This is a genomic window from Micromonospora sp. PTRAS2 (assembly GCF_054052245.1).
Window position 1 is genome coordinate 173,014 of record NZ_JBSWBU010000009.1, and the last position, 57,671, is coordinate 230,684.

Genomic DNA, 57,671 nt, shown 5'->3' on the forward strand with positions numbered 1-57,671 from the left:
GGCCGGCACGGTCGTGGCGTCGGTGGGCCGGCTGGTCCGGTGGCGTCGCGCGCGGTGGCCGCAGGGCCATCCGGCCGCGCCCGCCGGTGCCCGCCGGGCCCGGCGCTGGCCCCGCGTCGTCGTGGTCGCCGTGACCGGGCTGGTCGTGCTGGGCTACGTCGGACCGGTCGTCGGGTTGTGGCTGTCCGCGAACGAGTTCATCCCCGGCCGCGGTGGATCATGGGTGCCGGAGCAGGTCGCCGCCGCCGCACCCCCGCCGGCCGCCGGCACCGTGGCCGCGGCCGACGTCTGCCGGTTCGCGCAGTCCGCGGCCGGTCGCCCGCTGCTGGTGGACCAGCAGGCGATCACCAACGTCGAGGTGGGCCGGCGGGCCGCCGGCTCCGACGCGCCGGGGCTGCGCGCCTTCGGTCAGGTGCTCTACGACGGGACCCGGCGCGGCGAGGTGCGCCGCCCGAGCCGGGCCCAGGTGGCTCTCACCACCTACTGCCGGTGGCTGCCCACCGGCGGCCGGCCCGGCCCGGACACCCCGCCGCCGCCGGAGGCCGGCCCGACGGGACCGGTGCCGGCGCCGGCCCGGCTGGCCTTCGGGCAGACGTACGCCTGGCCCGACGGCGTCACGCTCACCCTCGCCGTGCCGCAGCGGGTCCAGCTCCAGGGCACCTGGTACGCGGTGGTGATCGCCAGCCTCGCCAACGGCCGCCGCGGGGCGCTGGACGTCAACGAGTTCTCCTTCCGAGGGCTGGTCGACGACCGGGTGACCCCGGCGATCGTCGTGCCCGACCCGGAATACCCGGACGCCGGCCCGACGGTGGACGCGGGGGCGGTGCGGCGGCTCAACTACGCGTTCGCCGTCCCCGCCGACGCGGCGCGGCTGCGCATGGAGGTCTTCCAGCGGGTGCGCGACGCCGAGCGGCCGGCGGTGGTGTTCGACGGGCCGCTGGGCACTTCGCCCAGCCCGACCCCGCAGGTGTCCACGCCCCCGTCGCCCACGCCGTCGGCCCCTTCGCCGACGCCGGCCCCGGCGCGCGAGGTCACCGGCCTCACCGTGTTCGCCACCCCGTCGGGCAACATCACGTGCTACCTCGACGAGGACCCCGAGGCGCCCGGCGGCGCGCAGGCGCGCTGCGACATCCGCGACCGGTCGTGGTCGGCCCCGCGCCGCCCGGCCGACTGCGAGCTCGACTACGGCGACGCCCTGGGCCTGACCCGCGGCGGGCGGGCGACGTTCCTGTGTGTCGGCGGCGCGGTCGGTGACGCCGCCCTGGTGCTGGGGTACGGGCAGGCGCTGCGGACGGGGCGGGTGGTCTGCGCCAGCTCCCGCAGCGGCGTCGACTGCCGCGACGCGGCGACCGGGCACGGGTTCACCCTCTCCCGCGCCCGGTACGCGCTGTTCTGACCGTGCGGCGGGTGCCCCGATCCGGCCCGCAGCGCGCCTGGAAGTATCGCCGAGCGACGATCCATTGTGGGTGTCAGCGGTAACCCGTTATGGTGTCGGCGGCCAGGGTGAAGGGCACGCTCCAGCCACGGGCCGCCGGTCGTCCGCCCGGACGCCGGGGCCGGCGGCGCAGCCGCACGGGCACTGCTGACGGTTGGCCTTCCCATGCCGTACCCGGCAGTTGCGGTGGTGCGCCGACCCGCCGCGCCTCCGTTCACCCTCGTCCGCCCGTGGGCGGACCTCGACGGGGCCGCCGCCGCGCCCGGATTCCGCACCTCGCCCCGGCGCGTCCCTCGCCCGGGCAACCACCATCGGGAGGATACGCATGACACGAAGAACTCGCCTGTTCGGCGCCGCGGCGGCCGTCATGGCGGTCGTCGCCACCGCCGTCACGTTCGCGATCGCCCCCGCCAACGCCGAGTCCAACGGCGGCGTCCGGGTGATGCCGCTGGGCGACTCGATCACGGACGGCTTCAACGTCCCCGGCGGCTACCGCATCGACCTGTGGCAGAAGTTCGCCGCCGGCGGCTACCGGATCGACTTCGTCGGCTCGATGTTCAACGGGCCGGCCAGCCTCGGCGACCACGACCACGAGGGCCACTCGGGGTGGACCATCTCCCAGGTCGACGCCAACGTCGTCAACTGGCTGCGGGCGACGACGCCCCGCACGGTGCTGCTGCACATCGGCACCAACGACATGTACGGCGACCCGACCGCCGCCGCGTCGCGCCTGTCCACGCTGATCGACCGCATCACCTCGACCGCGCCGACGGCGGACGTCTTCGTCGCGACGATCATCCCGCGGTCCGGCACCGAGAACGCCGTGCGGACGTACAACGCGGCCATCCCGGGCATCGTGCAGGGCAAGGTCAACGCCGGCCGCCGCGTGCACCTCGTGGACATCGGCAGCGCGCTGACCTACGCCGACCTGGCCGACGGCATCCACCCCAACGCGACGGGCTACGGCAAGATGGCCACCGCCTGGTACAACGCGCTGCGGGCGGTGCCGGGAAGCATCGGTGGCACGCCCCCGACGACGACGCCTCCGCCGACCACGCCCCCGCCCACGACGCCCCCGCCCACCACCCCGCCGCCGACCACGCCTCCGGCGTCCGGGGCGTGCCGGGTGGCGTACACGGTCAACGCCTGGAGCACCGGCCTGACCGCGTCCGTCACGATCACCAACACCAGTGCCGCGGCCGTCAACGGCTGGACCCTGGCGTTCACGCTGCCGACCGGGCAGAGCATCACCAGCGGCTGGAACGCCACCTACTCGCCGACCAGCGGCGCGGTGACCGCCCGCAACGTCTCCTACAACGGCAGCCTCGCCCCGAACGGATCGGTGGACATCGGGTTCCAGGCGAACCACACCGGCAACGCCGGCAAACCGTCCTCTTTCATCCTCAACGGCGCGACCTGCTCGACCGTCTGACGCCCGGCGGGCCCCCCGCGCCCGCACCCTTCGTGGGGGGCCCACCGGCCTGTGACCTGCGTTACCTGTCGCCGGGCGGGGAATCAGATGCCGGGCTCCGGATTTGGAGCCTGTTGTGACCGTTGCATCATTTCCCGCCCGGCCGCGCGCCGGCCGCGCCGGGGCGTCCCGATGAAGGCCGCCACCGTGGCACCGGCAGCCCCGCCGACGCCGGGCGACGCGATGGGTCGCCGGCAGCGCCTGCGGCTCGTCCTCGTGCTCGGCTCGCTGATCGCGGTGGGCCCGCTGACCATCGACATGTACCTGCCGACCTTCCCGGCACTCGTCGCCGACTTCCGGACCACGTCGGCGGCGGTGCAGATGACCCTCACCGGCACCCTCGCCGGCCTCGCCGTCGGCCAGTTGCTGATCGGCCCGCTGTCGGACGCGGTCGGCCGCCGCAAGCCGCTGATCGCCGGCATCGCGCTGCACATCGTGGCGTCGGCGCTCTGCGTGGTCGCGCCGAACGTCGCCGTCCTCGGCGCGCTGCGGGTGGTGCAGGGCCTGGGCGTCGCGGCGGCCTCGGTGGTCGCGATGGCCGTGGTCCGCGACCTGTTCAGCGGCGCGGCCTTCGCCACGCTGCTGTCCCGGCTGCTGCTGGTCATGGGGGCCGCACCGGTCCTCGCGCCGACCCTCGGCGGCGGGCTGCTGCGCTGGACGGACTGGCGGGGCGTGTTCGTGGCCCTGGCCGTCTTCGGGGCGGTGCTCGTCGTGGTCGCCGTGTTCGGCCTGCGCGAGACGCTGCCGGCCGAGCGGCGGCGGCGCGGCGGCGCGCTCGCCACCCTGGCCCTGTACGGCTCGCTGCTGCGCGACCGCACGTTCGTCGGCCTGGTGCTGGTCGCCGGCCTGGCCATGGCGGCGCTGTTCGCGTACGTGGCCGGGTCGTCGTTCGTCCTGCAGCAGCAGTACGGCCTCGACGAACAGCAGTTCGGGCTGGCCTTCGGGGCGGGCGCGGTGGGGCTGATCGGGGCGACCCAGTTCAACGTGCGGCTGCTGCGTCGCCACTCCCCGCAGCGGATCCTCGTCGCGTCCCTGGGCGCGGGGACCGTGGCCGGGCTGGCGCTGCTCGTCTTCGCCGCGACCGGCCTGGGTGGGCTGCCGACCCTGCTGGCGTCGCTGTGGGCGGTGCTCGCGGCGGCGGGGCTGGCGATGCCGAACGCGCCGGCCCTGGCGCTGTCCCGGCACGGCGAGGCGGCGGGCACGGCGTCGGCCCTGCTCGGCGCGGTGCAGTTCGGCGTCGGCGCGGTGGCCGCGCCCCTGGTGGGGATGCTCGGCACCGGTGCGGTGGCGATGGCCCTGGTGGTGGCGGGCGGGATGGTGGCGGCCATGGCGGTCCTGCTCGTCGTCGTGCGGCCGGCCCGGCTCGCCGGCCTGCCGGCCGACGCGGTGGTCGTGGCGGCGCACTGACCGGCGGCACGCCCTCATTGTCACCCGGTGAGGCGAGCGTTAACATCGAGTAACTTCGATTGTTGGCGTGGGGGTGGCAGATGGTCCGAACCGTCCGTCGGTCGTGGCGTCGGGCGGCGCTGACGGCCGCGACCGTCCTGGCGTCGCTCGTCGCCGCGCTGCCGTCCGCCGGGGCCGCCCCGGCGTCGGCCGCCGCGCCCCCACCGGGGCAGACCTCCCGCTACACGATGACGGCGTTCACCAACAGCAGCGAATCCAACATGTACGTCTACGAGTCGGCCGACGCCACCGGCTACCGGCTGCTGCGCGGGCCCGCCTACACGCCGCCGACCGGGCTGATCCGCGACCCGAGCATCATCCGGCACACCGACGGGCGCTACTACGTCGTCTACACCACCAACTGGACCGGCAACACCATCGGCTTCGCCACCAGCACCGACCGGGTCAACTGGACGTTCCTGCGCAACCACACCATCCCGATGACGGTGCAGAACACCTGGGCCCCCGAGTGGTTCGTCGACAGCGACGGCAGCGTCAACGTGATCGTCTCGCTCTCCACCAACGGGGCCGACTTCAAGCCGTACCGGCTTCGCGCGACCAACGCCTCGCTCACCGCGTTCGGGGCACCCACGCTCCTTTCCGGGATCGGCCCCAACCACATCGACACGTTCGTGGTGAAGGTCGGCGCGACGTACCACGCCTTCGCCAAGCAGGAGACCACCAAGTACATCGAGCACGCCACGGCGAGCAACCTGAACGGCCCCTACACCTTCGTCGGCACCGGCGACTGGGCCGGCTGGGGCGGCCCACGCGAGGGCCAGGCGCTGGTGCCGCTCGACAACGGGGGCTGGCGCATCTACTTCGACGGGTACACGGTCGGCAAGTACTTCTTCAGCGACAGCTCCGACGGGCTGCGCACCTGGACCCCGCCGGTCGAGCTGCCCGGGCTGTCCGGCTTCGCCCGGCACTTCACGGTGCTCCGCGAGACGGTTTCCGGCGGCGTCACGCTGCCCACCGGCACCCGGTCGTTGCAGTCGGTCAACTTCCCCGACCGGTACGTGGCCCGCCGCGCCGACAACCTCGGCTACCTCGACCCGGTCTCCACGGCCAGCCCGGCGCAGGCCCGCCAGGACGCCACCCTCACCGTCGTCGCCGGGCTCGCCGACGCCAACTGCTCCTCGCTGCGCACCGCCGACGGCAGGTACCTGCGGCACTACGACTACCGGATCCGGGCCGACGCCAACGACGGCAGCGCGATCTTCGGGCGGGACGCCACGTTCTGCGCCCGGCCCGGCTCGGTCACCGGTGCGGTCTCGCTGGAGTCCTACAACTACCCCGGCCGGTACCTGCGGCACTACGACTACGCGCTGCGGATCGACCTGTACCAGGACACCGCCGTCTTCCGGGCGGACAGCTCCTTCCGCCCGGTGGCCCCGCTGGCCTGAGCGCCCGGCCCCACCGGGGTGGGCGAGGCCGGGACGCCGTCGCGGCGTGGGGCAGGACGCCCCACGCCGCGACCGGTGGATCGGCGGATCAGCGGTTCAGTGGATCAGCACCGGGGCCGGCGCCTGCTCGTCGTCGAGCAAGTGGGACACCTGCCGCCGGCGCGGCAGGAAGAACGCCGGCACGAACGTCACCAGCACCAGGGCGAAGCCCACCCAGAACGTCGTGGCGAACGAGTCGGCGACGAACTCCAGGCCGCGCTGGAGCAGCCCCGGGTCGACCGGGAACTGCTGGGCCAGGTCCGGGTTCTGCTTGACGGCGATGGCCAGCCCGGCCTCGGTGACCGGCGCGCCCGTGTTCGGGTCGACCACCCCCGGGATGACCGGCGCGTCGTTCAGCTTGCTGGTCAGGATCACCGACATGATCGCCGAACCCACCGACCCGGCGATCTGCTGGAGGATGTTCAGCAGCGTGGAACCCCGGGCCACCTCGTGGTTGGTCAGCGTCTTCAGCGCCGAGGTCATGATCGGCATCATCGTGCCGCCCATGCCCAGGCCCATGACGAACAGCGAGCCGCACAGCAGCAGGTAGGACGTGTCGGTGTCGACCTGGGTGAACGCGAAGAAGCCCGCCGCGATCAGCACCAGCGCGAACGGCACCGTCCGGCCCACCGGGATCTTGTCGGCCAGCATGCCGGCGATCGGCATGGTGACCATCGCCCCGATGCCCTGCGGCGCCATCAGCAGGCCGGCGTCGAGCGTCGACTCGCCGCGCACCTGCAGGAAGTAGCTCGGGAACAGCAGCCCGGCGCCCATGAACGCGACCATGAACACGGCCATCGTGACGGACGCGACGGTGAGGTTGCGGTCGCGCAGCAGCCGCAGGTCGAGCAGCGGGTGCTTCGGCTTGAACGAGTAGACGACGAACGCGACGACCAGCAGCCCGCCGACGAGCATCGGCAGCCACACCTTGCGGTCGGCGAACGTGCCGGTCTCGGGCAGCGACGACACCCCGTAGAGGAAGAGGGCCAGGCCCGGCGAGAGCATCAGCATGCCGACGAAGTCGAACGACTCCGACGGCTCCGGGGCGTCCTTCGGCAGCGCCCACTGCGCGTAGGCCAGCGCGACGACGCCGATCGGCAGGTTGATCAGGAAGATCCAGTGCCAGCTCGCCACGTCGATCAGCCAGCCGCCCAGGATCGGGCCGCCGATCGGGCCGAGCAGCATCGGGATGCCCAGCACCGCCATCAGCCGGCCGATCCGCTCCGGCCCGGCGGCCCGCGTCATGATCGTCATGCCGAGCGGCATCAGCATGCCGCCGCCGAGGCCCTGCAACACCCGGAAGCCGATGAGCTGGCCGATGGAGTCGGCGGTGGCGCACAGGCCCGAGCCGAGCGTGAACAGCACGAGCGCCGCCATGTAGAGCCGCTTCGTGCCGAACCGGTCGGCGGCCCAGCCGGTCAGCGGGATCACCGTGGCCAGCGCGAGCGTGTAGCCGGTCATCGTCCAGGCGACCCGGGCGTAGGAGGCGTCGAACTCGGTCTGGAACGTGGGCAGCGCCACGCTGACCACGGTCACGTCGAGGATCGACATGATCGCACCGAGGACCACGACCCCGGCGATCTTCAGTACGGCGGCGTCGAGCTTGGCCGGCGCCGCGGGTTGACTGCTCACAGAATCTCCTGATGAAGCCGGCGGGTGCCGCCGATCGGCCGCGTGCCGCACCTCGGGCGGCAGCACGTTGTGGGTTACCTGTCGGGCGGGGCTGTCGCACACGGCGGCCCCGTGCGCCCGGTTGGATGCAACCGCCCTCCTGGTGGACGCGCGGCCACGCGAACGCACCGCGAAACGGTAACAAGGCGGTCCACGGTTTCACGCGCCCAATTCGGCCGCGTGAACTGTGGTTACGATCACGGCAGCCGGGGTGGTCAGCGGGTCGGGCATTCCTCGCCGGGGAAGCCCTCGATGAGCGTGCCGGTTTCCGCGTAGAAGCAGCGTGAACGCCCCTCGCCGCCGGTGAGCAGCGGAAGCCCGTCCAGTTCGTCCACGGTGAGGGTCCCCCGCCGGCCCTGCGACGCCCAGTCGATCTCCAGCCGCCAGGAGAGGACCTGTCGCTGGCCGGACTGCGCCCGCACGGGCAGCACCGACGCGGACCGGGTGACGGCGAGCGGGAATCGGACGCCCCCGGTCGAGCGGGCGGGTTCGACGTCGAGGTCGAACCGGAGCGCGTCGCCCACGGGCTCGTCGTCGCCGGGCCCCCCGCAGACGAGGCCGACGGTGGTCGAGGCCTCGGGCGGCTCACTCCGCCGGGCCACCGTGGCACGGATGTCCGTGACGGTGACGGTGGCATCCGAGCGGGACCGCATGGTCAGCGTCACCCAGGCGGCGCCGGTCCGGGTGCCCCCGAGCCGGGTGAACCAGTCGGCCCAGCCCCCGGGCGTGTACCGCTGCGGCAGGGCCGGGAGCCGGGCGGGCGCCGCCGCGGCGAGCACCGCAACGTCGCACCACGGCCAGTCGACGGCGGCGACGACCGCGAACGGCGGCGGCTCGTCGACGGGGGGCGGCGCGTTCAGGCTCGACTGCGTGGTCGTCGCCACGGTGCACGAGAGGATCGTGGTCCCCACCACGCCGGCGGTGAACCCGAACGTTCGGCTGCGCTGCTGCGAGCGGGGGCCGCTGGACTCGCGACCACCGCCTCCCGGGCCGCCGTTCTCCGGGTTCCCGTTGCCGCCGGGACCCGCCTGCCGGTCCCGCCGGCGCGGAAGCAGCGACACGAGGCCGACGAGCACGCTGGAGATCCCCGCGAACAGCCCGAACACGCTCGCGTACTTGTCCGCCCTGTCGATCCCCTCGGTCGCGAGGAAGACGATGGTCACCGGCACCAGGAAGACGAGGGCCGCGACGAGCACGACGAGCAGGACGCGCGGCCGGTCGCCCGCGCCCCGGCCGTCGTCCTCCGGCACGGCCGGCAGCGGGTCCGGACCAGCGGGTTCGATCACCGTGCGAGCCTAGGCAGGCGGGCCGCGCCGTGGGAACGCCGTCCGGGCCGCCCGCCGGCGTCGCCCCGGGCCCGCCGCCGACGCTCCACCTTCCGACCTGCGGGAACCCGGGCTGGCGCGGGGCGGCGGCCGGGAAGCTGTCACATGATTGACAGCCCGCTGCCCGCGTTCAGTGGATCGTCCGCCCGCGCACGTCCGGCACCCCTGACTTGCGGAAGAAGTACGTGTTGACCTGGTCGCGCCATTCGATGGCGCAGCGCAGCTGCTCGTCGAGGCGCTCGGCCACCCGGGCGTGCACCGCCGGGTCGATCACCCCGGTGAGGCGTCGCCACCGCTGCCGCATCTGCGCCACCTGCTGCACCCCGGCGAAGTGGGTGTCGTAGATGTGCTGGATGACGGTTGACCCGCTGCGCAGCACGTGCCCGTACGGGACGTGGTGGAAGAACAGCAGCAGCTCGTCCGGGCAGTCGGACAGCGCCTCGTACACCTGCGACCACGGCTGCGGATACTGGCCCGTGAAGCCGGTGCCCGTGGCGCGGGTGCGGTCCACGCCCACCCCGTCGCGGTCGGCGAAGTGGTAGGTGCCCCACCGCGAGTACTCGTAGCCGTCGACGTCGGGGCCGTAGTGGTGGCGGGCCGGGCTGACCATGAAGCCGACGCCCAGCGGGGCGGTGTACCGCTCGTAGGTGCGCCACGAGTCGTCCATGACGGCGTGCAGCGTCTCGCGTACCAGCGCCGGGTCGCCGACCGTCGACGCGGGGAAGGTGAGGTCGATCCACTCGTCGAGGACCGCGACCGGGTCGAGGCCGGGGTCCCAGGCGAGCCGGCCGTAGGCGTACAGGTTGGCCTGGGCGAGGGGGTGCCCGGTCCAGAACGGGTCGTCGCCGACGTTGGCCACGGCGGCCAGGCCGCCGCCGGTCGCCGGACCGGGCCCCGAGCCGGCGGCCACGTCGGCGACCGTCGGCCCGCCGGGCCCCCACGGCGCGAACGTCAGCACCTCGCTCCAGCAGGGCGCGAGATAGCACACGTGCTGCTGCTGGCCCGTGTATTCCTGGGTGACCTGGAACTCCACCGCCAGCCGGGTCGCCGGCATCGCGGCCAGCACCGGCGACACCGGCTCCCGGGGCTGGAAGTCGATCGGGCCGAACTTCGCCTGCACCACCACGTTGTCGCGGAACCTGCCGTCGAGCGGGGCGAAGTGGTCGTACGCGGCCCGCGCCCGGTCGGTCGAGCGGTCCCGCCAGTCCTGCCGGTGGTTGTAGACGAACGCCCGCCAGTGCACCACGCCCCCGAACGGCGCGAGGGCCTCCGCGAGCAGGTTCGCGCCGTCGGCGTGGTCGCGGCCGTACGTGAACGGGCCCGGCTGCCCCTCGGAGTCGGCTTTCACCACGTAGCCGCCGAAGTCGGGGATGCGCTCGTACACCTGGCGGGTCGCGGCGGCCCACCACGCGCGCACCGCCGGGTCGAGCGGGTCGGCGGTCGGCAGGCCGCCGAGGACGACGGGCGCGGCGAAGGTGACCGACAGGTGCACCCGCACGCCGTAGGGGCGCAGCGCGTCGGCCAGCTCGGCGACGTCGCCGAGGCGGTCGGTGAGCAGCCGCGCCTCGGTCGCGTGGACGTTGACGTTGTTCACCGAGATCGCGTTGACGCCGCACGCGGCGAGCAGCCGCCCGTACGCGCGGACCCGGTCGAGGTCGCGGCGCGCCGCCCCGGCCCGCCAGAAGATCGACCCGCCCGCGTAGCCCCGCTCGACCTGCCCCATCACCGGGTCCACGTCGACGTTGTCCCAGTGGTCGAGCATGCGCCGCGCCATCGCCGGCGCGTGCCGCCGCGCCGGGTGGTCCCCCTCGAACGCCGCCGCGCCGAGGCGCACCACGTGGAACAGCCCGTAGAGCAGGCCGGCCGGCGCGTCGGCCAGCACCACCGTGACGCCCTCGGCGCGGGCCAGCGCGAACCCCTCCGCGCCGAGCGGCCCGCCGGCGCCGGCCGTTCGGGCCAGCGCCGCCGCCGGCGCGGGCAGGGGACCGGCGTCGCGCAGCGCGAGCACCAGGTCCACCTCCCGGTCCCCGGCGGTCCGGTCCGCCCGCCCGCCGTGCCGGGCGCAGGCCCGCTCGACCTCGTCGAAGACGGTGTCGACGAGCATCCCGTCGCCGCGCACGAGGACGCGACGCGAGCCGAGCGGGGCGAACGCCTCCGGCGGCAGCCAGGCGGCGTGCACGCCCCCGCCGTGGCCCGTCGTGTCGTGGCCGGCGGTGGCGGGGCCGGTCGTGGCGGGGGGCAGGCTCATGCGGTGAACTCCTTGCGGATCGTGTCGACCATCGGGGCGGCGACGCGCAGCAGCGCGAGGGCGCACACCGAGCCCGCCAGCGCGAGCACCGCCTCCGAGGTGACCGCCGTGACGGCGGCACCCGCCACCAGCACCAGAGCCGTGCCGATGCCCACCCCGGGGGCGCGCACCACGAAGTGCAGGGCGAGGCGGGCCACGTCGCGGGCCCGGAACGCGAACAGGGAGGTGATCACCAGCGCGTTCGACCCGACGAGGGCCGCCAGCGCGGCGACGCCGACCAGCGGCACCGCCCACCACCGGGGCACGCCCGCGACGTCCAGGTGGGCGAGGTTCACCGCGACGACGGTGAGCAGCGCCAGCAGCGGCAGCCAGATCCGCAGCACCCCCGCCAGGTTGGCCCGGTAACCGCGCCGGAACGCGGCGGCGGGCCGCAGGTCGGTCAGGTCGGGGCGCTGGTGGTGCAGCGCGTACAGCGCGGCCGACAGCGCCGGGCCCAGCGGCAGCGCGCAGGCGGCGTAGAGCGGGATGTTGCTCGCGTCGGCGTCGAGCAGGACCAGCGGCACCAGGCCGGGCAGGCAGGCCAGCAGCAGGAGCAGCTCGACGACGAGCAGGGTGTAGACCCGCGCGGCGGACCGCGACAGCGGGCCCTCGCCGAACTGCCGGGCGGCGCGCGCGGCGTCGCCGCTCACGGGCGGTCGTCCCCGCCGGCCCGCCCGCCGTGGGCTCGCCCGTCGCCGCCGTGGCCGGTCCCGTCGCGGCCGGGCAGGCCGAGCAGCCGGTCGCCGTCCCACCACGGCGGGGTCTCGTCGCGCACCGCGTCGATCTCCACCAGGGTCACCTCGTGCCGGGCGAGGGTGAGGTCGACCTCCACCCGGCCGGCCGTCACCGGCAGGCTGCGGTGGGCGCGGGCCGGCTCGGCGGCCTCCCGCAGCGCGTCGAGCTGGCGCGGCAGCGGGGACCGGGGCCGGCCCATCTCCGCCCAGGCCGCGTGGACGTTGCCGGCCTCCTCGCTCACCGACGAGCGCGCCAGGTACGCCGACGTCGCGCCGGGCGCGTCCAGCGGCACCGACAGCGCCAGGGTGTGCCGCTGCGGCACCGGCTCGCGGCCGGTGACGTCCACCGGTGCCCACGCCAGCACGGTGACCCGGCCGTCGGCGTCGCGGGTGACCAGGTGGTCCGCGCCGCGGGCGAGGACCTGGTCGCCCATCCGGGCCAGGAACGCGTACAGGTGGTAGGTGGGCTTCTTGAGCTGGCGGTGGGTGAGCAGGCCGAAGCCGCCGTGCAACAGCGCCGTCGGGATCCCCACCTCCTCGAACATGTCGCTGAACGTCCAGTACGAGAAGGAGTCGACGAGGTCGCCGCCGGCGGCCACCACGGGGGCGAGGTACGCGGCGTGGAACGCGGTGTCGTGGATCGGGTTGTCGGGCCGGTAGGAGGAGTTGAACTCGGTGATGTGCACGGGCAGCTCCGCCAGGGCGGTGCCGGCCAGCAGCCGGCGCGGCGTGGCGAACTGCTCCAGCAGGTGTTCCGCCGGGGCCAGGGTCTGGTGGGTGCCGAACGGCACGTGCTGTGCCGGGCCGGAGGTGTAGGCGTGCCGGCTGACGAAGTCGCACGGCACGTCCCGCGCGGCGACGAACTCGGCGAAGGGCACCAGCCACTCGTCGGAGCCGGGGGAGATGGCCGGGCCGCCGACCTGCAGGGACGCGTCGACCTCCTTCACGGCGTGCGCCGACACCTCGTACAGCCGGTGGTAGGCGTCGCGGTCCGCATCCTGCCAGAAGGCCGTCAGGTTCGGCTCGTTCCACACCTCGATGGGCCAACCGCGCACCTCGTCGAGGCCGTACCGGTCGACCAGGTGCGCGACCGTGGCCCGGACCAGGTCCGCCCACTCGGTCCAGGACCGCGGCGGGGTGACGTTGCCCTGCCACCAGAACACCGTCTGGTCGCCGGAGGCCAGGCCCGAGGGCATGAAGCCCAGCTCCACGAAGGGCCGGATCCCCAGCTCCAGGTACGCGTCGACGACCTGGTCGACGTACGTGAACGAGTGCCGCACGCGCCGCGACCCCGCGTACTCGTAGGGGCGGTGCACGCCGACGCCGTCGCTGAGCAGGCCGTGCCCCCGGATGTGCCGGAAGCCGATGTCCCGCTGGACGAGCGCCAGCGAGTCCTGGTAGTCGCGCCGCAGCGCCAGCTCGAACCGGCCGGTGCCGACGCAGGCCCGCCAGGCGTCGGTCAGCCGGCCCGCGGGCCGGTCTGGAACGTGGATCCGCATGTCGTCCTTGTCCTGCTCGTCGTGCCGGCCGGGCCCGCCGGTCCCGGCCGGCCCCCGGTGGTGGGGGCCGGCCGGGACCGGACGGTCAGCCGTTGTCCTTCTTGAACCGCTCGTACGCCTTGTTGACCACCTCGATGTACTGGTCGGCGTTCTTGGCCTTCAGCTCACCGACGTAGGCGTCCCACTCGGTCAGCGGTCGCTGGCCCAGGATGAACTTGAGCGTGTTCTGGGTGACGTAGTCCTTCAGCGGCGTCTCCCACAGCGACACCTGCTCGCGCTCGGCGTCGGTGAGCGGGGCCGGCGGCGGCACCTCGACCGGCTTGCGCGTGTTCATCACCTTCTGGAACTCCAGCTCCTCCGGGGAGAAGAAGGACTGCATCAGGTCCAGCTTGCCGCCGTAGGCGAAGACCCCGTTGGCGAAGCCGAAGTCCTTCTGCAGGTGCTTGGTGCCCTTGGGGTTGAGCCCGATCATGTCGACGTCGGGGGCGGGCATCCGCTTGCCGGCGGCGTCCTTGACGAACGTGGTGCCCTCGATGCCCCACTTGGCAAACTCCTGGCCGGCGTCGGAGTAGTAGAGCCAGTCGATGAACTGCATCATCGCCACGAAGTTCTTGCTGTCCCGGGCCTTTTTGGAGATCATGACGCCGTTCTCCAGCCGGGAGGCGGGGTTGATCTCGCCGGCCGGGCCGACCGGCAGCGGGATGTTGACCAGCTTCGCGCCGGGGATGGTCTTGGCCAGGTCCGGCCGGTAGTCGTTGACCAGGGTCTGGGCGTTGCTGGAGATGACGAAGGACTTGCCGTTGGCGAGCTTCTGGCGGGCGGCCTCGTCGCTCTGGGTGAAGCTCTCCGGGTCGAGCAGCCCCTCGGTGACCAGCTTGTTGAGGTACTGGATCATCTGCTTGTACTGCTCGGTGGCCCCGGTGTAGACGAACTTGCCGGCGGCCGGGTCCCAGGTGCTGTGCTGGAAGGACCAGCCGGCCTGGGTGCCGAAGGAGCTGCCGGCGATCCGCAGCAGCGCGCCGCCGGGGGTGGGCTTGCTCCACCGGTCCGAGTACGGGTACGAATCCGGGTACTTAGCCTTCATCGCCTTGAGCACGGTGTAGAGCTCGTCCCACGTCTTCGGGACCGGCTGCTTGAGCTCGTCGAGGATGTCGGTGCGGACCGCGACCGTGTATTCCTGCCAGGGCTTCTCGTGCAGGCCCGGCAGCAGGTAGAACTTACCGTCGGACTGGCGGAGGGTGTCGATCTCCGGCTTCAGCCCCCACTTGTCGATCTTCTCTTTGAAGTTCGGCATCAGGTCCAGGTAGTCGCTCACCGGCAGGATCGCCCCGGAGGAGACGAACTGGTTCTCCGCCGGGTGGTAGGTCTTCGGGATGATCAGCGGGGCGTCGCCGGCGCCGACGAGCAGGCTGCGCTTCTGCTCGTAGTCGCTCAGCGGCACGGCGACCGGTTCGAGCTTGACGTTGGTCCGCTTGGTCAGCTCCGACCAGAACAGCCACTCGTTCTTCAGTGGATAGTTCGGGTGGTTGTTGTAGAGGATGGAGAAGGAGAGCGGCTCCGTCGCCGTGAACTGGGTGCCGACGGCGTAGTCCGCCATGGCGCCGGCCCGGTTGCCGGACAGGTCCTTGGCGTCGCTGGCTTCCTCGGAGCAGGCGACGAGGGTGAGGGTGAGCAGGCTGGCCGCGGCTATGGCCGCGCGCCGCCACGTTCTGTGGAGCACGGCTCGTCCTTTCCGAACGGTGGTGGGGTGGTGGGGGAACATCGCCGGGCTACCCCTTGACCGCGCCGAGCATCACGCCCGACACGAAGTAGCGCTGGATGAAGGGGTAGACCGCCAGGATGGGCAGGGTGGTGAGCACGATGGTCACCGCCTGCAGGGTCGCGGCGGCCTGGACGGCGTCGGACTCGGCGACGCCGCCGGCCGACTGGGCGCCGGTGGCCCCCGCGATGAGGTTGCGCAGGTAGACGGTCACCGGAAACATCTCCTGCTGGTCCAGGTAGAGGAACGCGGTGAACCACGAGTTCCAGAACGACACGGCGTAGAACAGCACCATCGTGGCGATGATGGCCTTGGACAGCGGCAGCACGATCCGCAGCAGCGTCCCGTACGTGTTCAGCCCGTCGACGGCGGCGGCCTCCTCCAGCTCCTCCGGCAGGCTCTCGAAGAACGCCTTCATCACCAGCAGGTTGAACACGTTGATGGCGTTGGGCACGACGACCGCCCAGATGGTGTTCTTCATGCCCAGGCTGGTGATCAGCACGTAGTTGGGGATCAGCCCGCCGGAGAAGAACATGGTGAACACGGCGATGCCGACCAGCGCACCGCGCCCCTTGAGCCGAGGCTTCGACAGCACGTACGCGTAGCAGGTGGTCAGCACGATGGAGATGACCGTGGCGACCACCGTGTACACCACCGTGTTGCGGTAGTTCGTCCAGAACAGCGCGTCGGACATCACCAGCTTGTACGTCGTCAGGTTGAACCCGCGCGGGACGAGGTTGACCCGCCCGGCGATGATGTACGCCTCGTCGCTGAGCGAGCGGGCCACGATGTTGACGAACGGGTACAGCGTCACGATCACGACGCCGGTGAGGATGACGGCGTTGACCGCCTGGAAGACCCGGTAGCCCCGGGTCGGGCGGATCCCCTTCGGCCGGCGGGTCACCCGCCGGGTCTCGCCGGTCTCGGCGGCTTCCACGGTCACCACAGGCTCGTCCCCACCGTGCGCTTGGAGATGGCGTTCGCCGACAGGACCAGGGTCAGCCCGATCACGGCCTCGAACAGGCCGATCGCGGCGGCGTAGCTGAAGTTGCTGGACTCGAAGCCCATCCGGTAGAGGTACGTGGAGATCACGTCGGCGGTCGGATAGGTCAGCGGGTTATACAGCAGCAGGATCTTTTCGAACCCGACCGCCATGAACGTGCCGATGTTGAGGATCAGCAGCGTCACCATCGTGGGCCGGATGCCGGGCAGCGTCACGTGCCAGGTCTGCCGCCACCGGTTCGCCCCGTCGATGCGGGCCGCCTCGTAGAGGTTCTCGTCGATGGTGGTCAGCGCGGCGAGGTAGAGGATCGTGCCCCAGCCGACGGTCTGCCAGACCTCGGAGGAGACGTAGATGGTGCGGAACCACTCCGGCTGTTGGAGGAACGGCACGGCCTCGCCGCCGAGGCCGCGCACGATCTGGTTGACCGTCCCGTCCATCGACGTCAACTGCATGACCATGGCGGCCACGATCACGATGGACAGGAAGTGCGGCAGGTAGGACACCGACTGCACGAACCGCTTGAGTCGGCGGGCGCGGACCTCGTTGAGCAGCAGCGCCAGGACGATCGGCAGGGGGAAGCAGAACAGCAGGGTCAGCGTCCCGAGCACGAGGGTGTTGGTGAACACCTCCCAGAACGTCGGGTCGGCCAGGAACAGGCGTACGTAGCGCAGGCCCACCCAGGTCTCGCCGAACAGGCTGCCGCCGGGGGAGAACCGCCGGAACGCGATCACGTTGCCGGCCATCGGCAGGTAGCGGAAGACCAGGAAGAACACCAGGGGTGCCACGGCGAGCGAATAGAGCTGCCAGTCCTTGCGCAGCGCCTGCCGCCAGGTGCGGCGCCGCCCCCGGCGGCGCCGCGCGGGGCGGCCCGCCGACCGGGCGGCGTCCCGCGTCGGGGGCACCGGCGGCGGGGTGAGGGTGTCGGGGGTGGTCATCGACGGCCTCCAGGACGGGGCGGAGGTGCCTAGGCGGACTGCGGGACGGCGGCGGGGGCGATGCGTGCGGTCGACACCAGTCGACGCTGGTGGCCGACGGTGCGTTCGGCGCCGACGAGGCGCAGCGGGAGGGCGGCGGCGAACTCGCCGCTGGACCGGCCGAGCCGCAGCTCCACGTCGCCCGGCTCGACGACGCGCCGGCCGTGCGCGCCGGTGAAGGACGTGACGTCGGCGGGCACTCCGAACGTCACCCGCGCGCTCTCGCCCGGCGCGAGCGGGACGCGGGCGTAGCCGACCAGGCGGACCACCGGCCGGGTGGTCTGCGCGACCGGGTCGTGCAGGTAGAGCTGGACGACCTCGGTGCCGGCCCGGTCGCCGGTGTTGCGGATCGTCACGTCGACCTCGACCTCGCCGTCGACCGCCCAGTCGAGGCGGTCGCCGCCGGTGGCAGGGGCCTCGTCGACCCCGCGTACGCCCGCGTCGTGCCACTCGAACGTCGTGTAGCTCAGCCCGTGGCCGAACGGGAACACCGGGGTGGGATCGACCGACGACACCTCCGACCGGCGGCCCAGCGCCGGGTTGAGGTAGGTCGACGGCAGGGCGCCGGCGTCCCGGGGCACGCCGACGGGCAGCCGCCCGGACGGGTTCACCGCGCCGGTGAGCACCTCGGCGATGGCCTGCCCGCCGCGCTGGCCGGGGAAGAACGCCTGCACCACGGCCGCGGCGGAGTCGACCTCGGGCCCGAGAGCGTACGGCCGCCCGGTCAGCAGCACCAGCACCACGGGCGTGCCGGTGGCGAGCACCGCCCGGATCAGGTCGGGCTGGACCCCGGGCAGCCGCAGGTCGGTGGCGTCGCAGCCCTCGCCGGACGTGCCACGGCCGAACATGCCGGAACGGTCGCCGACGGCGAGCACGCACACGTCGGCCTCGGTGGCCGCCGCGACCGCCGCGGCGAAGCCGGAGGTGTCGTCGCCGGTGACCGCGCACCCGGGGGCGTGGGTGAGACCCGGGAGCAGGCGGCCGAGGGCCTCGCGCAGGGAGGCCAGCTCCACGCCGAGCCCGTGCTCGGGGTGGCGCACCCCCACGTGGGAGGGGAACGTGTAGCAGCCGAGCATCGCCATCGGGTCGTCGGCGACCGGACCGACGAGGGCGACGCGGCGGCCGGCGGCCAGCGGCAGCAGCCCGCCGTCGTTGCGCAGCAGGACCACGGACTCGCGGGCCAGGCGCAGGGCCACCTCCTGCGCGCCCGCGTCGTCGAGGCGTAGCCCGTCGACGCCGTCGGGCAGCGGCTGCCAGCCCTGGTCGAGTAGGCCCAGCTCGGCCTTCTGCGCCAGCACCCGGCGCAGCGCGCGGTCGATCAGCGCCTCGTCGACCTCGCCGGCGCGGACCGCCTCGACCAGCGGGGGACCGAACGCGTCGACGGTGGGCAGCTCCACGTCGATCCCGGCGCGCAGGGCGAGCCGGGCCGCCTCGACGCCGTCGGCGGCGACCGCGTGCAGCGTCTGGAGGAAGCGCACCGCGAAGTAGTCGGCGACCACGGTGCCGGTGAAGCCCCACTCGTCGCGCAGCAGTCGGGTCAGCAGTCCTTCGTCGGCGGCCACGGGCAGGCCGTCGATCTCGGCGTAGGAGTGCATCACCGAACGGGCGCCGCCGAGGCGCAGCGCCATCTCGAACGGCGGCAGGATGACGTCGGCCAGCTCCCGGCGGCCCATCGACACCGGGGCCAGGTTGCGTCCGCCGCGCGAGGCCGAGTAGCCCGCGAAGTGCTTGAGGGTGGCGACGATGCCGGCGGCCTCCAGACCGCGCACGTACGCCGCGCCGGTCGTCCCGACGAGGTACGGATCCTCGCCGATGGTCTCCTCGGTGCGGCCCCACCGGTAGTCGCGGGTCACGTCGAGCACCGGCGCCAGGCCCTGGTGGACCCCGGCCGCCCGCATGGACCGGCCGATCTGGCCGGCCATCTGCTCGACCAGCTCGGGGTCGAAGGACGCGCCCCAGCTCAGCGGCGTCGGGTAGACGGTCGCGCGCCAGGCGGCGAAGCCGGTGAGGCACTCCTCGTGCACCTGTGCCGGGATGCCGAACCGGCTCGCCGCCGCTATCCCGGCCTGGGACGCGGCCAGCGAGCGCGCGCCGGCCACGGGGTCGACCGGTGCGGTGCCGAACGGCCGGGTCAGCTGCCCCAGCCCGTGCCGGATGACGTCGCTCCACCGCAGCTCGCCGTCGACCATGTCGGCCTGGTGCGGCGCGACCCCCTCGCCGGAGGCGTCGGCGCCGACCCACACCCCGACGAGCTGGGCGACCTTCTCCTCAAGCGACATCAGCGGCAGCAGGGCGTCGGCGCGCTCGGTCGGACTCAGCCGCGGGTCGCGCCACCGCGCGGCGTCCGGGGACGCCTCCGCGTCGTGGACGGGCAGCTGACTGTTCATGCCACACCCCTTCAGCCGGGCCCGGGAGGCTCCCCGGTGGCCCGCGACGACTGGCGACGGCGAGCCGGCCCGAAATTTTCGGAAATCCCCGCGTGACCTATTTCGGGCAACTTAAGGGCCCTAAATGGGCATGTCAAGGCTCGTCCCGCCCGGATTGGATCGACGGGGGTCATCGTACCTGGGCATCGCGCGTGTTACAGTCCTCGAAAATTTCGGAGAGGTTCCATGCCCCACTTCGACCTGCCCCTCGACCAGCTCCGGCAGTACGCCCCCACCGTGGCCGAGCCCGCCGACTTCGACGCGTTCTGGCGGGCCACCCTCGCGGCGGCGGCCGAGCACCCCGTGCTCGTCGACGTCCGGCCCGAGCCGACCCACCTGCGACTCGTCGACACCTGGGACGTCACGTTCGCCGGCTACGGCGGTGACCCGGTGCGGGCCTGGTACACCCGTCCCGCCGACGCGGACGGGCCGTTGCCCCTCGTCGTGGAGTACGTCGGCTACGGGCGCGGCCGGGGCCTGCCGCACGAGCGCCTCACCTGGCCGGTGGCCGGCTACGCGCACCTGTTGATGGACGCCCGGGGCCAGTCCGGCCACTACGCGGCCGGCGACACCCCCGACCCACGCGCCGGCGCCCCGGGCGGCCCCTGGCCGGTGACCTGGGGAATCCTCGCGCCCGAGGACTACTACTACCGGCGGCTGATCACCGACGCCGTGCGGGCCGTGCAGGCGGCCCGTGCGCTGCCGGGCGTCGACCCCGGCCGGGTCGTCGCCGCCGGCAACAGCCAGGGCGGGGGGATCGCCCTCGCGGTGGCGGGCCTCGTCGACGACCTGGCGGCCCTGATCACGACCGCGCCCTTCCTGTGCCACGTCCAGCGGGCCATCGAGATCACCGACGCCGAGCCGTACGGCGAGATCGCCCGCTACCTCGCCGCCGACCGGACGGCCGAGGAGGCGGTGCGGCGCACCCTGTCCTACGTCGACGGCGTCACCTTCGCCCGCCGGGCGGTCGCGCCCGCGCACTTCGGCGTCGGCCTGCGCGACACCGTGTGCCCGCCGAGCACCGTGTTCGCCGCCCACAACCAGTACGGCGCCGCCAACGGCCGGCCGGAGCCGCCGCAGCGGGTGGTGCACGTCTACCCGTTCAACGGCCACGAGGGAGGGGAGGCGGTGCAGGTCCGCCGGCAGCTCGCGTGGCTCGCCGGGGTGCTCGCCGCGCCGGCCGACGCCACCGGCCCCGCCACCGACACGACGGAGGAGAGCGCGTGAGGATCGTCGACGCCCGGGTCATCGTCACCTGCCCCGGCCGCAACTTCGTCACCCTGAAGATCATCACCGACGAGGGCGTCACCGGGGTCGGCGACGCCACCCTCAACGGCCGCGAGCTGGCCGTCGAGGCGTACCTGCGCGAACACGTCGTGCCGCTGCTGATCGGGCGCGACCCGGCCCGGATCGAGGACACCTGGCAGTACCTCTACCAGGGGGCGTACTGGCGGCGCGGCCCGGTCACCATGAGCGCCGTCGCGGCGGTGGACACCGCGCTGTGGGACATCAAGGGCAAGGTCGCCGGCCTGCCGGTCTACCAGTTGCTCGGCGGCCGGTCCCGCGAGGGCGTCACCGTCTACGGCCACGCCAACGGCGAGACCGTGGACGAGGTGCTGGCCGAGGTGGCCCGCTTCGTCGACCTCGGCTACCGGGCGGTGCGGGTGCAGAGCGGCGTGCCGGGCCTGGCCAAGACGTACGGCGTCAGCGCCGACAAGATGTTCTACGAGCCGGCCGACGCGGCGCTGCCCACCGAGACGGTCTGGTCGACGGCCCGCTACCTGGCCCACACCCCCGGCGTGTTCGCCCGGGTCCGCGAGGAGTTCGGCCCGACGCTGCGGCTGCTGCACGACGTGCACCACCGGCTCACCCCCATCGAGGCGGCCCGGCTCGGCCGCAGCCTGGAGCCGTACGCGCTGACCTGGCTGGAGGACCCGGTCCCCGCCGAGTTCCAGGAGGGCTTCCGGCTCATCCGGCAGCACACCACCACGCCGATCGCCACCGGCGAGGTGTTCAACTCCGTCTGGGACGCCACCACGCTCATCCGCGAGCAGCTCATCGACTACGTCCGCACCACCGTGGTGCGGGCCGGCGGCATCACCCACCTGCGGCGCATCTTCGACTACGCCGCGCTGCACCACGTGCGCAGCGGCTCCCACGGTGCCACCGACCTGTCGCCGGTCTGCCTGGCCGCCGCCCTGCACCTGGACCTCGCGATCCCGAACTTCGGCCTGCAGGAATACATGCGGCACACCGAGGAGACCGACGCGGTGTTCCCGCACGGCTACCACTTCGCCGACGGCTACCTGCACCCCGCCGAGACGCCCGGGCTCGGGGTGGACATCGACGAGGAGGCCGCCGCCCGCTACCCCTACTCGCCGGCGTACCTGCCGGTCAACCGCCTGGAGGACGGCACCCTGCACCCCTGGTGACCCAAGGGCGCGAGAGGCCCGGCCGGGGCGCGGTGTCGGGGGGATCTTGTACCGTCCGGGCCCGTGAGCGCCCAACAGACGTACAGGTACCTCGGATCCTCCGCCCTGAGCCGGTCCGGCCTCGCCCTGTCCACCAGCGGCGGGCCCGCCCCGAACCCCCGCTTCTTCAGCGGCTTCCTCACCACGCCGCAGGCCGCCGCCGTCGGGCTGCTCGCGGTCGCCGAGGTCGCCCGCACCCGCTACTTCCGGCCGGTGAGCCCGGCCAGCCTCGACCCGGTGGTCACCGGCAGCCGCGACCGGCTGCGCTTCGAGTCGTTCTCCGGCTGCTGCGGCGTCTACGCCCGCCTGGACGCCCTGCCCGAGGGGCTCGACGGCGACGTGCTGGAGCACGGCACCACCAACGTGGACGTCAACAACCCGCTGCGCGAGGCGCTGTCGCGCGTCGGCGGCCTCGACCCGCTGCGCCTGTCCGTCGGCCCCGACGACCTCACCGTGGAGACGATGGACGGCGCGGTCGTGGAGAAGAAGGTGCCCCTGCCGCAGCGGTGGCTGCGCGGCTTCGCCGAGGTGCAGGTGCTCGCCGCCGGGTTCGAGCCGCGCGCGCAGCTCCCGGCGGCCGAGGCGGCGACGTTCCTGCGCCGGCTGCCCACCGCCGGGGACCGGTCGGTGCTCTGGGCCGTGCCCGCCGGGCGGAGCCTGCGGCTGACCTCCCGGCCCGTGGCCGGCGCGGTCTGCCTGGCCGGCGCGGGCCGGCTCGCCGCCCTGCGCGGCCTGCTGCGCCACGCCCGCACCCTGACCGTCTACGGTCCGACCGTCGCGCCCGGCGCCGGGGCGCTGCCCAGCACCTGGGAGCTGGACACCGGGGCGCTGCGGCTGTCGCTGACCCTGTCGCCGGAGCCCTACCGGGGCTTCTCCGGCGAGGGCGCCGCGCTGGCCGCCCTCGCCGGCGACGACGTCGCCGACGACGCCGAGCTGGTCTCGGCCCTGTTGGCCTGGGACCCGACGATCGACGTGGACGCCCTGGCGAGCGCCGCCGGCCTCGACGCCGCCCGGGTGCGGGGCGCCCTCGCCCAGCTCGGCACCGCGGGACGGGTCGGCTACGACGTCGCCGAGGCGGCGTACTTCCACCGCGTCATGCCCTACGACGCGGGCCGGGCCGAGCGCGACAACCCCCGCCTGGTGGGCGCGCGGGCGCTGGTCGAGTCCGGCGCCGTCGACGCGGACGACGCCGGGGCCACCGTCCGCAGCGCAGACCAGGTCTACCGGGTGCGGCGGCTCGCCGACGACGCGTACACCTGCACCTGCCCCTGGTGGGCCAAGCACCGCGGCCAGCGCGGGCCGTGCAAGCACGCGCTGGCCACCCGGATGGCCGGCTCCGTCGCGCGGGAGGCGGTGTGAAGTCCACGGTCCGGCGTCGGTGGGAGCTGGCGGCCGGCGGCAGCAGCGACCTGTTCGACCTCGTCGACGCCGGGTCGGCCGACCTCGTCGCCGCCGCCCTGACCGGGCTGCCCGAGCAGCGCCGCCGCGCCGTCGGCGTCGAGCTGACCGAGTGGTTCAAGACGCGCCGGTCCACCTTCTGGGGCAGCGCCAAGGGCACCGCCCTGGCCGTCGCCGTGGTCGGCTGCCTGCCCACCGCCGCCCAGGCCGCCGCGATCCTCACCCGCCGCTCCGTCACCGTCGACGGCGACCGGGCGGCCCGGCTCGTCCGCGTCGTCGCCGCCGAGCGGGGCATCGACTGGCTGCCCGAGCTGGCCCGCCGGCTGGCCGACAAGCTGGCCCGCGACGCCTGGATCGGGCACTGGCGGTTCGCCGCCGGGCTGCTGCCCGCCGACGCCGCGCCGCCGACGGGGGAGCGCTTCGTCGAGCTGTGGGTGCAGTCGCTGGCCACCCCCGACCGCCGCCGCGGCGCGCCCGTGCCGCTGCTCGACCGGCTACGCAACGACCCGCTGCTGCCCGCGCTGCTGCCCCGGCTGTTCGAGATCGACGGCATCGGCGCGCCCATGATGTTCGACGAGGTCCACACCGACTGGGAGAGCCGGCACCGCCACGTCCTGCCCACCGCGCTCGCGCGGCTCGCCGCCGACGGGGTCGTCGACCGGGCGGCCCTGCTCGACGGTGCCGTCGGCCGGCTGCTGCGCGGCGACCGCCCGGCCGCGCTGCGCGCGTTCACCGTCCTGCTGCACGAGCTTGCGCCCAGCGCGCAGGAGGTCGCCGCCCGCGCCACCGACTACCTGCGCCTGCTCGCCGACGCACCGGCCCCGGTCGCCGTCATGGCGCAGAAGGCCCTGCGCGCCCTGCCCGACCCGGAGCCGGAGGCCGTGCTCGCGGCCTCCCGCGAGGTCCTGCTGCGCCCCGACAAGGCGCTGGTGCGCGGCCAGCTCGCCTGGCTCGACCGGCTCGCCCGCCGGCACCCGGACCGGGCGGCCCAGATCGCCGAGGTGATCGCGGTCGCCGCCGGGCACCCCGCCGTCGACGTGCGCGACCGGGCGGCGGCCCTGGCGGCCCGGCACGGCCCCGCCCCGGCGGTCGGCGGTCCCGTCCCGGCCGGCGGCGACACGGCACCGGCGGTCGCCGTCGCGCGCGGCGACGACCTGCCCCACCCCGGCCCGCCCGCGCCCGCCCCGGCCCCGATCACCGACCTCGACGAACTCACCGAGGAGGTCGCCGCGCTCGTCGGCACCGAACACCGCGGCGAGCCCTTCGACCGGATCCTCGACGGGCTGGTCCGTCTCGCCCCGACCGACGGCCCGCGGCTGCGCGCCGCGCTCGACCCGGTCCTCGCCCGCCGGCACTGGGCCTGGGCCGCCGAGCACAAATGGGACCCGTGCTGCCTGTGCGGCCTCGTCAGCGACCTGCTGGAGACCGCAGGCGAGCCCCGCCCGGCCGTCCCGCAGCGTGGTCGGTGGGCCGCGCTGCTCGCCGCCGTGCGACGCACCGGCCCGCAGGGGCCGCCGCGCGAGCTGGTCGTCACCGATCCCCGGGTGCCCGCGCCGCACGCGTTGCTGCGCGCCCGCCTCGCCGAGGTCGGCCACCACCTCGGCGGGCCCGGCCCCGCCGGCCTGCTCGCCGCCCCCACCTCGGCCAACGGCGCGCTCGACCCGCTGGCCCTGCTGGAGCGGCTCACGGCGCTCGGCGAGCGCCAGCCCTGGCGGTGGGACCTCACCCAGGCGCTGCTGCGGCTGCCCCCCGGCGTCGACGACACCCTCGCCGGCAAGGCGGAGGCGCTGCGCACCCCGGCCGGCGACCGGCTCGCCGCCTGGCTGCGCGGCGGCGGGCTGCCCGACCCGGTCGCCCGGATCATCCCGCTCGCCCGCCGCCCCCGCAAGGTCGGCTACGACTGGCAGCACGACCAGCTCCCGCCCCGGCGGATCGCGGTCGAGCTGCGCCCGCCGGCCGGCTACCCCGACCCGTACGGGCTGCTGACCGTCGACCCGCCGCCGATGGAGACGGACCACGCCACCTGGGCGCGGATGTGGCCGTCGGTGCTGCCGCACCACCTCGGCGTCGTCGCCGCGTACGTGCTGCCGCAGGTGACCGCCGCCGCGGACCTGGACCGGCGCGACGGCGCGCTGGCGCTGCCGCTGCTCGCCGAGTGCGGCGGTGCCGGCGGGCCCGCCGTCGACGTGGCCCTGGCCTATGGGCTCGGCGCGCGCCACGGCGCCGACCGGGTCGCCGCGCTCGACGCCCTGCTCGGCCTGGCCGCCACCGGCCGGCTCGACGCCGCCGGGGTGGGCGCGCGGCTCGGCGACCTGGTCGCGGGCAACCTGGTGAAGCTGACCCGCGCCGTCGAGCCGCTGCGCGACGCGGCGGGGGCGGGCGCGCCGCTGAGCGTGTGGCGGCTGACGGCCGCGGCGCTGCCCCCGCTGCTCGCCGCGGCGACCCCGCCCCGGGGCCTGCCCGACCTGCTGACCCTGGCCGCCGAGACGGCCACGGCCACCGGGGTGCGCGTCGAGGTGCCGGGGCTGGCCGAGGTGGCCGGCCGGCGTGGGACGAGCCGGGTGGTGACCGAGGCGCGCCGCCTGCACCGGGCGCTCACCGCCGGTTGACGGGGCTCACCGCCGGTTGACGGGCGGCCCGGCCCGGCGCGTGCTGCCGCCGGTCGGGCAGCGCGGTCGACCCCAGCCGACGCGGGGCTGTCCGGCGTCGGGCTCGGTCGCCCGGCCGAAGCCGGTGCCGGGCCTGGCCTGGGGGGCGCTCAGCCCGGGGCGGGCGCGGCCAGCGGGACGCTGTCGCGCAGCGCCCAGTCTCGGCTGATGTCGGCGGCGGTGCGCAGCAGGCGCGGCAGGTGCTCGTCGACAAGGGTCTCCACGGTGGTGTCGGCCGCGTGCACGGTCACGTTCAGCGCGGCGACGATGCGGCCGTCGCCGTTGCGCACGCCGGTGGCCACGGAGCGGATGCCGGGGGCGAGGTCCTGGTCGGCGAGCGCCCAGCCCTTGGCCCGCACGTCGCGCAGCGCCCGGTCCAGCTCGGCGCGGTCCGGCTGCCACCGGGAGACGACCCCGGAGCGGCCCGGCTCGGCCAGCGCCCGGTCGAGGCCGGCGGGGTCGAGCGCGGCGAGCAGGACCTTGCCCATCGACGTGGCGGGGGCGGGGAAGCGGGTGCCGATGGTCACCGCCAGGGTGACGATCTTCGGTACGGCGACCCGCGCGACGTAGACGATGTCGCCGCCGTCGAGCTGGGCCATCGAGGTGGACTCGCCGGTCTGCGCGACGAGCCGCTGCATGTGCGGCCGGGCGACGTCCCACATGGTCAGCGAGTTGATGTAGGACATGCCGAGCTCCAGCACCCGGGGGGTCAGCGCGTACCCCCGGTCGGCGACCCGGACGTAGCCGAGCTCCTCCAGGGTGAGCAGGATGCGGCGGACGGTGGGCCGGGCCAGGCCGGTGACGCCCGCGACCTCGCTGAGCGTCATCACCGCCTGGCCCGGCCGGAAGCAGCGCAGCACGTCGAGCCCGCGGGCCAGGGCCTCGATGAAGTCCGGTCCGGCCTCGCGTGCCATCGGGCTCCCTCCGTCCGTGCTCGACCGGCCGCCCGGGCGGTCACCCGGGCGGCAGGCTAATGCTTCCACTGGGCCGAGCCGGCGTCCCACTCGGTGTACGTGTACGGGTTGTCGAGCACCGCCGTGGCCGGGATGTCGGGGTTCATGCCCCTGCGCCAGGCCTCCTCGCCCATGGCGTCCATCAGGTACGACACCGTCGCCTCGACCCCGCGCCGCGCGGCGGCCAGGTCCACCCCGACCAGCCGGTGCTCGTGCTTGACCACCCGGCCGTCGACCAGCACGGTGTGCACGTCGCCGCGCTGCGCCTGGAAGGCCACGTGCCCGTAGGGGTTGAGCAGCGGGAACATCACCGGCGAGGCGTCGTTCTTGAGCAGCACCACGTCGGCCTTGCGGCCGACCTGGAGGCTGCCCACCTGCGAGTCCATGCCGAGGGCGCGGCTGCCGCCCCGGGTGGCCCAGTCGACGACGTGCTCGGCGCGCAGGTGGGCGTGGGTGACGGTCTCCTGGCGGGCGTGGGCGTCGAGGTGCTCCCGGGCGCGGTCCGCGCCGAGGGTGGCGCGCATGGCCGAGAAGAGGTCGCCGCTCCACCAGACGCTGGTGTCCATCGACAGCGAGACGCCGATGTCGTGCCGGCGCAGCGCCCAGGTGGGCGGGTAGCCCTGGCCGGCGCTCTGCTCGCTCTCGGTGGACACCGACACGGAGCCGCCGGTGGCGGCGATGCGGTGGTACGAGTCGGGGTTGAGCGTGGCGGCGTGCACGTAGACCGTGGACGGGGTCATGAAGCCGTGCTCGTGCATGAGCCGGATGCCGTCGTCGTTGGTGGCGCCCCAGACCCCGGCATGGGTGGTCACCGGCACCTCCAGTTCCCGGGCGACCTCGAAGGCGGCCTTCTCGGGGAACGACGGGTCGCCGGTGACGTCGAAGGCGAGCTGGAAGCCGAGGCGACCCCCGTCGATGCGGCGGCGGTGGAAGTCGCGGAACTCGGGGCTGGTGGCCCACTCCCAGGGGCCCTGTTGGATGTTGCCGTAGGCGAGGACGAAGCGGCCGGGCACGGATTCGAGGGCGTCGGCCGCCGCGTCGGCGTGCTCGACGGTGCGCAGGCCGTGCGACCAGTCGACGGTGGTGGTCACCCCGGCGTCGATCGCCTCCAGGGCGGCGAGCACGTTGCCGGCGTGCACGTCCTCGGGGCGGAACAGCCGGCCGTGGTCGAGGTAGTACCAGACGAAGTACTGGGTGAGTGTCCAGTCGGCGCCGTAGCCGCGCATGGCCGTCTGCCACATGTGCCGGTGCGTGTCGATCATGCCGGGCATGAGGATCCCGCCGGTGGCGTCGATCTCGACCGCGTCGGCGGGCGCGTCGAGGCCGACGCCGACGGCCGCGATGCGGTCGCCGACGACGAGGACGTCGGCGTCCGGCAGCACCGTGTGCCGGTCGTCCATGGTCAGCACCAGCCCGTTGCGGAACACCACCGGCCGGCCGTCCGCCACCGGGTCGCCTGCGCTCATCGCGGCCACCACCCCTTCCCGGGTCGGGGCCCGCCGGGTGTGCGGACGGATGTCCGTCCAGCGGTCGGCGGGCCGATTGGCGCAAGTGTGTTCCGGGCCACCGGGCATGTCAAGAACGTGTTTCGGTACCGGTCATAATAGTTCTTAACGTGCATCTCGGTCAGACTTCGCGTCCAGGGTGTTGCCAGCGTGCGACCGTTGACAGCGGCCCGGCCGGCGGCAAGACTGGCGGCACGGCGGACGGTTGTCCGCATGGCGGTCGAGGATGGTGATCGGGTCATGGGGGAGCAACGCTCGGGGCCACTGGACGGGCTCCTCGTCGCGGACTTCTCGCGCATCCTCGCCGGGCCGTACGCGACGATGCTCCTGGCCGACCTCGGCGCGCAGGTGATCAAGGTAGAGGGCCCGGCCGGCGACGACACCCGCACCTGGATGCCGCCGGTGCGCGACGAGGTCTCCACCTACTACCTGGGCATCAACCGCAACAAGCGCTCCATCGCCCTGGACCTGAAGGATCCCGCCGACCTCGACGTCGCCCGGCGGCTCGCCGGCCGCGCCGACGTCATGATCGAGAACTTCCGGCCCGGCGGCCTGACGCGTTTCGGCCTGGACTACGCCACCGTCGCCGCCGGCAACTCCCGCGTCGTCTACGCCTCCATCAGCGGCTTCGGCACCGGCGCGGGCGCCAACTACCCCGGCTACGACCTGATGGTCCAGGCGATCTCCGGCCTGATGAGCCTCACCGGCGACCCCGACGGCCCGCCCTACCGGGCCGGCATCTCCGTGTTCGACGTGATGGCCGGCCTGCACGCCAGCATCGGCATCCTCGCCGCCCTGCACCACCGCGACCGCACCGGCACCGGCCAGCACGTCGAGGTCAACCTGCTCTCCTCGGCCCTGTCCGGCCTGGTCAACCACAGCAGCGGGTACGTCGCCGGCGGCACCGTGCCGTTCCGGATGGGCAACGCCCACCCCAGCCTGTTCCCCTACGAGCCGTTGCCCACCGCCGACGGCGAGCTCATCGTCATCGCCGGCAACGACGGGCAGTTCCGCAAGCTGTGCCAGGTGCTCGACCTGCCCGACCTGCCCGACGACCCCCGCTTCGGCCGCAACCAGGACCGCACCGCCCACCGCGAGGCCCTGCGCCCGATCCTCGTCGAGCGGCTGGCCCGGCGCACCAAGGACGAGTGGTTCCGCGACCTGCTCGCGGCCGGGGTGCCCTGCGCCCCGATCAACACCATCGACGGCGGGGTCGCCCTGGCCGAGGAGCTCGGCCTCGACCCCGTGGTCACCGTCGGCGACGTGCCCGGCGTCCGCAACCCGATCACCTTCTCCGACACCCCGGCCCGGTACGAGCTGCCGCCGCCGGGTCTCGACGAGCACGGCGAGGAGATCCGCGCATGGCTGACCAGCTGAGCTTCCCCACCTCCCTCGGCACCTCCGACCCGACCACGATCCGGCTGCTCGGCCACGACCTCGCCGCCGACCTGATGGGCTCGGTCGGCTTCGGCGAGCTGGCCTACTGGCTGGTCGCCGGCCGCCGCCCCACCCCGGGCGAGGTGCGCGTGTTCGAGGCCGTGCTGGTGGCGCTCGCCGACCACGGCTTCACCCCGACCGCGATCGCCGCCCGGCTGACGTACCTCAGCGCGCCGGAGTCGCTCCAGGGCGCGCTTGCCGCCGGCCTGCTCGGCGGCGGCTCCCGCTTCCTCGGCGTCACCGAGGACTGCGGGCGCTTCCTCGCCGACACCATCGCCGCCGCCGGGGACGCCGCGGCCACCGCCGCCGAGACCGGCGACTGGGACGCCATCGCCCTCGACGCGGTGCGCCGCGCCCGCGCCGACAGGCGCCTCGTCCCCGGGCTCGGCCACCCGGTGCACAAGGAGCGGGACCCGCGTACGCCGGTGCTGATCCGCATCGCCGACGAGGAGGGCCTGCGCGGGCCGCACCTGCGCCTGTTCGAGGCCATCGGCCGGGTCCACCCGCAGGTGCTGGGGCGCACCCTGCCGCTCAACGGGGCCGGCGTGTGCGGCGCGGCGCTGGCCGACCTGAACCTGCCCGTCGAGCTGCTGCGCGGCTTCGCCCTGCTCGCCCGCGCCGCCGGGCTGCTCGGCCACCTCGCCGAGGAGCGCCGCAACCCGATCGGCATGGACGTCTACCTCGCCGTCGACCGCAACGCCGTCTACCAACCACCCGAGAGCATGTGACCGTCAAGGAGCCGCCATGGCCACCGTCGTCGCGGTGATCGCCTCCACCCACCACCCGTTCTACTACCGGGCCAGCACCGCCACCGGCGCGGACCGTCCGCCCTTCGCCGACGAGTGGGTCAGCAAGATCCTCGCCTTCCGGGAGACCCTGACCAGGGCGAAGCCGGACGTGCTGGTGATGGTCGGCTCCGACCACTTCCACCAGCTCTGGCTCGACAACATGCCGCAGTTCCTCGTCGGCAAGGCCCCGTTCTACGACGCGAACTGGTACAACGAGGAACGCGAGTTCGGGCTGCCGCGGATGCTGCTCACCGGCCAGGAGGACCTGTCCGGGCACATCCTGCGCGCCGGCCTCGACGCCGGCTTCGACCTGGCGTTCAGCAACGAGCTGCGCATCGACCACAGCATCACCTGCCCGATCGTCACGCTGCGCCCCGAGGCCGACCTGCCGATCGTGCCGATCTACACCAACATCTTCGCCCCGCCGCTGCCGCAGCCGAAGCGCTTCGTGCAGCTGGGCGAGGCCATCCGCGAGATCGTCGAGTCGTGGCCGTCGCACCTGCGGGTGGCGATCATCGGCACCGGCCACCTGTCGCTGGAGCTCGGCGGGCCCCGCCAGTTCGGCCCGCACGGCCCCGACCCCGAGTTCGACCGCCGGGCCGTGGAGTGGATCGCCAACGGCGACCTCGACGGCTGCCTGTCGGAGGTGACCCTCGACAGCCTGCACGCCCCCGGCAACGCCACCCACGGGTTCATGGACTTCATGCTCATGATGGGCGTCGCGGGCGCGGGCGCGAAGGCCGACCACGTCGACACCCTCGACCTGTTCCACACCATGGAGGCCTACTTCACCTGGTACCCGAACGGAGCGCCGGCATGAGCAGGTACCTGCTGGACAAGTTCCTCTACACCGTCGACCGGGACCCGGAGCTGGTGGAGCGCTACCGGGCCGACCCAGAGGCTCTGGTGCGGTGGTGGGAGGCCGAGCGGGCCAACGCCGTGCTCAACTGCCACACCGGCGAGGCCAGCACCTGGCTGCGGTTCACCCCGGCCGAGCGGGCCGCCCTGATCGCCCACGACCACGTCGCGCTGTTCCAGCTGGGCGCCCACCCGTTCCTCACCCTGACGCTGTTCATCGCCATGTTCGAACGGGACAACACCGAGCCGCTGGAGTACCAGAAGGCGTACGCCGCCCGGCTGGCCCACTTCGACCTGCCGTACCCGGACATCGCGACCTGACGGGCGGGCGCGGCGGCCGGGAACCGACATGTGCGCGCTCACACCGACCGGCTCCACCCATTCGGGTACGTCGATCAGTGGCGCGTCGTGGCGGTGACCCGGCCGGGCCACCGCCACGCGCCGGTCAGCTCAGCAGGAACGTCGTCCGGTTCCCGGCCGCCGGCCCGACGATCAGCCGGCCCCGGTCGTGCCGCAGGTACGCGGTGGCGTCACCGGCGAGCTGGAGGGAGATCCCGCCACCGTCGCGGGGGACCCGACGGAAGCTCGCCGAGGTCGCCTCGGGGCTGCCGGCCGCCACCGGGACGATCTGGACGGTCCCGTCGACGACGCGGACGTACCGGTCGGGGAAGTTGACCGACCGCAGCGACTCGGTGCCCGCGCCGGCCAGCCCCGGCACGAACCGGAACTGGGTGTCGGCCAGCTCGCGCACGCCGGAGTCGACCCGCAGCACGTACTCCCAGTGCCGCACGTACGCGGTGCGGGCGTCGGCGGGGGACAGACGCACGATCGGGCCGCCCTCGCCCACGGGCACCCCGAACAGCGGCGAGCCGTCGCCGTGCCAGTACAGCCGCTGCACCCGGGTGTGCCGGTTGGGGTCGTAGAGCGGGTCGCCGGTGATGTCGCGGTAGTCGCGGGCGTGGTAGACGAGGACGTCGGTCACCCCGTCCTCGGCGACGGTGAACGAGTTGTGCCCCGGGCCGTACCGCCGGGTCTGCTCCCAGGTGGCGAAGACCGGGTCGGGGGTCTTCACCCACGACCGGTTGTCCAGCAGGTTCGCGCCCGCGTCGGCGGTCAGCAGGCCCATGCAGTAGCGGGCGTCCGTGGCGCTGGCGGAGAAGGTCAGGAACACCCGCCCGTTGCGTACGAGCACCGCCGGGCCCTCGTTGACCGCGAAGCCCTGCGTCTCCCACGCCCGCGTCGGGGTGGCGATGCGCACCGGCTTGGTGCGGATGGACCACGGCGTGTTCATCTCGGCGATGTACAGGCTGGTGTTGACCGCGATCTCCGGCTCGGCCTGCGCCCACACCAGGTAGCGCCGCCCGGCGTGCGCGAAGGTGGTCGCGTCGAGGGAGAAGTCGTCCCACTCCGTGGCGATCTGGCCGCGCAGCGTCCACCCGGCGGGGTCGCGCGGGTCGGCCAGCCCCGACTCCAGCACGTACATCCGGATGCGGAACACGTTGTCGGAGTCGCCGGCGGCGAAGTAGACGTACCACCGCCCGTCGATGCGGTGCAGCTCCGGTGCCCAGATGTGCCCGGCCATCCGTCCGCTGGCGGGCCGCCGCCAGATCACGGACTCGGCCGCGGTGGCCAGGCCGGCGATGGTGGACGCGCCCCGCACGACGATCCGGTCGTACTCCGGCACGGAGCCGGTGAAGTAGTACGTCCCGGCGACCGGCCGGGTGATGAACGGGTCGGCGCGCTGGGTGATCAGCGGGTCGACGGTGGTGACGCCGTAGACCTCGGCGTCGGTGCGGGCCACGCCCGGCCGGGGGCCGGCGGTGGCCGCGGAGGACAGCCCGGCGACCATGCCGGTCGCCGCCACGCCCAGCCCGCCGCGCAGCAGGACACGTCGGCTCATCGGGTACGTCATCGTGGCTACCTCACTTGGTCCGGATGCGCAGGAAGGTGACGGAGTTCGGCGCGAAGGTGCGGGTGAACGTGCCGGCGATGCCGCCGACGGTCCGGGTTACCGGCTGGATCGGCTCGGCCGAGCGGGTGTTCTGTTCGCCCGGGTCGCCGGTGATCACGGTCATCCGGGCCCGGTCGCGCACCCGCAGCCCGCCCAGGTCCACCCGGGTCACGGCGGGCCTGTCCTGGGCGTTGACCACCTTCACGATCAGCTCGCCGGTGGCGTCGTCGCGGGTGACGACCTGCGTGAACGTGCGGGTGACCCGGTCGTCGGTGAAGCTGGCCCACTCCTGGCCGTCGAGGAACAGGGTGACCTTCGTGCCGCGCACCTGCACCCGCACGTCGTACGTGGTGCCGGTGGTGATCCGGTTCGGCTTGGCGAGCAGGGTCTCCTTTGCCCCGTTGGTGGCCTTCTCCACCGCGCCCTGGGTGTTGTTCCAGCCGCCGAGGTTCCACCAGTAGAAGTTGCCGGAGTCCTTCACCCCGAACGCGATGAGGAAGCCCTCCGCGCCGGCGTTCTTGCGGGCCCTGAGCGTCAGGTCGTAGTCGCTGGCCGTGACGTCGGCGGCCCTGACCAGGGTGTCCTGCGCGCCGGTGTCCGACTGGGTGTACGCGCCGTCGACCACCGACCAGGCGCCCCGGTTCGCCAGCGGCGTCCAGGCGCCCGCCCCGGCGGAGAAGTCGTCGGCGAAGAGCACGGTGCCGTCGGGGGCGGTCACCCGCACGTCGTCGTACGTGGCCGAGGTGGCCCAGGTCGACAGCCCGACCCCGCCGGTGATCGGCGCCGGCGCCGTGGACGGACCGGTGACCCGGCTCGGCACGGTCCGGTCGCCGACGTTGTTCATGAACAGCTTCTGCACCTGGTAGCTGGTGGAGCCCCACGACTCGTCGTTGTCGAACCAGATCAGGTCGGGCCGCCACTGGACGTTGTCCACGTTGGCCAGCAGGGGCGCGTACGAGGCCATCCGCACCACGTCGGCGTTGCGTTCCAGGCCGGTCAGGTACGACGCCTCGGCCAGCGAGTTGGCCAGCTTGTTGCCCTGCGAGGCGTACTCGCCGAGGAAGACCTTCGGGCCGGCGCGGTCGTAGGAGTCGTAGCGGGTGTTGTTCTGCAGGAACCACGCCGGGCTGTTGTAGTAGTGCTCGTCGACCATGGCGACGCCGGCGTCCCGGTTGAGCTGCCAGAGCCGGTCGAAGGTGCCGCCGGCGTCGTCGGGGCCGGAGTTGCCGATCACGGTGATCCCCGGGTGCGCCGCCTCGATCGCCGCGCGGAACTTCTGGAAGTTGGCGAAGTACGCGTCCGGCAGGTTCTCCTCGTTGCCGACGGCGAGGTGGGTCAGGCCGAACGGCCTGGGGTGCCCCATCGAGGCGCGCAGGCGGCCCCAGGTGGAGCTGGTCGGGCCGTTGGCGAACTCGATCAGGTCGAGGGTGTCGGCGATGTGGCGTTGCAGCAGCGCCTCGTCGACGGTCGCCTGGTTCTGGCCGCAGCCGGTGACCAGGGCGGGCACGACGGGCAGCGGCATCGCGCCGATGTCCTCGGCGAACTGGAAGTATTCGTAGTAGCCCAGGCCGTAGGACTGGTTGTAGCCCCAGAAGTTGGCGTTGGTGGCGCGGGTCTCGACCGGGCCGACCGTGTCCTTCCACTGGTAGGAGCGGGCCCGGGGCCAGTTCGAGGCGGCGTCGTAGCCGGACATGCTGCCGGTGTTGACCAGGCAGCCGCCGGGGAAGCGGACGAAGCCGGGCTTCAGCGCCGCGATCTTCTCGGCGAGGTCGCGGCGCAGGCCGTTCGGGCGCTGGCGGAAGGTGTCGCGGGGGAACAGCGAGACCATGTCCAGCCGCAGGACGCCGGTGCCGCCCGCGCGCACGGACAGCCGGCCGGCGTCGGTGGTGCGGGTCGCCTTCAGCGTCCCGGTGTACCGCGTCCAGCCGTCGCCGCGCACGGCACGCCTCAGGGGCGCGGCGAGCGGCCGGCCCGCCGCGTCGTGCAGGGTGACGGTCAGGGGGGTCCCGGCGGCGGCGTCGGTGCGGGCCCAGACCGAGAAGTCGTACGCGCCGCCGGCGCGCAGCGCGATCCCGGTGTTGTAGCCCGCGTTCGTCACGCCGTACCGGCCGTCGCCGGTGTTGGCGAGGTCGAGGCGCAGGTAGGTGCGGTTGCGCTGGTGCAGCCGGGCGGCGTCGTCCGCCGTGGACGCGGTGCCGGCGCCGCCGGCGTCGGCGGTGGACGTCCAGCCGGTCAGCGGCGTGTAGGAGCGGTTGTCGGCCGGGCCGAACTCGAAGGAGCGGTTGCGGACCAGTTCGGCGTAGAGCCCGCCGTCGGCGGCGAAGTTGATGTCCTCGAAGAACACCCCGTACATGGAGTCGCTGATCGGGGTGCCGGCGGCGGCCGGGTCGACGGTGATGGTGTATTCGGGCTCGGGGGCCGGCGTCCTGGCCAGGCCGGGCGCGGCGGTGGCGACGGTGGTGGCCACCAGTGCGGCCGCCGCGAGGCCGAGCAGTGGGTGTGGTCGGAACATGTGTGCCTCCTGGACATCGGCACCGCCCCGGCGTGCCGTGGCCGGGGCCCGACGCGCCGCGCCCCGGTCGGACGGCCCTGCATGTGAGCGCTAACACGGGCGAGTATTGCCGGCCGATGAAAACCGGTCAATAGCCGGGTTACCGGGAAGTACCTCCGGAGCCCCTTCTCGCCCCGCCGACGCGCGTCCCGTCGCGCTGCGGCACCGGGCGACCACCCGGCGCGTCCGGGCCCGCCCGGTCCCGACGGGGGCGGCCGGCGGGGTGACCGCGCTCACGGCCGCGGCCGGTCCGCGTGAAAACGGCGTCAAGAAACGGCCCGTCGCCGTCACGGTCGCGTTATGGCCCCTGTCCCCGGGCCGTGCAGCGGGTTGTGATGGCCCGGCGACCGGCCCCGGTCGCGACGACCGTGTCCGGTAGGAGGAACCGACCGTGTCCGACCTGGTGTACGTGCTGGTGACGGCGGCGCTGTTCGCGGCGCTCGCCCTCGTGGTGAGGGGCGTGGAGAGGCTGTGAGCGCCGTCGACGCCGTCGGCCTGCTGCTGGCGATCGGCCTGGGCGTGTTCCTGGTGATCGCCCTGCTGTTCCCGGAGCGGTTCTGATGACCACGACGACAGCCGGCGTGCTGTTCGCACTCTCGCTCGTGGCGGCCCTGGTCGCCGTCCACAAGCCGTTCGGCGACCACCTGTACCGCGTGGTGGCGGGCACCCGGCACACCCGCGTCGAGCGGATCGTCTACCGGCTGGTCGGCGTCGACCCGGCCGCCGGGCAGAGCTGGGGCGTGTACGCCCGCGCGGTGCTCGCCTTCTCCGTGGTGTCGATCCTGTTCCTGTACGCGTTCCAGCGCGTGCAGAACCACCTGTGGCTGTCCCTCGGCTTCGCCCCGGTGGTGCCGCACGGGGCGTGGAACACCGCGGTGTCGTTCGTGACCAACACGAACTGGCAGTGGTATTCGGGCGAGTCGACCATGGGGCACCTGGTGCAGATGGCCGGGCTGGCGGTGCAGAACTTCGTCTCCGCCGCCGTCGGCATCGCCGTCGCGGTCGCCCTGGTCCGTGGGTTCGCCCGCGCCCGCGCCGACGAGCTGGGCAACTTCTGGGTCGACCTGACCCGGATCACGCTGCGGGTCCTGCTGCCCGTGGCGGTGCTCGGGGCGCTCGCGCTGATGCTCGGCGGCGTGGTGCAGAACCTGTCCGCCGGCACCGACGTCACCACGCTCAGCGGCGGGACCCAGACGCTCACCGGCGGGCCCGTGGCCAGCCAGGAGGCGATCAAGGAACTGGGCACCAACGGCGGCGGCTTCTTCAACGCCAACAGCGCCCACCCGTTCGAGAACCCGACCGCCTGGACGAACTGGCTGCAGGTCTTCCTGCTCCTGGTGATCCCGTTCAGCCTGCCCCGGGTGTTCGGCCGGATGGTCGGCCAGCACCGGCAGGGCTACGCGATCGCCGCGGTCATGGCGATCCTGGCGGCGGCGAGCGTCGCCCTGACCAACGTCTTCGAACTCGCCGGCCACGGCACGGTGCCGCAGGCGGTCGGCGCGGCGCTGGAGGGCAAGGAGGTGCGCTTCGGGGTGCCGGGCTCGGCGACCTTCGCCGCCGCGACGACCCTCACCTCCACCGGCGCGGTGAACTCGTCCCACGACTCGTACACCGCCCTCGGGGGGATGCTGCCGCTGGTCAACATGATGCTCGGCGAGGTGGCTCCCGGGGGTGTCGGCTCCGGCCTCTACGGGATGCTGGTCCTCGCCGTGCTCACCGTCTTCGTGGCCGGCCTGATGGTCGGCCGGACCCCGGAGTACGTGGGTAAGAAGATCGGTGCGCGGGAGATCAAGCTCGCGTCGCTGTTCTTCCTGGTCACCCCGGCGCTGGTGCTGGCCGGGACGGCGGCGGCGTTCGCCACCGGCAACAACTCCACGGCCCTCAACGTCGGCCAGCACGGCCTGTCCGAGGTGCTGTACGCGGTCACCTCGGCGAGCAACAACAACGGCTCCGCGTTCGCCGGCCTCACGGTCGGCACCCCGTGGTGGAACACCGCCCTGGGCCTGTGCATGCTCCTGGGCCGGTTCCTGCCGATCATCTTCGTGCTCGCCCTGGCCGGCTCCCTGGCCCGCCAGGCGCCCACCCCCGCCACCGGGGGAACCCTGCCGACCCACCGGCCGCTGTTCGTCGGGATGGTCGTCGGCGTCACGGTGCTCCTGGTCGCGCTGACCTTCCTGCCCGCGCTCGCGCTCGGCCCCCTCGCCGAGGGGCTGTGACCACCATGAGAAAGAAGGACATGACAACGTCCACGCCGGCACCGCACGGCACCGCCGACGCGGGGACAGCCGGCACGCCCGCCACCCGGGGCAACCCGGCCGGCGGCGGCCTGCTCGACCCGGGGCAGCTCCTGGCCGCCCTGCCGGACGCGCTGCGCAAGCTCGACCCGCGCACCCTGTGGCACAACCCGGTGATGCTGATCGTGGCGATCGGCGCGGCCTTCACCACCGTTCTCGCCGCGACCGACCCCTCGGTCTTCGCCTGGGCCATCACCGGCTGGCTCTGGCTCACCGTCGTCTTCGCCAACCTCGCCGAGGCGGTCGCCGAGGGGCGCGGTAAGGCACAGGCCGCCACCCTGCGCCGGGCCAAGCAGGAGACCATCGCCACCCGGCTGGTCGGCTGGACCCCGGGCGCGCCTGCCAACACCTACCGGGACGAGGCCGTGCCCGCGCCAGAGCTGCGGCAGGGCGACGTCGTGCTCATCTGCGCCGGCGGGATCATCCCCGGCGACGGCGACGTCGTCGAGGGCATCGCCAGCGTCGACGAGTCGGCCATCACCGGCGAGTCCGCCCCCGTCATCCGGGAGTCCGGTGGCGACCGCAGCGCCGTCACCGGTGGCACCAGGGTGCTCTCCGACCGGATCGTCGTGCGGATCACCCAGCGGCCGGGGGAAAGTTTCATCGACCGGATGATCGCCCTGGTCGAGGGCGCGAACCGGCAGAAGACGCCGAACGAGATCGCCCTCAACATCCTGCTCGCCGCGCTCACCGTCATCTTCCTGCTGGCCGTGGTCACACTCCAGCCCCTCGCCGTCTTCTCGAAGGGCTACCAGGGCGCGGCACCGGACACCGGCGCGATCACCGACGCCGGCGTCAGCGGCGTGGTCCTGGTGGCGCTGCTGGTCTGCCTCATCCCCACCACCATCGGCGCGCTGCTCTCGGCGATCGGCATCGCCGGCATGGACCGCCTGGTGCAGCGCAACGTGCTGGCCATGAGCGGCCGGGCCGTCGAGGCCGCCGGTGACGTGAACACCCTGCTGCTGGACAAGACCGGCACCATCACCCTCGGCAACCGGCAGGCGGCCGAGTTCCTGCCCGTCGACGGGGTCACCGCCGCCGAGCTGGCCGGCGCGGCCCAACTGTCCAGCCTCGCCGACGAAACCCCCGAGGGCCGGTCCGTGGTCGTCCTCGCCAGGAACGGGTTCGGGCTGCGGGAGCGGGAACCGGGCCTCGTGCCGCACGCCGCGTTCGTGCCGTTCACCGCCCAGGCCCGGATGAGCGGCGTCGACCTCACCCCGGCCGGCGACGCCACCGACCCCGCCCGGCGGGTCCGCAAGGGCGCGGCGACAGCCGTGCTGAAGTGGGTCCGTGAGCACGGCGGCCACCCCACCGAGCAGGTCGGCCAGGTGGTCGACGAGATCAGCGGGCTCGGCGGCACCCCGCTCGTGGTGGCCGAGCACGTCCAGGGCGAACCGGCGCGGGCGCTCGGCGTGATCCACCTCAAGGACGTGGTCAAGTCGGGCCTGCGGGAACGCTTCGACGAGATGCGCCGGATGGGCATCCGCACCGTCATGATCACGGGCGACAACCCGCGCACCGCGAAGGCGATCGCCGACGAGGCCGGCGTCGACGACTTCCTCGCCGAGGCCACGCCGGAGGACAAGCTCCACCTGATCAGGCGGGAGCAGGAGGGCGGCCGGCTGGTCGCGATGACCGGCGACGGCACCAACGACGCACCCGCCCTCGCCCAGGCCGACGTCGGGGTGGCCATGAACACCGGCACGTCGGCGGCGAAGGAGGCCGGCAACATGGTCGACCTCGACTCCGACCCGACCAAGCTCATCGAGATCGTCGAGATCGGCAAGCAACTCCTCATCACCCGGGGCGCCCTGACCACCTTCTCCATCGCCAACGACATCGCGAAGTACTTCGCGATCATCCCGGCCATGTTCGCCGGCATCCACCCGGGCCTGGACACGCTGAACGTCATGCGGCTGGCCAGCCCGGAGTCCGCGATCCTCTCGGCCGTCGTCTTCAACGCGATCGTCATCGTCGCGCTCATCCCACTGGCCCTGCGCGGCGTGCGGTACCGGCCGGCGGCGGCGGCGACGCTGCTGCGCCGCAACCTGCTGGTCTACGGCCTCGGCGGCATCGTCGTGCCGTTCGTCGGCATCAAGCTCATCGACCTGCTCGTCCAGCTCGTCCCGGGGATCTCGTGATGCGTCCACCCACCTGGCTCGCCCAACACCTGGCCGCCCTGCGCGCCCTGCTCGTCTTCACCGCCCTGCTCGGCCTCGCGTACCCGCTCGCCCTGGTCGCCGCCGGCCGGCTGCCCGGCCTCGACGCCCGCGCCGACGGCTCGCCCGTCACCGCCGACGGCCGCACCGTCGGCAGCGCGCTCATCGGCCAGGCGTTCACCGACGCCGACGGCGACCCCGTTCCGCGCTACTTCCAGTCCCGCCCCTCGGCGGCCGGCGACGGCTACGATCCCACCGCCACGGCGGCGAGCAACCTCGGCCCGGAGAGCGTCGTCGACACCCTCGCCGCCGACCCCGCCGAATCGACGCCGAGCCTGCTCACCCGGGTCTGCGCCCGCAGCCGGGCCGTCGGCGCGCTGAACGGGGTGGACGGGCGGCGGCCGTACTGCACCGCCGACGGGGTCGGCGCGGTCCTCGGCGTGTTCCACCGCGACGGGTTCACCGGCCCGGTCACCCGGGTCGTCAGCGTCAACCAGACCGCACCCGCCACCCCGTTCGTGGCGGCCTGGCAGGGCGTCGCGGTGGAGCTGGCGCGGCCCGGCGAGGACTACGTCGCGGCCGGGGCGGTGATCGTCCCCGTGCGCGGCGACGCCCCGGCCGACCCGGCTGTGCCCGCCGACGCGGTCACCGCCGGCGGCAGCGGCCTCGACCCGCACATCAGCCCCGCGTACGCCGAACTGCAGGTCGCCCGGGTGGCCCGCGAGCGCGGCGCGGACCCGGCGGCGGTGCGGCGGCTGGTGGCCGAGCACACCACCGGCCGGGTGCTGGGCTTCCTGGGCGAGCCCGGCGTTAACGTGCTGGAGCTGAACCTCGCCCTCGACCGGCGGCTGCCCGCTCGTTGAACCCTCGCCGGGGCGGACCACCGACGACCCGCCCCGGCCGGCCCGCCGACGATTCGCCCCGACCCACGTCGACCCACGGAAGGAGGAGCGCCGTGCCCACCGGAGAGCTGCGCGTCTACCTCGGGGCCGCGCCCGGCGTCGGCAAGACGTACGCGATGCTCGAAGAGGCCCGACGGCGGGCCGCGCGCGGCACCGACGTGGTGATCGGGCTGGTCGAGACCCACGGCCGCCCGCACACCGCCGCCATGGTCGGCGACCTCGAACTGGTGCCCCGGCGCGTGCTCACCCACCGGGGCGTGGAGTTCACCGAGCTGGACCTCGACGGCGTGCTGGCCCGCCGCCCCGAGGTCGTCGTCGTCGACGAGCTGGCCCACACGAACGTGCCCGGCTCCCGCCACGACAAGCGCTGGCAGGACGTGCGGGAACTGCTCGACGCCGGCATCACCGTGCTGACCACCGTCAACGTCCAGCACCTCGAGTCGCTCAACGACGTCGTCGCCCGGATCACCGGCACCACCCAGCGCGAGACCGTCCCCGACGCCGTGGTCCGCGCCGCCGAGCAGGTCGAACTCGTCGACATGACCCCGGAGGCGCTGCGCCGTCGGATGGCCCACGGCAACGTCTACGGTCCCGACCGGATCGACGCCGCCCTCGGCAACTACTTCCGGGTCGGCAACCTGACCGCCCTGCGCGAGCTGGCCCTGCTCTGGCTCGCCGACACCGTCGACGACCAGCTCGGTGCCTACCGCGCCCAGCAGGGCATCTCCGACACCTGGGAGGCCCGCGAACGCGTCGTCGTCGCGCTGACCGGCGGGCCGGAGGGGGACACGCTGATCCGCCGCGCCGCCCGGATCGCCGCCCGGGGCCGGGGCGCGGACCTGCTGGCCGTGCACGTCGCCCGCAGCGACGGCCTGGCCGGCGCCGACCCCGCCCGGCTGGCCCGCCAGCGGGTCCTCGTCGAGGGCCTCGGCGGCACCTACCATCAGGTGCTCGGCGCGGACGTCCCAGCCGCGCTGCTCGACTTCGCCCGGGGCGTCAACGCCACCCAGCTCGTGCTCGGCGCGAGCCGGCGGGGCCGCTTCGCCCAGCTGTTCTCCCGGGGGGTCGGCGTCACCACCACCGCCCTGTCCGGGCCGATCGACGTGCACCTGGTCACCCACCCCGAGGCCGGGCGGGGTCGGCGGGCCGCCACCACGCCGGCCGCCCTGTCGCGGCGGCGCAGGCTGCTCGGCTTCGCCCTCGCGGCGCTCGGCATGCCGGCGCTCACCCTGGCGCTGCGCACCCTGCCGGATCTCACCCTCACCAACGACATCCTGCTGTTCCTCGCCGGCGTCGTGGGGGTGGCCCTGGTCGGCGGCCTCTGGCCAGCGCTGGTCGCCGCCCTCGGCGGATCACTGCTGCTCAACTGGTTCTTCACCCCGCCGTACCGCACGCTGACCATCGCCGAGGCCGACAACCTGTTGGCGCTGGGCGTCTTCGTCGGCGTCGCCGTCGCCGTGAGCTGGGTCGTCGACGTTGCCGCCCGGCGCACCCGGGAGGCCGCCCGGGCCTCCGCCGACGCGCAGACCCTCGCCACCGTGGCCGGCGGCGTGCTGCGCGGCGAGCGTCCGCTGCCGGCCCTGCTGGACCGGCTGCGCGAGACGTTCGCGCTGCGCGCGGTCAGCGTGCTGGAGCTGGTCGCCGAGGCGCGGGGCCGCCCCGACCGGGCCCGCGACCGGGCCGCCTGGCGGGTGGTGGCCAGCGTCGGGGACGCCCCGGCCGGCAGCCCCGACGCCGGGGAGACGGCCGTGCCCGTCGACGACACGCTCACCGTCGTGCTGTCCGGCCGGCGGCTGGAGGCCGCCGACCGGCGCGTCGTCGAGGCGTTCGCCGCCCAGGCCGCCGTCGCGCTGCGGCAGGAACGCCTCGCCGTCGCGGCGGCCGCCGCCGGGCCCCTCGCGGAGGCCGACCGGATGCGCACCGCGCTGCTCGCCGCGGTCAGCCACGACCTGCGTACGCCCCTGGCGTCGGCGAAGGCGGCGGTGAGCAGCCTGCGCAGCCCCGACGTCGAGTTCGACGCCGACGACCGCGAGGAGCTGCTCGCCACCGCCGACGAGTCTCTCGACCGGCTGGGTCGCCTGGTGGCGAACCTGCTGGACATGAGCCGGTTGCAGGCTGGCGCGCTCGGCGTCACCGCCACCGCGGTCGGGCTGGAGGACGTGGTGCCCCGGGCACTGGACGAGCTCGGCCCGGCCGCCGCCGACGTCGGCACCGACCTCCCCGCGGACCTGCCCGCCGCGTTGGCCGATCCCGGGCTGCTGGAACGCGTGCTGGTCAACGTCGTCGCCAACGCCCTGCGGCACAGCCCGCCCGGCCGGCCGCCTACCATCGCCGCCAGCGCCCACGCCGGCCAGGTCGAGCTGCGGGTGGTCGACACCGGCCCCGGCATCCCGGCCGACCAGTGGGAGCACGTCTTCCTGCCGTTCCAGCGCCTCGGCGACCGGGACAACCAGACCGGGGTGGGCCTCGGCCTCGCCCTGTCCCGCGGCCTCGTCGAGGCCATGGGTGGCACCATCACCCCCGAGACCACCCCCGGCGGAGGGCTGACCATGGTGCTGCGCCTGCCCGCCGCCGGTCCGCCGGGCCGCCCCGGTCCGCCGGAGGCGGAGGAGCCGCACGGGCCGCCGGAGGCGGGGGAGCGGCACGGGCCGCAAGCGCAGCGGGAGCCGGAGGGGCCGCAGGAATGAGCCGCATCCTCGTCGTCGACGACGAACCCCAGATCCTGCGCGCCCTGCGGATCAACCTGCGCGCCCGCGGCTACGAGGTGCGGGTCGCCGAGACCGGCACGGCCGCGTTGAAGGCCGCCGCCGCGCACCCGCCGGATCTGGTGGTGCTGGACCTCGGGCTGCCCGACCTCGACGGCGTGGAGGTGATCCGGGGCCTGCGCGGGTGGACGAGCGTGCCGATCATCGTGCTGTCGGGCCGGGCCGGCAGCGAGGACAAGGTCGCCGCCCTCGACGCGGGTGCCGACGACTATGTCACCAAACCCTTCGGCGTCGACGAACTGCTCGCCCGCATCCGCGCCGTCACCCGCCGTCTCGCCGCGCCGTCGGCGGACGGCGCGACCCCGGCCCCCCGGGTGGGGCGGCACACGGTCGACCTGGTCGACCGCACCGTCACCCGCGACGACGGCGCGCCGGTGCGGCTCACCCCCACCCAGTGGGCCGTGCTCGACAAGCTGCTGCGCCATCCCGGCAAGCTGGTCAGCCAGCGGCAGCTGCTGCACGACGTGTGGGGCCCGGAATACCAGAACGAGACCAACTATCTGCGCCAGTACATGGCCCAACTGCGGCGCAAGCTGGAGGACGACCCGGCCCGGCCCCGGCACCTGATCACCGAGCCGGGCATGGGCTACCGCTACCGCCCCTGATCCGGGGCCCGACGCCGCGGGTCATCCCCGAACCGCCGGCTCGGCGGCCTCACGTTCCCACGGCGCCGGACCCCGCACGCCTGCCCCGAGCAGGCGGCCGTGGTTCCACCAGTCGTCCTCGGCGGCGGGGAGCTGGTCCAGCACCAGCCGGGCCGGCGGGAACGGTCGGCCGGCGCGCAGCTGCGCCAGGTCGGTCAGGTGCCGCCGGGCGGCGGCGGGATCGTCGGGCTGGTCCAGGGCGGCCAGCCCGGCGCGCAGGGTGTCGTAGAACTCCCGCTCGTCGACCAGCACGGCGATCTCGTAAGGATCGACGGTGACGAACCGGCCCGGCATGGCCGCCACGCCCGCGCGCAGCAGCGCGGCGTGCTCGTGCAGCGGCCCCTCCGCGGCGAAGATCCGGGCCAGGGCCGGCAGCGCGGCGTCGAGCTGGTCGAGGGCCCGCCGGCGGGGCGCGATCGGGGCGGTGACCGCCACGTCGCCCTCGTCCTCGTCGTCGGACGGGAACGTGGCCGTCACCAGGTCACCCGGCCGGAACATGGCCAGCCACAGCAGCGGCACGGCCGCCACGTCCTCGGCGAGGACCTGCTCCGCGACGCCGGGGACCCCCGCCCAGGCGGGGCAGATGCCGTCGTGGTCGGTGACGAAGAGGTACGAGAGGTTGGCCATGCCGGGGAACGTACCGGCCGGCACCGACAGCCGGCGGGCTACGGCGCGTCGACGACCTCCCGCCCCAGGGGCCAGAACGCGGCGGGGACGAGCTTGAAGTTGGCGATCCCGAACGGGATGCCGATGATCGTGACGCAGAGGGCGACGCCGGCGACGATGTGGGACAGGGCCAGCCACCAGCCGGCGAGCACCACCCACAGCACGTTGGCCAGCCCGGAGCCGACGCCCGCGCCCGGCTTGGGCACCACCGTCCGGCCGAACGGCCACAGGGAGTAGCTGGCCAGGCGCAGCGACGCGACGCCGAACGGGATCGTGACGACCAGCACGAAGCAGATCAGCGCCGCGATCCCGTACCCGACGGCCAGCACGATCCCGCCGCCGAAGACGAGCCACAACACGTTCAGCAGAAAGCGAATCACCCTTCGAGCATGACCGACGCCCGCCACCGGCCGGTCGGGCGCGGGCCCTCAGCGCCCGGCGCGGGACACGCGGCGCGGTGGCCGGCCGAGCAGCGCGTCGATGCGCGCGCCGAGCTGGTCCGGGTCGCGCATCGGCCGGGCGAAGGGCAGTCGTACGTCGTGCGGACCCGCGGCGGACCCGGCGGGGGACTGCACCCGTAGGACGATGCCGGCGCGGTCCAGCCGCAGCAGGTGGATCCGGGCGTCGGCCTGCCGCAGCCGCGCGGGAAGCAGCCCGGTGAGCTGCTCCACGGTGCGGGCGTCGGCGTCGAGGCGGCGCAGCAGCTCCGTCTCGGCGGGGGCGATCGGGTCGGGCCGGGCCGTGGCGAACGCGTCCGGGTCGACCGGGGCGGTGCCGTCGGTGTCGGTGATCCCGGCCGTGGCGAGGTGCAGCACCGCGACAAGGTCGGGCCGTCGGCCGCGCAGCCCCTCGACGGTCAGCCAGCCGGTGAGGGTGGCCCGGCCGCGTACCCGGTCGGGCATCGGGATCGGGGCGAGGTCCGTCACGTGGACGACGGCGGGCAGGTCCCCCTCCCGGGCCAGCTCGTGGGCCGCGCCGGAGTCGGCCGGCACCTCGACGCGGACCCGGCCGTCGGGGCCGACGCGGTGCCGGCCGGTGAGCTCGGCCCGGTGCGTCGGGGTCAGCAGCGTCACCGAGTCGGCGGCCACGAGCAGGGTACGCAGCTGCTCGGCCGGTGTGCCGGCGGCCACCGCGACGGCGACCGGGGGGATGTTGCCCGACATCTGCACCTCCTATTAGGTTAGCCTTACCTTACCTGAGAGGCAGATGATGAATCAGTCCCGCCCCAAGGCCAAGCGGTCGCGCCGCCTCGGCATCGCCCTGACCCCCAAGTGCGTGCGGTACGTCGAGCGCCGCCCGTTCCCGCCCGGTGACCACGGCCGGGCCCGGACCAAGGACAGCGACTACAAGGTCCGGCTGGTGGAGAAGCAGCGCCTCAAGGCGCAGTACGACCTGCGGGAGGGGCAGCTGCGGCGCGCGTTCGACCGGGCGGCGCGCCGGCCGGGCAAGACCGGCGAGGAACTCGTGGTCGACCTGGAGACCCGGCTCGACGCCCTCGTGCTGCGCGCGGGGTTCGCCCGCACCATCTACCAGGCGCGGCAGCTCGTCACCCACCAGCACCTGACCGTCAACGGCCGGCGGGTGGACCGCCCGTCGGCGCGGCTGCGCCCCGGCGACGAGATCGCGGTGGCCGCGCGCAGCCGGGGCAAGGCGCCGTTCCTGCTCGCCGCCGCGGGAGCGCACGCCCCGCACCGGCCCGCGCCGTACCTCGACGTCGACCTGGCGGGTCTCGCCGCCCGGCTCACCCGGCTGCCCCGGCGGGCCGAGGTGCCGGTGATCTGCGAGGAGCAGCTCGTCGTCGAGTACTACTCCCGCTGACGGGGCGGGCCGGCCCGCCCCGTCAGCGGGTGCTCAGCCGGTGAGCTCGAGGTGCCGGTCGATCATCGCGTTGACCTGGTCCGGCACCTCGAGCTGCACGAAGTGGCCCGAGCCGGCGGCCTGGCCGATGTTCGCCTGCGGGGCCAGCCGGGCGAGCCGGGCGTAGTCGGCGAACGGCGCGTTGCTGCCGACCAAAAGCAGCGGGCGGTCCCACCGGGTCAGGGCCGCCTCGTCGCCGCCGGAGCCGACGTACGCGGCCAGGGCGGCGATCGGCGCGTACGCGACCTCGGTGGAGGGGCGCGCCATGGCCGCGACCACCCACTCCACCAGCCGGGGATCGGACTGCGGCAGGAAGTACGACCGGACGATCGCCTCCCGGGCCGCGCCGGAGGTGTCGTCGCGCAGCGACCGGGCGACCTCCTCGATCGCGGCGGCGGCGCCCGGCGGCCCGGCCACCGCGGAGTCGAGCATGACCAGGCCGGCGAAGCGCTCCCGGTCGCCGGCGGCGGCGGCGAGCGACCAGACCCCGCCCAGGCTGTGCCCGATCACGACGACCCGCCGCAGGTCGAGCTCGGCGACCAGGGCCCGGAGCCGGGCGGCGAGCTGCTCCACGCCGTAGCCCTCGGCTGGTGGCGGGCTCTCCCCGTGCCCCGGCATGTCGACCGCGATCACGCGGGCGGGTCGGCCGGCCAGGTGTCGGGCGATCGGCTCCATGAACCGGTGGTCGCAGCACCAGCCGTGCACCAGCAGGAACGTGTCGCGCCGGCCGCGCCCGTACGTCCAGTAGCGCATCCCGGCGGCGGTGTGTCGGTCTGTCATCGGCCCTCCCGGGCGGTGGGTGGGTGGAGGGTTCTCGTTCCACTGAAGCGCGGCCGTCGCGGGCCGCCATAGCGTACTGTGGCCTTCATGCCATTACATCCGTTTCGTCGGCTATAGCGAAAGGGGTGTGCGGGTGCGTGGCGACAGGAGCACCCCGTGAGCGCGGAGATCGACCGGTTTTTCGCCGGCCTCCCGGAGGCCTCCCGGGGCCGACTGCCCACCACGCCCGCCGGGCTCATCGCCTTCCGCTTCGTCACCGACGACGGGCCGGCCAGCACCTGGTTCGTCACCCTCGACGGCGGGCGGGCGCGGGTGGACAGCCGCGGCCACGACCCGGACTGCCTGGTGGAGATGCGGCCCGAGACGTTCGAACGGTTGGTCGCCGGCGCCGACCACAGCGTGGCGATGCTCTTTCGCGGCGTGGTGTCCGTCGAGGGCGACCTGCCGTTGTTCCTGGTGTTCCGCCGGCTGCTGCCGATCCACGCCGACAGCGGCGCCACCGAGCCGATCGCCGACGTCCGGCCCGGCGTCGAGCACGACGGCGTCGGGTCGCACGACACGACCAGCATCTTCTACGGCAACATGTTCATGATCAGCTCTCGCAACGGCGACGTCGCGGCCGAACCGGTCACCCCGCTCGGCCTCTTCTTCTTCGACACCCGCTTCCTGTCGACCTGGCGGCTGAGCCTCGACGGCGAACAACTCACCGAACTGTCGATCGACGACGTGCGCTCCTTCGAGTCGAAGTTCGCCCTGGTGCCCGGCCAGCCCACGCACTACGTCAACGCCACCACGTCGATCCTGCGGCACCGCTCGCTGGGGGAGACCTTCGAGGAGGAGGTCACCCTCTTCAACTACGGGGCGGAGCCCGTGCGGTACACCGTCCGCCTGGACGTCGGGGCGGACTTCGCCGAGGTGCAGGACATCCGCGACGGCCTGCGGCGGGAGCGCGAGGTGACCACCACGGTCGACGACAGCTCGCTGCGGCTGCACTACCGCAGACACACCCTGCACCGCGAGACGGTCGTCTGCGCCAGCGCGCCCGCCCACGTCGACGAGCGCGGATTCACCTTCACCGTCTCCGTCGACCCGCACGACACCTGGACGGTCCGGCTGCGCGTGCTGACCCTCGTGCGGGACCTGCGCCGGCGCGACCTGCGGGAACGGCTGCGCAGCTCCACCCACCGGTCCCGCGCCGAGGCCGGCCGGGAGATCGACGACATCGTCGCCGGGGTGCCCGAGCTGCGCGCCGACCACGGGCCGTTGGCCGAGGCGTACCGGCGCAGCGTGCTCGACCTCGCCGCCCTGTACTACCAGGGCCTCAACTACCGCGACCGGCTGCCCGCCACCGGGCTGCCCTGGTCGATGACCCTGCTCGGCCGGGAGAGCCTGGTCAGCAGCCTCCAGGTGCTGCCGTTCCTGCCGCACCGGGCCGTCAGCACGCTGCGGATCTTGGCGCTGAGCCAGGGTGCCCGGATCGACCCGTTCCGCGGCGAGCAGCCGGGCCGGATCGTCCAGGAGAGCCGGTACGGTGAGTCGGCCGCCTTCGCCGACACCCCCGACGCGACCGACTTTTCCGCCGCCGACACCACCCCGCTGTTCGTCATCCTGCTCGACGAGTACGAACGCTGGACCGGCGACGCCGAGCTGGTCCGCCGCTACGAGTTCGAGGTCCGCGCCGCCATCGCCTGGCTCGACGACTACGCCGACGTGGCCGGCGACGGCTACGTCTGGTCCACCCGCCGGCAGCGCCGGGCCGGGCCGGTCAACGAGAGCTGGCGCAACTCGGTGCAGGCCGTCTGCTTCCGCGACGGCCGGCTCGCCACCTTTCCGCAGGCGATCTGCGAGATCCAGGGGTACGCCTACGACGCCCGGCTGCGGGCGGCCCGGATGGCCCGGCTGTTCTGGAACGACCCGGTCTACGCCGACCGGCTCGAACGGGACGCCGCCGCGTTGCGGGAGCGGTTCGACCGGGACTTCTGGCTGCCCGAGCGGGGCTGCTACGCGCTGGCGTTGCAGGCCGACGGCCAGCGGGTCGACGCGCTGGCGTCCAACGTCGGGCACCTGCTGTGGAGCGGGATCGTCGCGCCCGAACGCGCCGAGCGCCTGGTGGGCCACCTGCTCGGGCCGGCGCTGTTCTCCGGCTGGGGGGTGCGGACCCTGGCCAGCACCGAGGAGCAGTTCAACCCACTGGGTCACCACACCGGCGCGATCTGGCCGGCGGACAACTCCCTCATCGTCTGGGGGTTGCGTCGCTACGGCTTCCGGCAGGAGGCCGCCCGGATCGCGCTGGCGCTGCTGGAGGCGGGACAGCACTTCCAGGGCGCGCTGCCCCCGTACTTCGCCGGCTACGACCGGGCCGTCACCCGCGTCCCCGTGCCGCACCACTTCACCGACAGCCCGTACGCCCCCTCCGCCGGGGCGCCGCTGCTGCTGCTGCGCGCCCTGCTCGGCCTCGAACCGCACGACGACCACCTGGCGATCGACGCCGGGGTGCCGGAGGAGATGGGCCAGATCGAGCTGCTCGACATCCGGGGCCGCTGGGGGTACGCCGACGCGCTGGGCCGGGGCCGGCCCTTCCGCTGACCCGACCCGGCGGGCCTCACAGGCCGGCGCACGGGGTGTCGGCCACCGCGCACGCCTCGGGCGCCTTGACGAACGGGTCGGCGTCGCGGACGTCGAACCGGACGGTCTGCGATCCGCCGGCCGGCACGGCCGGCCCGGTGATCGTGACGGACCGGCCGTCCTGCTGCCATTCGCCGCCCTCGACGTCGCCGATCGTGCTGCCCGAGGGCAGGCTGAGCACCACCGTCCAGTCGCGGGCCGCCGCGCCGGCCGCGTTGTCGACCACCACCTCGCCGGTGTAGCCGAAGATCCGGGTCGCCACGGTCTCGTACCGGGCGGCCAGGGGCGCCTGCGGCGCCGGTGACGGGGTGGCCGTCCGCGACGGCGTGGGCGAGGCGGAGCGGCTCGGGCGGGCGCTGCTCCGGCTGGCGCCGGGGGTGGGCCGCGCGGTCGGCGTGGCCCGGGGCGGACCGCTGGTGGCGGCGGTGGTCGCGACGGGCGGGACGGTCGCCGGCTCCGGGGCGGCGGCGCGGTCCGGGTCCGACGGCAGCAGCACCCACGTCGCCAGCCCGGTGACCAGCACGCCGCCGCCGAGCGCCGCGACCAGCGCGGTGCGGCGGCGACGTCGCGGCGGGGCCGCGTCGCCGGGCGTCTCGACGATCGGCATCTCGGCCGTCGGCGGGCCCTGGTCGCGGAGCAGGTCGACCTGCTGGAAGGCCAGCCAGTCGAGGATGGCGGGCAGCCGGCCGGTGAGCGCCTGCTGGTAGAACTGCTCGCGGCGCACGCGTTGCTCAACGGGCCAGGAACCGTGTTCGAGGGTTTCGTGGACCGTCAGCCGGCAACCCTCGGCGGTGGGGGTGACGGCGCAGCTCAGCAGCGTACGCCGGCCGGCCTCCTGGCAGCGCAGGGCGATGGCGTCCGGCTCCCGCCGCTCGGTCACCTGCGCGTCGACGGCGGCGTCGAAGCCGGGCAGCCCCGCCGTGTAGAGCAGCAGCCGGCCCGGCCGGCCGGCGGCGGGCTCGACCTCGGTGTACCAGCGGGCCAGCAGCGTCGGGTCCGTCAACGCGCGCCAGACCCGGCCGGTGGGATGGGGCAGGTCGATCCGGGCGCCGATCTCGATCACGGCGAGACTCTACGGGTCCCGGCGGTCGCCGGTCCGCCGGGGCGACGCCCCGGGGTTCCCCGGTGACCCTACGGAACTGGCAACAGTCTTGACGGAGAGGATTCGCATCGACAGACTTCGCTAGAGAGAGCGCTCTCTGCGCGCCGCCGCCGGTCGGCCCGCCGCACCCCGCGTCGCCGTCCGGACCGTCCACCGAGGAGACAATGTGACCAGACGCCGATCCGTCCCCCGGGCGCTCGCCCTCGCCGCCGCCGCGCTCGTCGCCTCCAGCGTGGCCCTCGTCCTGCCCGGCCACGCCGAGCCCGCCGCGGCGGCCATCGGCTCGATCACCTGGCAGGACGAGTTCAACGCGCCGGCCGGAACGCCCGTCGACCAGAACCGGTGGCGGTTCGACATCGGCGGCAGCGGCTGGGGCAACGACGAACGGCAGTACTACACCAACAGCACGAGCAACGCCGTGCACGACGGCCAGGGCAACCTGGTCATCACCGCGCGCAAGGAGAACCCCGCCAACTACCAGTGCCACTACGGTCGGTGCGAGTACACCTCCGCCCGACTGCTGACCGCCGCGACGTTCACCCAGGCGTACGGCCGGTTCGAGGCCCGGATCAAGATCCCCCGGGGCCAGGGCATCTGGCCGGCGTTCTGGATGCTCGGCAACGACATGGGCAGCGTCGGCTGGCCGAACGCGGGCGAGATCGACATCATGGAGAACATCGGCCGCGAGCCGAACACCGTGCACGGCACCATCCACGGCCCGGGCTACTCCGGTGGCGGCGGCATCACCAACAGCCGCACCATCGGCGCCCTGCTGGCCGACGCCTTCCACACCTACCGGGTCGACTGGGAGCCCAACTCGATCGTGTGGTACCTCGACGGCGTCGAGTACCACCGCGTCGACCCGAGCCGGCTCGGCGGCAACCGCTGGGTGTTCGACCACCCGTTCTTCATGATCCTCAACGTGGCCGTCGGCGGCACCTGGCCGGGCTACCCCGACGCCACCACGCAGTTCCCGCAGCAGATGCTCGTCGACTACGTCCGGGTGTCCGGCTACACCTCCGGCGGCAACCCGCCGGCCGGCACCACCCGGCTGCGCGGCGCGCAGAGCGGGCGGTGCGTCGACATCCCCAACGCCGACCCGGTCGACGGGGCCAAGCTGCAGATCTGGGACTGCAACACCACCGCCGCCCAGGCCTGGACGTTCGCCTCCGACGGCACCGTGCGGGCGATGGGCAAGTGCATGGACCCGGCCTGGGCCGGCACCGCCAACGGCACCGAGGTCAACCTCGTGACCTGCAACGGCAACCCGGTCCAGCGGTTCACCCTCAACGGCAACGGCGACCTGGTGAACCTCAGCGCCAACCGCTGCGTCGACGTCCGCGACCAGAACCCGGCCAACGGCGGCAAGCTCCAGCTCTGGGACTGCACGGGCGCGGCCAACCAGAAGTGGTCGCGCTACTGACCCGACCCGCGTCCCGCCGCCGCCGGCAGGCCGGCGGCGGCGGGGCCGTCCGGTGAAGATCGGAACGCCGCGCCCCGGCGTCGATCGATCCCGGCCCCGGATCCGTACTCCCCGGTGCCGTTCACCGGACAGAGAGGTCAGCGCATGTCCGCACCCGAGGCGCGTCCCGCGCCGTCCGACGTCGACGGTCGCCGTCCGCGCGTCGTCACCGGCGTCGTCGTGGAGCCCGATCCCCACGTCGGCGTCGGCGCCGCACACCCGGCCGACGCGTACGCCGGGTCGGGCTTCTTCGCCGGCCCGGTGATCGACGTCGAACCGGCACGCCCCGCGACGCCCCGTCGGCGGCCCGTCGTCGGCATCGTCGGAGTCGGGGTGATCCTGGCCCTGCTCGCCGCCGCCGCGCTGGCCCTCGCCTCGGGGCCGCCCGGCCTGCGCGCGGCCGGGACCGCGCCGGCGCCGGCGGTCGACGGCGGTGGCCCCGCGGCCGGCGGTGGCCTCCCGCACACCGTCACCGCGCCCCTGGGTGGCCGCGCACGGGCGGCGTTCGAGCTGGTCACCGGCACCACCGCCGTCGACCTGCGCCTCGTCGACCTCGGCGCGGACCTCTACCGGATCAGCACCCCGGCGGACGGCGACAGCGCCCCGCGGCCGGTGCGCACCGCCGAGGGCGTCGCGCTGCACCTGACGCCCACCGGCCGCGCCGGACCCGGGGTGGTGCAGATCCGGCTCACCTCGCGGGTCGCCTGGCGGCTGGTGATGGGCGGCGGCGCGAGCACCCAGCTGCTCGACCTGCGCGCCGGCCGGCTGATCGGCGTGGACCTGGCCGGGGGCACCGACCGCACGGAGCTGCGGCTGCCCGCCGGGGACGGCAGCCTCGCCGTGCGGCTGACCGCCGGGGTCAACCAGCTCACGGTGTCCGTGCCGGACCTGCGGCCGGTGCGGGTGCGGGCCGTCCGCGGCGCCGGCTCGGTCACCGTGCACGCCGACCGCCGCGTCGGCGTGGCCGGCGGCACGGTCATCACCACCCCGGGTTGGGAGGCCGCCACCGACCGCCTCGACCTGGACCTGGTCGGCGGGGCCGACGCGGTCACCGTGCTGCGGCGCTGACCGGACCACCCGCCGCGGCCCGCCCGGCGGGCCGCGGCGGGGCGGTCACCGGAGTGTCAGGGGCCGCAGTAGAGCATCCGGTTCGGCGAGCCGACGCCCGGGCTGCCGACGACACCGACGGTGGCGGTGGCGGCGAGGTGTGCCGCCACCTGCGCCGGGGTCCAGGTGGGATGGTCGGACAACACGAGGGCGGCGCAGCCGGCGACGTGCGCGGCGGCCATCGGGCTGCCGCTGACCGTGTTGGTGGCGGTGTCGCTGGTGTGCCAGGTCGAGGTGATGCTGCCGCCGGGGGCGAAGATGTCCACGCAGGTGCCGTAGTTGGCCGAGCCCATCTTCGCGTCGGTGGCCAGGGTGCCGGAGACCGTGAGCGCCGTGGGCACCCGCGCGGGCGAGAAGTTGCAGGCGTCGCTGGACGAGCTGCCCGAGGGCACCGCGTACGTGACGCCGGAGTTGATGGAGGCCGTCAGCGCGGCGTCGACGGCGCTGCTGGCGCTGCCGCCGAGGCCCATGGTGGCCACGGCGGGCTTCACCGCGTACCGGGTGACCCAGTCGATGCCGGCGATGACCTGGGCCCAGGTGCCGCTGCCGGTGCAGTTGAGCACCCGCACCGGCACCAGCCGGGCGTCCTTGGCCACGCCGTGCAACTGGCCGCCGACGGTGCCGGCGAGATGGGTGCCGTGGCCGTTGCAGTCGTCGGCCGGCAGGGCCCCGTCGACCGCGTCGTACCCTCCGGTGACCGAGCCGCCGAAGTCGACGTGGCTGGCGCGGATGCCGGTGTCCAGGACGTAGGCGTGCACGTTCGGCGCGGTGTTCGGGTAGGCGTACCGGCCGTCGAGCGGGAGATTGCGCTGGTCGATGCGGTCCAGCCCCCACGACGGCGGGTTGAGCTGGACGCCCGCCGCCAGCGCCGTCACGTGGTTCTGCTCGACGTACGCCACGGCCGGGTCGGCGGCGAGGCGTCGGGCGGCCCGCTCGGGCAGGCGGATCTCGAAGCCGCGTACGGCGGCGTGGTAGACGTGGCCGCGTACGCCGCCGAACCTGCCGGCGAGGCGGTCGGCGGTGGCGGCGACCGCGGCGGCCGACCCGGCGGTGGCCCGGTCGTCCAGCAGCACGAGGTAGCTGTCGGGCACGGCGGTCGCGCCGCCGGCGTGCCGGATGGGTCCGGTGGCCGCGGCGGCCGGCGACGCGGCGGCCGGGCCCGCACCGAGCGCGAGGGCGACGCCGAGGGTGGCCGCCAGCGACCGCCGGCGTCGGGTGCCAGGAACGATCATGTCCGGTCCTTTCCTCCGACGCGCCGGCCCCGGGGTGGTCACCCCGGGGCCGGCGGCTGGTCGTCAGGTCAGCTGGTGGGGGCGAGGTAGAGCAGGCGGTTCGGCGAGCCGCTGCCGGGGCTGCCCACCGTGCCGGTGCTGGCGGTGGAGGTCAGGTACGACGCCACCTGCGCCGGGGTCCACGACGGGTTGTTCTGCAGCACGCGGGCGGCGCCGCCGGCCACGTGCGGCGAGGCCATCGAGGTGCCGCTGATGGTGTTGGTGGCCGTGTCGCTGGTGTACCAGGCGGACAGCACGGCCGAGCCCGGCGCGAAGATGTCCAGGCAGGACCCGTAGTTCGAGTACGACGCGCGGGCGCCGTCGCTCTGGGTCGCGCCGACGGTGAGGGCCGTGGGCACGGCGGCCGGGGAGGTGTTGCACGCGTTGGCGTTGGAGTTGCCGGCGGCCACCGCGTAGGTGACGCCGTCGGCGATCGAGTTGGCCACGGCGGTGTTCAGGGAGGTGTTGAGGCCGCCGCCGAGGCTCATGTTCGCCACCGCCGGCTGGCCGGCCTGGTGGTTGGAGGTCACCCAGTTGATGCCGGCGATGACGCCCGCGGTGGTGCCGCTGCCGGCGCAGTTGAGCACCCGCACGGCCACCAGCCGGACGCTCTTGGCCACGCCGTAGGTCGACCCGCCGACGGTGCCGGCGACGTGCGTGCCGTGGCCGTTGCAGTCCGCGGCCGGCAGGGCGTTGTCGACCGCGTCGTAGCCGTCGACGGCCCGCCCGCCGAACTGGCTGTGGGTGGTCCGGATGCCGGTGTCGATGATGTACGCGGTGACGCCCGAGCCGGTGCTGACGTAGCTGTAGGTGCCCGACAGCGGGAGGGCGGCCTGGTCGATCCGGTCCAGGCCCCACGGCGGGTTGGTCTGGGTCGTGGTGGCCGTCACGGTCTGGTTCTGCTCGACGTACGCCACGGCCGGGTCGGCGGCCAGCCGCTTGGCGGCCCGCTCCGACAGCCGGACCTCGAAGCCGTTGAGCGCCTCGCCGTACACGTGGCCGACGGTGGCGCCGTACCGGCCGGCGAGGGTGCCGGCCGAGTTCGCGACGGCGGCGGCCCGGGTACCGGCCCGGCCACCGACGGCGCTGTCCTTCAGCACCACGATGTAGCTGTCCTTGACCGCCGTGGCGCTGCCGGCGGACAGGATCTCGCCGGTGGCGGGTGCCGCGCTGGCCGGCGCACCGACCGTGGCGGCGGCCAGCGCGGCGGTGGTGAGGACGCCGAAGGCGGCCAACCGGCGGGGGCTCGTGCGGGGGAGTGTCATCTCCCGGTCCTCCCTTGTTCTGGCCGGCCCGGGCTTCGTGAACCCGTAGGGCCGGTCCGAGCGGTTGTGGGGAGCCTATGGTCAATCCGCGGACATCGATATATACCGAACGGTTCATAGCGTGGCCCTATGGCCGGCGGGTCGGGTCCCGGGCTCGCCCGCGCGGTCGGCCGCGGCGTGGCGGCCCGGCGATGCCACCGGGAACAAAAGCCCCATGTGGTACGAAGGCCGCGGGGATCATCTTCGCGAAGGAGGCCTAAGCCTCCTTTCGGCACTGGTCGGCGCGCTTCCAGGTTGCGGGAATGTTGCCGCGAAATGTCGGCGCAGCCCTTGACACCGCCCTTCGGCGATCCTTACGGTCCCCTGAGTTGTACATGGTTGTCCATGAACATGGGGTCGGGATGAAGATAGCAGTGATCGGCAGCTACGGCGCCGGGCTGACCATGCGGGTGCCCCGGGTGCCGGTGGCCGGGGAGACCCTCTCCGGCGGCAGCTTCGCCTCGGGCCACGGCGGTAAGGGCTCGAACCAGGCCGTCGCCGCCGCCCGGCTCGGCGCGCGGGTCAGCCTGCTGACCGCCGTCGGCGCCGACCAGTTCGGCGCCGCCGCCCGGGAGCTCTGGGCGCGGGAGGGGGTGGACGCGGCGGGCGTGCGCACCACCACCGCGTCCGCGACCATGGTCGGCGTCATCCTCGTCGACGCCGACGGCGAGAACCGCATCGCCATCGCCCCCGGCGCG

The 57,671-nt window shown here is 74.1% G+C and carries 43 protein-coding genes (2 of these 43 only partly in view); 23 read left to right on the forward strand and 20 right to left on the reverse strand.

Features of this window, described 5'->3' with window-relative positions; genetic code table 11:
• The 4 genes from ACVMYR_RS25170 to ACVMYR_RS25185 form a co-directional block, all read left to right on the forward strand.
• Positions 1-1,396 carry the 3' portion of a DUF6636 domain-containing protein gene (locus tag ACVMYR_RS25170; protein ID WP_457122926.1) on the forward strand. 2,132 nt of this gene lie to the left of the window's left edge, so 1,396 of the gene's 3,528 nt are visible here — the last part of the coding sequence; its start codon lies beyond the left edge, outside the window; its stop codon occupies positions 1,394-1,396.
• A gap of 364 nt (positions 1,397-1,760) precedes the next feature.
• Complete coding sequence (locus ACVMYR_RS25175) at positions 1,761-2,867, forward strand: cellulose binding domain-containing protein (RefSeq protein WP_396790734.1); 1,107 nt, start codon at positions 1,761-1,763, stop codon at positions 2,865-2,867.
• Positions 2,868-3,089: 222 nt separating this feature from the next.
• Positions 3,090-4,313 carry a multidrug effflux MFS transporter gene (locus tag ACVMYR_RS25180; protein ID WP_396790801.1) on the forward strand — a complete coding sequence of 408 codons (1,224 nt, stop codon included), beginning with the start codon at positions 3,090-3,092 and terminating at the stop codon, positions 4,311-4,313.
• Positions 4,314-4,393: 80 nt separating this feature from the next.
• Complete coding sequence (locus ACVMYR_RS25185; RefSeq protein WP_077937833.1) at positions 4,394-5,758, forward strand: glycoside hydrolase family 43 protein; 1,365 nt, start codon at positions 4,394-4,396, stop codon at positions 5,756-5,758.
• A 96-nt stretch (positions 5,759-5,854) separates the two neighbouring features.
• Here ACVMYR_RS25185 and ACVMYR_RS25190 read toward each other — a convergent pair whose 3' ends face one another.
• From ACVMYR_RS25190 to ACVMYR_RS25230, 9 genes are all read right to left on the reverse strand, one after another.
• Positions 5,855-7,429 carry a DHA2 family efflux MFS transporter permease subunit gene (locus ACVMYR_RS25190; protein WP_043963454.1) on the reverse strand — a complete coding sequence of 525 codons (1,575 nt, stop codon included), beginning with the start codon at positions 7,427-7,429 and terminating at the stop codon, positions 5,855-5,857.
• A 254-nt stretch (positions 7,430-7,683) separates the two neighbouring features.
• Complete coding sequence (locus tag ACVMYR_RS25195) at positions 7,684-8,754, reverse strand: hypothetical protein (protein ID WP_457122927.1); 1,071 nt, start codon at positions 8,752-8,754, stop codon at positions 7,684-7,686.
• 169 nt (positions 8,755-8,923) lie between these two features.
• Positions 8,924-11,041 carry an alpha-glucuronidase gene (locus ACVMYR_RS25200; protein ID WP_457122928.1) on the reverse strand — a complete coding sequence of 706 codons (2,118 nt, stop codon included), beginning with the start codon at positions 11,039-11,041 and terminating at the stop codon, positions 8,924-8,926.
• Complete coding sequence (locus tag ACVMYR_RS25205) at positions 11,038-11,730, reverse strand: hypothetical protein (protein ID WP_077937837.1); 693 nt, start codon at positions 11,728-11,730, stop codon at positions 11,038-11,040. The genes ACVMYR_RS25200 and ACVMYR_RS25205 overlap by 4 nt, the downstream gene beginning before the upstream one ends.
• Positions 11,727-13,313: a GH39 family glycosyl hydrolase gene (locus ACVMYR_RS25210; RefSeq protein WP_457122929.1), complete on the reverse strand. Its 1,587-nt coding sequence runs from the start codon at positions 13,311-13,313 to the stop codon at positions 11,727-11,729. The genes ACVMYR_RS25205 and ACVMYR_RS25210 overlap by 4 nt, the downstream gene beginning before the upstream one ends.
• An 85-nt stretch (positions 13,314-13,398) precedes the next feature.
• Positions 13,399-15,033 carry an ABC transporter substrate-binding protein gene (locus tag ACVMYR_RS25215; RefSeq protein ID WP_077937839.1) on the reverse strand — a complete coding sequence of 545 codons (1,635 nt, stop codon included), beginning with the start codon at positions 15,031-15,033 and terminating at the stop codon, positions 13,399-13,401.
• A 49-nt stretch (positions 15,034-15,082) separates the two neighbouring features.
• The gene (locus ACVMYR_RS25220; RefSeq protein WP_256091841.1) at positions 15,083-16,015 is read right to left on the reverse strand and encodes a carbohydrate ABC transporter permease; all 933 of its coding nucleotides are present in this window, start codon (positions 16,013-16,015) and stop codon (positions 15,083-15,085) included.
• Positions 16,012-17,010 carry an ABC transporter permease gene (locus ACVMYR_RS25225; RefSeq protein ID WP_396790748.1) on the reverse strand — a complete coding sequence of 333 codons (999 nt, stop codon included), beginning with the start codon at positions 17,008-17,010 and terminating at the stop codon, positions 16,012-16,014. The genes ACVMYR_RS25220 and ACVMYR_RS25225 overlap by 4 nt, the downstream gene beginning before the upstream one ends.
• A 29-nt stretch (positions 17,011-17,039) precedes the next feature.
• Positions 17,040-19,436, reverse strand: a complete 2,397-nt coding sequence (locus ACVMYR_RS25230) for a beta-xylosidase/alpha-l-arabinosidase (protein ID WP_431898164.1) — start codon at positions 19,434-19,436, stop codon at positions 17,040-17,042.
• Positions 19,437-19,661: 225 nt separating this feature from the next.
• Here ACVMYR_RS25230 and ACVMYR_RS25235 point away from each other — a divergent pair, with 225 nt between their 5' ends.
• The 4 genes from ACVMYR_RS25235 (at position 19,662) to ACVMYR_RS25250 (ending at position 25,953) form a co-directional block, all read left to right on the forward strand.
• Positions 19,662-20,702: an acetylxylan esterase gene (locus ACVMYR_RS25235; protein ID WP_457122930.1), complete on the forward strand. Its 1,041-nt coding sequence runs from the start codon at positions 19,662-19,664 to the stop codon at positions 20,700-20,702.
• Entirely contained in the window at positions 20,699-21,907 is a 1,209-nt protein-coding gene (gene manD, locus ACVMYR_RS25240) for a D-mannonate dehydratase ManD (protein ID WP_077937843.1), read from the forward strand. The genes ACVMYR_RS25235 and manD overlap by 4 nt, the downstream gene beginning before the upstream one ends.
• Positions 21,908-21,970: 63 nt before the next feature.
• The gene (locus ACVMYR_RS25245) at positions 21,971-23,305 is read left to right on the forward strand and encodes an SWIM zinc finger family protein (RefSeq protein ID WP_457122931.1); all 1,335 of its coding nucleotides are present in this window, start codon (positions 21,971-21,973) and stop codon (positions 23,303-23,305) included.
• Positions 23,302-25,953: a hypothetical protein gene (locus ACVMYR_RS25250; protein WP_457122932.1), complete on the forward strand. Its 2,652-nt coding sequence runs from the start codon at positions 23,302-23,304 to the stop codon at positions 25,951-25,953. The genes ACVMYR_RS25245 and ACVMYR_RS25250 overlap by 4 nt, the downstream gene beginning before the upstream one ends.
• 149 nt (positions 25,954-26,102) lie before the next feature.
• On the opposite strand, the gene ACVMYR_RS25255 is transcribed toward ACVMYR_RS25250, so the two are convergent.
• Complete coding sequence (locus ACVMYR_RS25255; protein WP_077937847.1) at positions 26,103-26,906, reverse strand: IclR family transcriptional regulator domain-containing protein; 804 nt, start codon at positions 26,904-26,906, stop codon at positions 26,103-26,105.
• 56 nt (positions 26,907-26,962) lie between these two features.
• Positions 26,963-28,411, reverse strand: a complete 1,449-nt coding sequence (locus ACVMYR_RS25260; protein WP_457122933.1) for an amidohydrolase family protein — start codon at positions 28,409-28,411, stop codon at positions 26,963-26,965.
• Between the two features lie 252 nt (positions 28,412-28,663).
• On the opposite strand from ACVMYR_RS25260, the gene ACVMYR_RS25265 reads away from it, so the two are divergent.
• The 4 genes from ACVMYR_RS25265 to ACVMYR_RS25280 are packed head-to-tail and all read left to right on the forward strand — an operon-like array spanning position 28,664 to position 31,854.
• Positions 28,664-29,827 (forward strand): CaiB/BaiF CoA transferase family protein, encoded by a 1,164-nt coding sequence (locus tag ACVMYR_RS25265; protein WP_457122934.1) that lies wholly within the window; start codon positions 28,664-28,666, stop codon positions 29,825-29,827.
• The gene (locus ACVMYR_RS25270) at positions 29,812-30,615 is read left to right on the forward strand and encodes a citryl-CoA lyase (RefSeq protein ID WP_457122935.1); all 804 of its coding nucleotides are present in this window, start codon (positions 29,812-29,814) and stop codon (positions 30,613-30,615) included. The genes ACVMYR_RS25265 and ACVMYR_RS25270 overlap by 16 nt, the downstream gene beginning before the upstream one ends.
• Positions 30,616-30,631: 16 nt before the next feature.
• Positions 30,632-31,495 carry a DODA-type extradiol aromatic ring-opening family dioxygenase gene (locus tag ACVMYR_RS25275; protein WP_077937849.1) on the forward strand — a complete coding sequence of 288 codons (864 nt, stop codon included), beginning with the start codon at positions 30,632-30,634 and terminating at the stop codon, positions 31,493-31,495.
• Entirely contained in the window at positions 31,492-31,854 is a 363-nt protein-coding gene (locus ACVMYR_RS25280) for a hypothetical protein (RefSeq protein WP_077937850.1), read from the forward strand. The genes ACVMYR_RS25275 and ACVMYR_RS25280 overlap by 4 nt, the downstream gene beginning before the upstream one ends.
• 124 nt (positions 31,855-31,978) lie before the next feature.
• Here the strand turns inward: ACVMYR_RS25280 and ACVMYR_RS25285 are convergent, their stop codons facing one another.
• Both ACVMYR_RS25285 and ACVMYR_RS25290 read right to left on the reverse strand, forming a co-directional pair.
• Positions 31,979-33,433 (reverse strand): family 43 glycosylhydrolase, encoded by a 1,455-nt coding sequence (locus ACVMYR_RS25285; RefSeq protein WP_228986805.1) that lies wholly within the window; start codon positions 33,431-33,433, stop codon positions 31,979-31,981.
• 22 nt (positions 33,434-33,455) lie between these two features.
• Entirely contained in the window at positions 33,456-35,996 is a 2,541-nt protein-coding gene (locus ACVMYR_RS25290; protein ID WP_457122936.1) for an alpha-L-arabinofuranosidase C-terminal domain-containing protein, read from the reverse strand.
• Between the two features lie 510 nt (positions 35,997-36,506).
• Between ACVMYR_RS25290 and kdpF the strand changes: the two genes are divergently transcribed.
• The 6 genes from kdpF to ACVMYR_RS25320 all read left to right on the forward strand — a co-directional run bounded on the left by kdpF (position 36,507) and on the right by ACVMYR_RS25320 (position 44,760).
• Positions 36,507-36,596, forward strand: coding sequence for a K(+)-transporting ATPase subunit F (gene kdpF, locus ACVMYR_RS25295; RefSeq protein WP_457122937.1), 90 nt, complete (start codon positions 36,507-36,509; stop codon positions 36,594-36,596).
• Positions 36,596-38,251, forward strand: a complete 1,656-nt coding sequence (gene kdpA / locus ACVMYR_RS25300) for a potassium-transporting ATPase subunit KdpA (protein WP_457122938.1) — start codon at positions 36,596-36,598, stop codon at positions 38,249-38,251. The genes kdpF and kdpA overlap by 1 nt, the downstream gene beginning before the upstream one ends.
• 20 nt (positions 38,252-38,271) lie before the next feature.
• Positions 38,272-40,470, forward strand: a complete 2,199-nt coding sequence (gene kdpB / locus ACVMYR_RS25305) for a potassium-transporting ATPase subunit KdpB (RefSeq protein ID WP_396790770.1) — start codon at positions 38,272-38,274, stop codon at positions 40,468-40,470.
• Positions 40,470-41,351, forward strand: a complete 882-nt coding sequence (locus ACVMYR_RS25310) for a potassium-transporting ATPase subunit C (RefSeq protein ID WP_077937856.1) — start codon at positions 40,470-40,472, stop codon at positions 41,349-41,351. Before kdpB ends, ACVMYR_RS25310 begins: the two co-directional genes overlap by 1 nt.
• Positions 41,352-41,443: 92 nt before the next feature.
• On the forward strand, positions 41,444-44,077 hold the full coding sequence (locus ACVMYR_RS25315; RefSeq protein WP_457122939.1) for a DUF4118 domain-containing protein: 2,634 nt from the start codon (positions 41,444-41,446) through the stop codon (positions 44,075-44,077).
• The gene (locus ACVMYR_RS25320; protein WP_091277774.1) at positions 44,074-44,760 is read left to right on the forward strand and encodes a response regulator; all 687 of its coding nucleotides are present in this window, start codon (positions 44,074-44,076) and stop codon (positions 44,758-44,760) included. Before ACVMYR_RS25315 ends, ACVMYR_RS25320 begins: the two co-directional genes overlap by 4 nt.
• 21 nt (positions 44,761-44,781) lie before the next feature.
• Here ACVMYR_RS25320 and ACVMYR_RS25325 read toward each other — a convergent pair whose 3' ends face one another.
• From ACVMYR_RS25325 to ACVMYR_RS25335, 3 genes are read right to left on the reverse strand one after another with little or no spacing between them, the layout of a single operon-like run.
• Positions 44,782-45,426: a hypothetical protein gene (locus tag ACVMYR_RS25325; RefSeq protein WP_457122940.1), complete on the reverse strand. Its 645-nt coding sequence runs from the start codon at positions 45,424-45,426 to the stop codon at positions 44,782-44,784.
• A 38-nt stretch (positions 45,427-45,464) separates the two neighbouring features.
• Entirely contained in the window at positions 45,465-45,845 is a 381-nt protein-coding gene (locus tag ACVMYR_RS25330; RefSeq protein ID WP_043963476.1) for a YccF domain-containing protein, read from the reverse strand.
• Positions 45,846-45,893: 48 nt separating this feature from the next.
• Positions 45,894-46,628 carry a DUF2470 domain-containing protein gene (locus tag ACVMYR_RS25335; protein WP_457122941.1) on the reverse strand — a complete coding sequence of 245 codons (735 nt, stop codon included), beginning with the start codon at positions 46,626-46,628 and terminating at the stop codon, positions 45,894-45,896.
• A 46-nt stretch (positions 46,629-46,674) separates the two neighbouring features.
• Here ACVMYR_RS25335 and rpsD point away from each other — a divergent pair, with 46 nt between their 5' ends.
• The gene (rpsD, locus tag ACVMYR_RS25340; RefSeq protein ID WP_353902447.1) at positions 46,675-47,283 is read left to right on the forward strand and encodes a 30S ribosomal protein S4; all 609 of its coding nucleotides are present in this window, start codon (positions 46,675-46,677) and stop codon (positions 47,281-47,283) included.
• Positions 47,284-47,316: 33 nt separating this feature from the next.
• Here the strand turns inward: rpsD and ACVMYR_RS25345 are convergent, their stop codons facing one another.
• Positions 47,317-48,102: an alpha/beta fold hydrolase gene (locus ACVMYR_RS25345; RefSeq protein ID WP_457122942.1), complete on the reverse strand. Its 786-nt coding sequence runs from the start codon at positions 48,100-48,102 to the stop codon at positions 47,317-47,319.
• A gap of 156 nt (positions 48,103-48,258) precedes the next feature.
• Here ACVMYR_RS25345 and ACVMYR_RS25350 point away from each other — a divergent pair, with 156 nt between their 5' ends.
• Positions 48,259-50,688, forward strand: coding sequence for a glycogen debranching N-terminal domain-containing protein (locus tag ACVMYR_RS25350; RefSeq protein WP_457122943.1), 2,430 nt, complete (start codon positions 48,259-48,261; stop codon positions 50,686-50,688).
• A 16-nt stretch (positions 50,689-50,704) separates the two neighbouring features.
• Here the strand turns inward: ACVMYR_RS25350 and ACVMYR_RS25355 are convergent, their stop codons facing one another.
• Positions 50,705-51,790: an SRPBCC family protein gene (locus ACVMYR_RS25355; RefSeq protein ID WP_077937864.1), complete on the reverse strand. Its 1,086-nt coding sequence runs from the start codon at positions 51,788-51,790 to the stop codon at positions 50,705-50,707.
• A 205-nt stretch (positions 51,791-51,995) separates the two neighbouring features.
• Here ACVMYR_RS25355 and ACVMYR_RS25360 point away from each other — a divergent pair, with 205 nt between their 5' ends.
• On the forward strand, positions 51,996-53,252 hold the full coding sequence (locus ACVMYR_RS25360) for a family 16 glycosylhydrolase (RefSeq protein ID WP_457122944.1): 1,257 nt from the start codon (positions 51,996-51,998) through the stop codon (positions 53,250-53,252).
• Positions 53,253-53,396: 144 nt separating this feature from the next.
• Complete coding sequence (locus tag ACVMYR_RS25365; protein WP_457122945.1) at positions 53,397-54,359, forward strand: hypothetical protein; 963 nt, start codon at positions 53,397-53,399, stop codon at positions 54,357-54,359.
• 56 nt (positions 54,360-54,415) lie between these two features.
• Here ACVMYR_RS25365 and ACVMYR_RS25370 read toward each other — a convergent pair whose 3' ends face one another.
• On the reverse strand, positions 54,416-55,630 hold the full coding sequence (locus ACVMYR_RS25370; RefSeq protein WP_077937867.1) for a S8 family peptidase: 1,215 nt from the start codon (positions 55,628-55,630) through the stop codon (positions 54,416-54,418).
• A gap of 68 nt (positions 55,631-55,698) precedes the next feature.
• Positions 55,699-56,934, reverse strand: coding sequence for a S8 family peptidase (locus ACVMYR_RS25375; RefSeq protein WP_077937868.1), 1,236 nt, complete (start codon positions 56,932-56,934; stop codon positions 55,699-55,701).
• Positions 56,935-57,335: 401 nt separating this feature from the next.
• Here ACVMYR_RS25375 and ACVMYR_RS25380 point away from each other — a divergent pair, with 401 nt between their 5' ends.
• Positions 57,336-57,671 carry the start of a ribokinase gene (locus ACVMYR_RS25380; protein WP_457122946.1) on the forward strand. The gene runs 579 nt beyond the window's last position, so 336 of the gene's 915 nt are visible here — the first part of the coding sequence; its start codon is at positions 57,336-57,338; its stop codon lies off the right edge, out of view.

Bases quoted from the DNA above. Each gene is read 5' to 3' on its own strand.
- ACVMYR_RS25175 (WP_396790734.1), top strand. From the start codon at position 1,761: ATGACACGAAGAACTCGCCTGTTCGGCGCCGCGGCGGCCGTCATGGCG.
- ACVMYR_RS25180 (WP_396790801.1), top strand. From the start codon at position 3,090: ATGGGTCGCCGGCAGCGCCTGCGGCTCGTCCTCGTGCTCGGCTCGCTG.
- ACVMYR_RS25185 (WP_077937833.1), top strand. From the start codon at position 4,394: ATGGTCCGAACCGTCCGTCGGTCGTGGCGTCGGGCGGCGCTGACGGCC.
- ACVMYR_RS25200 (WP_457122928.1), bottom strand. From the start codon at position 11,041: ATGAGCCTGCCCCCCGCCACGACCGGCCCCGCCACCGCCGGCCACGAC.
- ACVMYR_RS25210 (WP_457122929.1), bottom strand. From the start codon at position 13,313: ATGCGGATCCACGTTCCAGACCGGCCCGCGGGCCGGCTGACCGACGCC.
- ACVMYR_RS25225 (WP_396790748.1), bottom strand. From the start codon at position 17,010: ATGACCACCCCCGACACCCTCACCCCGCCGCCGGTGCCCCCGACGCGG.
- ACVMYR_RS25230 (WP_431898164.1), bottom strand. From the start codon at position 19,436: ATGAACAGTCAGCTGCCCGTCCACGACGCGGAGGCGTCCCCGGACGCC.
- ACVMYR_RS25235 (WP_457122930.1), top strand. From the start codon at position 19,662: ATGCCCCACTTCGACCTGCCCCTCGACCAGCTCCGGCAGTACGCCCCC.
- ACVMYR_RS25255 (WP_077937847.1), bottom strand. From the start codon at position 26,906: ATGGCACGCGAGGCCGGACCGGACTTCATCGAGGCCCTGGCCCGCGGG.
- ACVMYR_RS25260 (WP_457122933.1), bottom strand. From the start codon at position 28,411: ATGAGCGCAGGCGACCCGGTGGCGGACGGCCGGCCGGTGGTGTTCCGC.
- ACVMYR_RS25265 (WP_457122934.1), top strand. From the start codon at position 28,664: ATGGCGGTCGAGGATGGTGATCGGGTCATGGGGGAGCAACGCTCGGGG.
- ACVMYR_RS25270 (WP_457122935.1), top strand. From the start codon at position 29,812: ATGGCTGACCAGCTGAGCTTCCCCACCTCCCTCGGCACCTCCGACCCG.
- ACVMYR_RS25275 (WP_077937849.1), top strand. From the start codon at position 30,632: ATGGCCACCGTCGTCGCGGTGATCGCCTCCACCCACCACCCGTTCTAC.
- ACVMYR_RS25280 (WP_077937850.1), top strand. From the start codon at position 31,492: ATGAGCAGGTACCTGCTGGACAAGTTCCTCTACACCGTCGACCGGGAC.
- ACVMYR_RS25285 (WP_228986805.1), bottom strand. From the start codon at position 33,433: ATGAGCCGACGTGTCCTGCTGCGCGGCGGGCTGGGCGTGGCGGCGACC.
- ACVMYR_RS25290 (WP_457122936.1), bottom strand. From the start codon at position 35,996: ATGTTCCGACCACACCCACTGCTCGGCCTCGCGGCGGCCGCACTGGTG.
- kdpA (WP_457122938.1), top strand. From the start codon at position 36,596: ATGACCACGACGACAGCCGGCGTGCTGTTCGCACTCTCGCTCGTGGCG.
- kdpB (WP_396790770.1), top strand. From the start codon at position 38,272: ATGACAACGTCCACGCCGGCACCGCACGGCACCGCCGACGCGGGGACA.
- ACVMYR_RS25310 (WP_077937856.1), top strand. From the start codon at position 40,470: ATGCGTCCACCCACCTGGCTCGCCCAACACCTGGCCGCCCTGCGCGCC.
- ACVMYR_RS25320 (WP_091277774.1), top strand. From the start codon at position 44,074: ATGAGCCGCATCCTCGTCGTCGACGACGAACCCCAGATCCTGCGCGCC.
- ACVMYR_RS25325 (WP_457122940.1), bottom strand. From the start codon at position 45,426: ATGGCCAACCTCTCGTACCTCTTCGTCACCGACCACGACGGCATCTGC.
- ACVMYR_RS25335 (WP_457122941.1), bottom strand. From the start codon at position 46,628: ATGTCGGGCAACATCCCCCCGGTCGCCGTCGCGGTGGCCGCCGGCACA.
- rpsD (WP_353902447.1), top strand. From the start codon at position 46,675: ATGAATCAGTCCCGCCCCAAGGCCAAGCGGTCGCGCCGCCTCGGCATC.
- ACVMYR_RS25345 (WP_457122942.1), bottom strand. From the start codon at position 48,102: ATGACAGACCGACACACCGCCGCCGGGATGCGCTACTGGACGTACGGG.
- ACVMYR_RS25365 (WP_457122945.1), top strand. From the start codon at position 53,397: ATGTCCGCACCCGAGGCGCGTCCCGCGCCGTCCGACGTCGACGGTCGC.
- ACVMYR_RS25370 (WP_077937867.1), bottom strand. From the start codon at position 55,630: ATGATCGTTCCTGGCACCCGACGCCGGCGGTCGCTGGCGGCCACCCTC.
- ACVMYR_RS25375 (WP_077937868.1), bottom strand. From the start codon at position 56,934: ATGACACTCCCCCGCACGAGCCCCCGCCGGTTGGCCGCCTTCGGCGTC.